Origin of the sequence: Undibacterium sp. JH2W (assembly GCF_049340425.1) — a bacterium.
Classification (GTDB): domain Bacteria; phylum Pseudomonadota; class Gammaproteobacteria; order Burkholderiales; family Burkholderiaceae_D; genus Undibacterium.
This window is the reverse complement of the sequence record NZ_JBMPOT010000003.1, coordinates 57672-115342: the sequence shown is the minus strand read 5'-3', so window position 1 is coordinate 115342 and position 57671 is coordinate 57672. Positions and strand designations below refer to the sequence as shown.

General features: G+C 48.5%; 53 protein-coding genes (2 of these 53 cut by a window edge). 20 read left to right on the top strand and 33 right to left on the bottom strand.

Annotated elements, in window-relative coordinates; genetic code table 11:
- Positions 1–591, top strand: partial view of an aromatic amino acid transaminase gene (locus ACO0LC_RS05055; protein ID WP_423001254.1) — the final stretch only. Its footprint begins 603 nt before the window's first position; only the last 591 of its 1194 coding nucleotides appear in the window; the start codon falls outside the window, past its left edge; the stop codon is at positions 589–591.
- Between the two features lie 84 nt (positions 592–675).
- The gene (locus tag ACO0LC_RS05050; RefSeq protein WP_423001252.1) at positions 676–1146 is read left to right on the top strand and encodes a hypothetical protein; all 471 of its coding nucleotides are present in this window, start codon (positions 676–678) and stop codon (positions 1144–1146) included.
- 78 nt (positions 1147–1224) lie between these two features.
- Here the strand turns inward: ACO0LC_RS05050 and ACO0LC_RS05045 are convergent, their stop codons facing one another.
- The 7 genes from ACO0LC_RS05045 to ACO0LC_RS05015 all read right to left on the bottom strand — a co-directional run bounded on the left by ACO0LC_RS05045 (position 1225) and on the right by ACO0LC_RS05015 (position 7345).
- A complete protein-coding gene (locus tag ACO0LC_RS05045) occupies positions 1225–1782 on the bottom strand; it encodes a redoxin domain-containing protein (protein ID WP_423001250.1) in 558 nt (185 codons plus the stop codon).
- Between the two features lie 63 nt (positions 1783–1845).
- Entirely contained in the window at positions 1846–2397 is a 552-nt protein-coding gene (locus ACO0LC_RS05040) for a carboxymuconolactone decarboxylase family protein (protein ID WP_423001248.1), read from the bottom strand.
- A 31-nt stretch (positions 2398–2428) separates the two neighbouring features.
- A complete protein-coding gene (locus tag ACO0LC_RS05035) occupies positions 2429–3259 on the bottom strand; it encodes a hypothetical protein (RefSeq protein ID WP_423001246.1) in 831 nt (276 codons plus the stop codon).
- A 193-nt stretch (positions 3260–3452) separates the two neighbouring features.
- Entirely contained in the window at positions 3453–4112 is a 660-nt protein-coding gene (locus ACO0LC_RS05030) for a MarR family winged helix-turn-helix transcriptional regulator (protein WP_423001244.1), read from the bottom strand.
- A gap of 166 nt (positions 4113–4278) precedes the next feature.
- On the bottom strand, positions 4279–5124 hold the full coding sequence (gene murI, locus ACO0LC_RS05025; RefSeq protein ID WP_423001242.1) for a glutamate racemase: 846 nt from the start codon (positions 5122–5124) through the stop codon (positions 4279–4281).
- A gap of 43 nt (positions 5125–5167) precedes the next feature.
- On the bottom strand, positions 5168–6691 hold the full coding sequence (locus ACO0LC_RS05020) for a fumarate hydratase (RefSeq protein ID WP_423001240.1): 1524 nt from the start codon (positions 6689–6691) through the stop codon (positions 5168–5170).
- Positions 6692–6745: 54 nt separating this feature from the next.
- Positions 6746–7345, bottom strand: a complete 600-nt coding sequence (locus tag ACO0LC_RS05015; RefSeq protein WP_423001238.1) for a YqhA family protein — start codon at positions 7343–7345, stop codon at positions 6746–6748.
- Positions 7346–7667: 322 nt separating this feature from the next.
- On the opposite strand from ACO0LC_RS05015, the gene acs reads away from it, so the two are divergent.
- Positions 7668–9662: an acetate--CoA ligase gene (gene acs / locus ACO0LC_RS05010; RefSeq protein WP_423001236.1), complete on the top strand. Its 1995-nt coding sequence runs from the start codon at positions 7668–7670 to the stop codon at positions 9660–9662.
- 75 nt (positions 9663–9737) lie between these two features.
- On the opposite strand, the gene ACO0LC_RS05005 is transcribed toward acs, so the two are convergent.
- Positions 9738–10601 carry an AAA family ATPase gene (locus ACO0LC_RS05005; RefSeq protein WP_423001234.1) on the bottom strand — a complete coding sequence of 288 codons (864 nt, stop codon included), beginning with the start codon at positions 10599–10601 and terminating at the stop codon, positions 9738–9740.
- A gap of 270 nt (positions 10602–10871) precedes the next feature.
- On the opposite strand from ACO0LC_RS05005, the gene ACO0LC_RS05000 reads away from it, so the two are divergent.
- On the top strand, positions 10872–11195 hold the full coding sequence (locus ACO0LC_RS05000; protein WP_423001232.1) for a c-type cytochrome: 324 nt from the start codon (positions 10872–10874) through the stop codon (positions 11193–11195).
- Between the two features lie 15 nt (positions 11196–11210).
- Positions 11211–11558: a c-type cytochrome gene (locus tag ACO0LC_RS04995; protein WP_423001230.1), complete on the top strand. Its 348-nt coding sequence runs from the start codon at positions 11211–11213 to the stop codon at positions 11556–11558.
- Positions 11559–11738: 180 nt separating this feature from the next.
- Here ACO0LC_RS04995 and ACO0LC_RS04990 read toward each other — a convergent pair whose 3' ends face one another.
- On the bottom strand, positions 11739–12002 hold the full coding sequence (locus ACO0LC_RS04990; RefSeq protein WP_423001228.1) for a hypothetical protein: 264 nt from the start codon (positions 12000–12002) through the stop codon (positions 11739–11741).
- Positions 12003–12325: 323 nt separating this feature from the next.
- On the bottom strand, positions 12326–13459 hold the full coding sequence (locus ACO0LC_RS04985) for a JmjC domain-containing protein (RefSeq protein ID WP_423001226.1): 1134 nt from the start codon (positions 13457–13459) through the stop codon (positions 12326–12328).
- Positions 13460–13537: 78 nt separating this feature from the next.
- On the opposite strand from ACO0LC_RS04985, the gene ACO0LC_RS04980 reads away from it, so the two are divergent.
- Positions 13538–14095, top strand: a complete 558-nt coding sequence (locus tag ACO0LC_RS04980) for an FKBP-type peptidyl-prolyl cis-trans isomerase (protein WP_423001223.1) — start codon at positions 13538–13540, stop codon at positions 14093–14095.
- 67 nt (positions 14096–14162) lie between these two features.
- Here the strand turns inward: ACO0LC_RS04980 and mutS are convergent, their stop codons facing one another.
- Positions 14163–16793: a DNA mismatch repair protein MutS gene (mutS, locus tag ACO0LC_RS04975; RefSeq protein WP_423001221.1), complete on the bottom strand. Its 2631-nt coding sequence runs from the start codon at positions 16791–16793 to the stop codon at positions 14163–14165.
- A 273-nt stretch (positions 16794–17066) separates the two neighbouring features.
- Between mutS and ACO0LC_RS04970 the strand changes: the two genes are divergently transcribed.
- Positions 17067–17864: a hypothetical protein gene (locus ACO0LC_RS04970; RefSeq protein WP_423001219.1), complete on the top strand. Its 798-nt coding sequence runs from the start codon at positions 17067–17069 to the stop codon at positions 17862–17864.
- Between the two features lie 60 nt (positions 17865–17924).
- Here the strand turns inward: ACO0LC_RS04970 and ACO0LC_RS04965 are convergent, their stop codons facing one another.
- Together ACO0LC_RS04965 and ACO0LC_RS04960 are read right to left on the bottom strand one after the other, a co-directional pair.
- Positions 17925–19310 carry a DEAD/DEAH box helicase gene (locus tag ACO0LC_RS04965; protein WP_423001217.1) on the bottom strand — a complete coding sequence of 462 codons (1386 nt, stop codon included), beginning with the start codon at positions 19308–19310 and terminating at the stop codon, positions 17925–17927.
- 88 nt (positions 19311–19398) lie between these two features.
- Positions 19399–20190, bottom strand: coding sequence for an inositol monophosphatase family protein (locus ACO0LC_RS04960; RefSeq protein WP_423001789.1), 792 nt, complete (start codon positions 20188–20190; stop codon positions 19399–19401).
- Between the two features lie 179 nt (positions 20191–20369).
- Between ACO0LC_RS04960 and ACO0LC_RS04955 the strand changes: the two genes are divergently transcribed.
- The 3 genes from ACO0LC_RS04955 (at position 20370) to ACO0LC_RS04945 (ending at position 24124) form a co-directional block, all read left to right on the top strand.
- Positions 20370–21128 (top strand): RNA methyltransferase, encoded by a 759-nt coding sequence (locus ACO0LC_RS04955; RefSeq protein WP_423001215.1) that lies wholly within the window; start codon positions 20370–20372, stop codon positions 21126–21128.
- Between the two features lie 451 nt (positions 21129–21579).
- Positions 21580–23400, top strand: coding sequence for a type IV pilus assembly protein FimV (locus tag ACO0LC_RS04950; RefSeq protein WP_423001213.1), 1821 nt, complete (start codon positions 21580–21582; stop codon positions 23398–23400).
- Between the two features lie 76 nt (positions 23401–23476).
- Positions 23477–24124 (top strand): glutathione S-transferase, encoded by a 648-nt coding sequence (locus tag ACO0LC_RS04945; RefSeq protein WP_423001211.1) that lies wholly within the window; start codon positions 23477–23479, stop codon positions 24122–24124.
- Positions 24125–24182: 58 nt separating this feature from the next.
- Here ACO0LC_RS04945 and ACO0LC_RS04940 read toward each other — a convergent pair whose 3' ends face one another.
- The gene (locus ACO0LC_RS04940) at positions 24183–24983 is read right to left on the bottom strand and encodes a PP2C family protein-serine/threonine phosphatase (protein WP_423001209.1); all 801 of its coding nucleotides are present in this window, start codon (positions 24981–24983) and stop codon (positions 24183–24185) included.
- An 84-nt stretch (positions 24984–25067) separates the two neighbouring features.
- Here ACO0LC_RS04940 and ACO0LC_RS04935 point away from each other — a divergent pair, with 84 nt between their 5' ends.
- Together ACO0LC_RS04935 and ACO0LC_RS04930 are read left to right on the top strand one after the other, a co-directional pair.
- Complete coding sequence (locus tag ACO0LC_RS04935; protein ID WP_423001207.1) at positions 25068–25268, top strand: YdcH family protein; 201 nt, start codon at positions 25068–25070, stop codon at positions 25266–25268.
- Between the two features lie 44 nt (positions 25269–25312).
- Positions 25313–27304, top strand: coding sequence for an ATP-dependent DNA helicase (locus ACO0LC_RS04930; protein ID WP_423001787.1), 1992 nt, complete (start codon positions 25313–25315; stop codon positions 27302–27304).
- A 99-nt stretch (positions 27305–27403) separates the two neighbouring features.
- Here ACO0LC_RS04930 and ACO0LC_RS04925 read toward each other — a convergent pair whose 3' ends face one another.
- The 8 genes from ACO0LC_RS04925 to ACO0LC_RS04890 form a co-directional block, all read right to left on the bottom strand.
- On the bottom strand, positions 27404–29467 hold the full coding sequence (locus tag ACO0LC_RS04925) for a M13 family metallopeptidase (protein ID WP_423001205.1): 2064 nt from the start codon (positions 29465–29467) through the stop codon (positions 27404–27406).
- 159 nt (positions 29468–29626) lie between these two features.
- The gene (locus tag ACO0LC_RS04920) at positions 29627–30613 is read right to left on the bottom strand and encodes a peptide ABC transporter ATP-binding protein (RefSeq protein ID WP_423001203.1); all 987 of its coding nucleotides are present in this window, start codon (positions 30611–30613) and stop codon (positions 29627–29629) included.
- Positions 30613–31629: an oligopeptide/dipeptide ABC transporter ATP-binding protein gene (locus ACO0LC_RS04915; RefSeq protein WP_423001201.1), complete on the bottom strand. Its 1017-nt coding sequence runs from the start codon at positions 31627–31629 to the stop codon at positions 30613–30615. Before ACO0LC_RS04915 ends, ACO0LC_RS04920 begins: the two co-directional genes overlap by 1 nt.
- Before the next feature lie 13 nt (positions 31630–31642).
- Positions 31643–32575 (bottom strand): ABC transporter permease subunit, encoded by a 933-nt coding sequence (locus ACO0LC_RS04910; protein WP_423001199.1) that lies wholly within the window; start codon positions 32573–32575, stop codon positions 31643–31645.
- A gap of 48 nt (positions 32576–32623) precedes the next feature.
- Complete coding sequence (locus ACO0LC_RS04905; RefSeq protein WP_423001197.1) at positions 32624–33628, bottom strand: ABC transporter permease subunit; 1005 nt, start codon at positions 33626–33628, stop codon at positions 32624–32626.
- A 117-nt stretch (positions 33629–33745) separates the two neighbouring features.
- The gene (locus tag ACO0LC_RS04900) at positions 33746–35365 is read right to left on the bottom strand and encodes an ABC transporter substrate-binding protein (protein WP_423001195.1); all 1620 of its coding nucleotides are present in this window, start codon (positions 35363–35365) and stop codon (positions 33746–33748) included.
- Positions 35366–35899: 534 nt separating this feature from the next.
- Complete coding sequence (gene recJ, locus ACO0LC_RS04895; protein ID WP_423001193.1) at positions 35900–37588, bottom strand: single-stranded-DNA-specific exonuclease RecJ; 1689 nt, start codon at positions 37586–37588, stop codon at positions 35900–35902.
- Positions 37585–38577, bottom strand: a complete 993-nt coding sequence (locus tag ACO0LC_RS04890; RefSeq protein ID WP_423001191.1) for a hypothetical protein — start codon at positions 38575–38577, stop codon at positions 37585–37587. The genes recJ and ACO0LC_RS04890 overlap by 4 nt, the downstream gene beginning before the upstream one ends.
- Positions 38578–38642: 65 nt before the next feature.
- On the opposite strand from ACO0LC_RS04890, the gene ACO0LC_RS04885 reads away from it, so the two are divergent.
- The 7 genes from ACO0LC_RS04885 (at position 38643) to ACO0LC_RS04855 (ending at position 46108) form a co-directional block, all read left to right on the top strand.
- Entirely contained in the window at positions 38643–39899 is a 1257-nt protein-coding gene (locus ACO0LC_RS04885) for a lipoprotein-releasing ABC transporter permease subunit (RefSeq protein ID WP_423001189.1), read from the top strand.
- Positions 39892–40602, top strand: coding sequence for a lipoprotein-releasing ABC transporter ATP-binding protein LolD (gene lolD, locus ACO0LC_RS04880; protein ID WP_423001187.1), 711 nt, complete (start codon positions 39892–39894; stop codon positions 40600–40602). Before ACO0LC_RS04885 ends, lolD begins: the two co-directional genes overlap by 8 nt.
- Positions 40603–40610: 8 nt before the next feature.
- The gene (locus tag ACO0LC_RS04875; RefSeq protein WP_423001185.1) at positions 40611–41999 is read left to right on the top strand and encodes a hypothetical protein; all 1389 of its coding nucleotides are present in this window, start codon (positions 40611–40613) and stop codon (positions 41997–41999) included.
- Positions 42000–42001: 2 nt separating this feature from the next.
- Positions 42002–42733 carry a polysaccharide deacetylase family protein gene (locus tag ACO0LC_RS04870; RefSeq protein WP_423001183.1) on the top strand — a complete coding sequence of 244 codons (732 nt, stop codon included), beginning with the start codon at positions 42002–42004 and terminating at the stop codon, positions 42731–42733.
- Positions 42734–42823: 90 nt separating this feature from the next.
- The gene (locus tag ACO0LC_RS04865) at positions 42824–44710 is read left to right on the top strand and encodes an MFS transporter (RefSeq protein ID WP_423001181.1); all 1887 of its coding nucleotides are present in this window, start codon (positions 42824–42826) and stop codon (positions 44708–44710) included.
- A gap of 43 nt (positions 44711–44753) precedes the next feature.
- Positions 44754–45554: an alpha/beta hydrolase gene (locus ACO0LC_RS04860; protein ID WP_423001179.1), complete on the top strand. Its 801-nt coding sequence runs from the start codon at positions 44754–44756 to the stop codon at positions 45552–45554.
- Positions 45555–45910: 356 nt separating this feature from the next.
- Entirely contained in the window at positions 45911–46108 is a 198-nt protein-coding gene (locus tag ACO0LC_RS04855) for a hypothetical protein (RefSeq protein ID WP_423001177.1), read from the top strand.
- 99 nt (positions 46109–46207) lie between these two features.
- Here the strand turns inward: ACO0LC_RS04855 and ACO0LC_RS04850 are convergent, their stop codons facing one another.
- The 11 genes from ACO0LC_RS04850 to bla all read right to left on the bottom strand — a co-directional run bounded on the left by ACO0LC_RS04850 (position 46208) and on the right by bla (position 57144).
- Positions 46208–47923: a PhoH family protein gene (locus tag ACO0LC_RS04850; protein WP_423001175.1), complete on the bottom strand. Its 1716-nt coding sequence runs from the start codon at positions 47921–47923 to the stop codon at positions 46208–46210.
- 116 nt (positions 47924–48039) lie between these two features.
- Positions 48040–48522 (bottom strand): peroxiredoxin, encoded by a 483-nt coding sequence (locus ACO0LC_RS04845; RefSeq protein ID WP_423001173.1) that lies wholly within the window; start codon positions 48520–48522, stop codon positions 48040–48042.
- Positions 48523–48558: 36 nt separating this feature from the next.
- The gene (locus tag ACO0LC_RS04840) at positions 48559–49494 is read right to left on the bottom strand and encodes a polysaccharide deacetylase family protein (RefSeq protein WP_423001171.1); all 936 of its coding nucleotides are present in this window, start codon (positions 49492–49494) and stop codon (positions 48559–48561) included.
- Positions 49495–49505: 11 nt separating this feature from the next.
- On the bottom strand, positions 49506–50546 hold the full coding sequence (locus tag ACO0LC_RS04835; protein ID WP_423001169.1) for a bifunctional UDP-4-keto-pentose/UDP-xylose synthase: 1041 nt from the start codon (positions 50544–50546) through the stop codon (positions 49506–49508).
- Between the two features lie 57 nt (positions 50547–50603).
- Entirely contained in the window at positions 50604–51530 is a 927-nt protein-coding gene (locus ACO0LC_RS04830) for a formyltransferase (RefSeq protein ID WP_423001167.1), read from the bottom strand.
- 10 nt (positions 51531–51540) lie between these two features.
- Entirely contained in the window at positions 51541–52506 is a 966-nt protein-coding gene (locus tag ACO0LC_RS04825) for a glycosyltransferase (protein WP_423001166.1), read from the bottom strand.
- Positions 52507–52525: 19 nt separating this feature from the next.
- Positions 52526–53653, bottom strand: coding sequence for a DegT/DnrJ/EryC1/StrS family aminotransferase (locus ACO0LC_RS04820; RefSeq protein ID WP_423001164.1), 1128 nt, complete (start codon positions 53651–53653; stop codon positions 52526–52528).
- Positions 53654–53717: 64 nt separating this feature from the next.
- A complete protein-coding gene (locus tag ACO0LC_RS04815) occupies positions 53718–54089 on the bottom strand; it encodes an EamA family transporter (RefSeq protein ID WP_423001162.1) in 372 nt (123 codons plus the stop codon).
- A gap of 6 nt (positions 54090–54095) precedes the next feature.
- Complete coding sequence (locus ACO0LC_RS04810; RefSeq protein ID WP_423001160.1) at positions 54096–55790, bottom strand: glycosyltransferase family 39 protein; 1695 nt, start codon at positions 55788–55790, stop codon at positions 54096–54098.
- Positions 55787–56164: an Mth938-like domain-containing protein gene (locus tag ACO0LC_RS04805; protein ID WP_423001158.1), complete on the bottom strand. Its 378-nt coding sequence runs from the start codon at positions 56162–56164 to the stop codon at positions 55787–55789. The genes ACO0LC_RS04810 and ACO0LC_RS04805 overlap by 4 nt, the downstream gene beginning before the upstream one ends.
- Before the next feature lie 86 nt (positions 56165–56250).
- Entirely contained in the window at positions 56251–57144 is an 894-nt protein-coding gene (bla, locus tag ACO0LC_RS04800) for a class A beta-lactamase (RefSeq protein ID WP_423001157.1), read from the bottom strand.
- Between the two features lie 323 nt (positions 57145–57467).
- Here bla and ACO0LC_RS04795 point away from each other — a divergent pair, with 323 nt between their 5' ends.
- Positions 57468–57671, top strand: the 5' portion of a protein-coding gene (locus tag ACO0LC_RS04795; protein ID WP_423001155.1) for a pyridoxal phosphate-dependent aminotransferase. Its footprint extends 1026 nt past the window's final position; the window shows 204 of its 1230 coding nt (coding positions 1–204); its start codon is at positions 57468–57470; the stop codon falls past the right edge of the window.

Sequence of the window (57671 nt, the reverse complement as noted above, 5' to 3'; positions counted from 1 at the left end):
AAAGAGCGCGAACTGATTGCCTTCCTTGATTTGGCATATCAGGGTTATGGTGATGGTATCGTCGAAGATGCTTATGCAGTACGTTTGTTGGCGGAGCAGGGTTTGAGTTTTTTTGTTGCCAATTCCTTCTCCAAGAGTATGAGCTTGTATGGCGAACGTTGCGGTGCCCTGAGCGTGGTTTGTCCTGACGCAGTACAGGCAGTGAATGTAATGGGCCAGTTGAAGGCAACTATCCGTCGCAATTATTCCAATCCACCTCTGCATGGTGGGCAGTTGGTGGCGCGTGTATTGAGCGACCCTGAACTGCGTCCGATGTGGGAAGCAGAAGTGGTCGCCATGCGCGATCGTATCCAGCTCATGCGCCGTAAATTGCATGATGTACTGAGTGCAAAATTGCCAGGCCGTGATTTCAGTTATTTCCTGACACAGCGCGGCATGTTTAGCTACACGGGTTTGACTGCTGAGCAATGTGATCGCCTGAAGGAAGAGTTCGGTGTCTATCTGGTGCGTTCTGGCCGTATGTGTGTTGCTGGCTTGAATACTGGGAATGTAGAAGCAACTGCGAGTGCGATTGCTGCTGTTCTGTCTTAATTTGTGTAGATCCCCTATTTTTTGAAAATAAATAAAATAGGGGATTTTTGTTGACATCCCGGTTCGCAGTTATTCTCGCACCATATGCATAAATTTCTTTTACTACTATCTCTCGTTTCGTTCAGTGCGCAAGCAGCGGATACAGCATATAAGACTTATGTTAACGGGCGCTATGGTTTTGTCATTGAGTATCCCGTGTATCTATTGCCACAAGGCGAAGCTGCTAACGGTGATGGGCAGGTATTTGTTTCGCGCACAGAAGACGCCGAGTTGCGCGTCTATGCACGCTCCTGCATAGAAGGTCGGGATACTACTCCTGCTGAGTTTCTTGCCAAGGCAGATAAAGAACAAAAGAAGGACGGCAAAGAAATTACTTACCGTGCCAAGGGCAAGTCCTTTGTGTTGGTGTCCGGCACCCAAGGGCAAAAGATTTTCTACGAAAAAGTAATTACCGATGGTAACTGGTGCAGCATGTTCCAATGGACTTATGCGAGCGTAAACAGAGCACAGTATGATGAGGCCACCAAACTCATTGCCAGTTCATTCAAGCCATAGTCTATAGAAGCCGGAAAGACCAAGATGCCGCAATTTTATTTAAATTGATGGACCTGATTTAGCGGTGAGCTTCTACATCTAAGGCCTGCTACATGAAAACTCATTGCATCCACTGGCATCTTCAGTTTGTTCTTTATCTGGTGTGATGGGCTTTTCTGTAGCATATGTTTCTGCTATCAATTGACCTAGTATATGGCCCAGTTTAAGGTCATCAATGTGTCCAAAGTGATGAAATCTGATGCGGCCTTTTTTGTCTATCAGTAGGATGCTGGGTGTGCCACGTAAGCCATATTTCTGCATGCTCAAAGGTATTCCGCTGTGTGGGTCTGGCATGTCGATGGCTATCGGGAAACCTAAACGGTATTCATGAATAAAGGCCTGTAAGGCGGCTTTGCCCATCACCTGATGATGTTCAAATACTGTGTGCAATCCTATCACTGCAAGTTCTTGTTGCGAAAATGCATTTCTTACTGCGCTTGCTTGCGGCAAACCATGTGTAACACAGGACGGGCATAGCATCTGAAAGCTATGCAGAAATACGACTTTGCCGCGTAAAGAATGCAAGCTAATAGCTGTGTCGGTGTTGAGCCAGTCTGACGAAATAAGCTCCGGTGCAATGCTGTTGATTATTGACATTTTGATTCGCCCTATTTTTATCTGATTAGAGTGCGGAATTATCCGCACTCAGAAAAAGCTTGATTAATTTGCGTCAGTCGCACTTAGTTTTATTTTGGGAAAATCCACCGGGACGTCCAGCGCTACATTGATATAGTTTGTGTACAGGTTTAGCGCGATGTGCGCCATTATTTCGACTATATGTTCATCGTAATAGCCATATAATCGCAGCGTTTCCACATCATCCTTGCTGATTTGTGCACGCTGGCTGACTACTTTCAAGACAAATTTCAATACAGCGTCAGTTTTAGCATCGTGCGAATTGCCGGACTGGGCTGCCGTCATTTCTGCACTACTGGCGCCTGCTTTTTGTCCAAGAACTGTATGTGCTGCAAGGCAGTATTCACATTGATTGCTGTTTGCTATGGCAACTGCAATTTGTTCACCCAGCTTTGCCGGGATGACGCCGTTACCCAGGGCAGCAAACGCAGACCACATGCTGTTGAGTGCGGCAGTGGAGTTGGCGACAGCACGGAACATATTTGGTGTCGCACCAAAGGCAGTATTGATGTCATTTAAAATGGCGTGGCGTGTACCGGACGTTTCTTTGATATTGATAAGCTGAACATGAGACATGGTGATTCCTTTTCTGATTTGTGGTTTGGACTTACTGGTTGAATTTGCCTGGCAGGCTTAAATTGCCTGAGGCGATTTTGTATACATTGGCGACACAAAGAAGAGGGGCATGGACGCTGGCATTGATGCGCAGGGCAGCAGTGACGCCATCAAAACCAGCAGCCTTAATGCTCTCGATGTCATCAAATGGCACTCGCACTTCCAGCGTCTTGCCTTTGAAAATGGGACTCCAGCCTGGGCTATCTATGAGTATTGGCAAGCCTGGCCAGGTTTTAGGCAGGCGGGGTTTGCTACCCTCAGGAATATCAACGACCTTCAGCGCATCTTTACCGCAAGCCTGGTCTGGCTGCAGAACTACCCAGTGTGAGTGCCAGACATTGCCATCATTATTGGGATCGCCATCGCCGTTTTCATCGAACAATGGGGTGTCATCAAAGTCTGGGTGAGAGGTGACGGCAAAAGCCAGAATGCCACTTTTAGGCTCGAAACCCACTACAGATGGGTCCAGCGTGGTTGGCCAAACATAAGAGAAGACAGTGCTACCCGCCAGCTTGCCTGATTTGGCGGGTCTGGTTTTGCCAGCTTTACCTGAGACGGCAATATGAAAAATTGCCACATTACCTTCAGTTGTGATCTTGGTGTGGAAAATGTCAAAGTCAGGTTTGACCTTGCTGCTGGCTTCAGTTTGTATCCCTCCCTGATGTGTGCATGGGCGGGATGCTGAGCAAAGTCCCTTGCTGCCGGCTTCAGTTTGTACCCCCCCCTGATGTGCATGATCATGAGCCGCTACCCAGTGAGTTGCGCTTGCCATAGTCAGGCTAAGGCCTAGGTAAGCACAGATTTTTTTGTATCGGTGTTTCATTTTTATCTTTCAAATGTCATGTTACGGTTCTGTTTTTGGTACGCATAGCCAGCTAGATTTTTGCTGCGTTTGCTGCTCATATCCGATGCAAGAACCACAGCATCAAATTTATTAAATAGGAGTCCTAATTAAATGAGTCAAAAAAATAGGCAATCTGCCTTAGCTAACTCATTTTCAGCCATTCCATTTTTACTTATTTTATTTCTATTTTTTTCCAGTTGCTGCGAATGATGTTGCTTGCTGTTTGTTGATGTTCAGGGCAGTCCAGACGCAATTGCTCTCTACGTAAAGGGGCATCTACCAAGGCGCAATGGTGAGGTGCCAGTACGCTGTCGTGTCTGTCAGGCATGAAGTGCATGCAAGTGACACAGGCGCGTATATCAGGGAAATGCTCGGCCTGCTGCAATTTGCCTATCAGGTTCAACAGGCTGGTAAAAGTTTGTTCTTGTGCTGCAGGTGACAACTGCTCGATGGCCTCGCTGGCAAAGCCAGTAGCACCAGCAATTTTTTTTACCAATTCATGACCATCGCCCGTAAGCCTCAGGGCGATAGCACGGCCATCGTCGGGAGCGCGGGCTTTTTCTACCAGACCTTTGGCAGTCAATGAACTCACAGAGTCGCTGGCACTGGCCGTGCTGACGCCTAATTGCTCGGCTATCCAGGACAGCCTGACAGCATCTTTGCGTGCAGCCAGCATATCTATGATATCTACTTGCGTGGGATTCAAACCTTCCGATGTGGCGAACTGCCAGGTGCCCGAGCGCAATACGCCGGCAATTCTGGCAATGGCATCCAGTATGCGTTCACTGGTGGCTGGCGTTTCGTCCCAAGGCTGGCTGGCTGGCTTTTTCATGCAAGTATTATGGCGCAATAAAAGGGATATGTAAAGGAGTCCTAATTAAATTATTTGTTCTTAGCTTTATTGTGGATTTACCTGTTTCTATAAAGTGTGTTTTCCAGTGCGTTTATAAGCGTATAAATTTGACGCTTAAATCTGATACTTAAATCTGATACTTAAATCAGGTTCTGAAGGTGGAAACACTTAACTTGTTTTCTGGTATGTTAATCCACTGGGTGCAGGCGTGTTTCAGCTTATCTGGATTGCCGTTGGTGTAAGCATTAATGCAAGGAATATCGCTGTTGCTGGTTTTTAGATCGCGTTCAGCCAGCAAACGTTGTATTTGGGAGGCAATGGCTTTTCCGGTATCAATGAGCGTGATGGGGTCACCTTTAGAAATATGCGTAGACGTGAGTTCCTGTATGAGCTTGGCTACAAATGGATAATGGGTGCAGCCCAGTACCAATGTATCTACTTTTGCGGCTAGCAAAGGGTTCAGATATTTTTTCAGTAAAAGCCGGGTTTGCTCTGCATTTGCTTCGGCTTTTTCTATTTGATCGACCAGGCCTACGCAGGCTTGGGGAATAAATTCCACGCCAGTGTCTGCACTTAACTGCATGCTCAAGTGCTGATACTTTTCGCTTTGCAATGTAGAGAGGGTAGCCAGTACGCCGACTTTTTTGGTCTTGCTGAGCAGGCTTGCCGGTTTCAAACCCGGTTCCATGCCAACAATGATGAGGTCTGGATAGCGCAATCGCAGATGCTTGATTGCCGCAGCAGTGGCCGTATTGCAGGCAACTACCAGGACCTTGATTTTTTTGTTCAGCAAAAAATCTGTGACGACGATGCTGCGTTCCAGAATTTCTGCACTGGTTTTGTCGCCATAAGGGGCAAAACCTGAATCTGCCACATACAGCAATGCTTCATGTGGCAGGGCGTGGCGTATGTGCTGCAATACTGACAGACCACCAAGACCGGAATCAAATACCCCTATAGGAGCAGAGCGTGCAAATTCCTCTGATGCCATTAGAGTATTTGTTCCTGTTTCAATTAGTAATATTCAACAACAATCAGGAGGCGCTGACAGGAATAATACCTATCTTTGCTTGCCATTCTTTAGGGCCGGTATTGTGTACGGATGTGCCGCTGGAATCAACCGCCACTGTGACTGGCATATCGACAACATCAAACTCATAAATCGCTTCCATGCCCAGGTCCGCAAAGCCAACTACGGTGGCCGATTTGATGGCCTTGGAAACCAGGTAAGCCGCACCACCGACTGCCATCAAGTATGCCGACTGGTGTTTGCGTATGGATTCGATGGCGACAGGGCCGCGTTCTGCCTTGCCTATCATGGAGATAAGGCCGGTTTTTTCCAGCATCATGTCGGTAAATTTATCCATACGGGTGGCAGTAGTCGGGCCAGCTGGGCCAACTGCTTCATCGCGCACAGGATCGACAGGGCCTACGTAGTAAATCACACGGTTGGTGAAGTCGACAGGCAATGACTCGCCCTTGGCCAGCATGTCCTGAATGCGTTTGTGTGCAGCATCGCGGCCAGTCAGCATTTTGCCGTTCAAGAGTAAGGTCTGGCCAGGTTTCCAGGAAGCGACTTCATCCTTCGTCAGGGTGTTCAGATCTATGCGCTTGGATTTTTCTGTGTCAGGTGCCCAGCTTACATCTGGCCAGTCAGACAGTTTTGGTGGTTCTATGTAGCTTGGGCCGGAACCATCAAGCACAAAATGTGCATGGCGTGTCGCGGCGCAGTTAGGGATCATGGCAACAGGCTTGGATGCAGCATGGGTAGGATACATATTGATCTTGACGTCGAGTACTGTCGTCAAGCCGCCCAGGCCTTGTGCACCTATACCCAGTGCATTGATCTTGTCGCACAGTTCTATGCGCAATTCTTCAGTCTTGTTTTGTGGGCCGCGTTGCTTGAGTTCATACATGTCGATGTCATCCATCAAGGATTCTTTCGCCATCAGCATGGCTTTTTCTGCAGTACCACCTATGCCTATACCCAGCATACCTGGAGGGCACCAGCCTGCGCCCATAGTTGGAACGGTCTTCATGACCCAGTCTATCAGGGAATCAGAAGGGTTCAACATGACGAACTTGGTTTTATTCTCGGAGCCACCGCCTTTGGCTGCGACCTTGACATCGACTGTGTTGCCAGGAACAAGCTCCATGTGCACTACAGCAGGTGTGTTGTCCTTGGTGTTTTTGCGTTCGAAGTGAGGGTCGGCGACGATGGAGGCGCGCAGTTTATTGTCAGGGTCGTTATAGCCGCGACGCACACCTTCATTCACGGCGTCGATGATGGAGCCGCTGAAACCTTCAAAGCGCACGCCCATGCCGATTTGCAGGAATACATTCACAATGCCAGTGTCCTGGCAAATCGGGCGGCGGCCTTCTGCGCACATACGTGAGTTGGTCAGGATTTGTGCAATCGCATCTTTTGCTGCCGGGCTTTGCTCGGCTTCATAAGCGCGTGCCAGATGGGCGATATAGTCGGCTGGATGATAGTAACTGATATATTGCAGCGCGGCAGCTACGGATTCGATCAGATCGTCTTGCTTGATGACTGTCATGATTTGGCTCTAGGCTAGGTAATAAAACTAAGTTGTAAAAAGTAACTGATGAAATTAATGGTCGTTGGCAGATTGCGCAGTCTTGGTCATGATTTGGTCGCAATAGGCAATAGCCAACGCTGACATCAAAAAGACCATATGAATACAAGTTTGCGCAATGATAGTGCCTGCATCATAGTTGCCTGCGTTGATGAAGGTCTTGAGCAAATGTATTGATGAAATGCCGATGATTGCCATCGCCAGTTTCACTTTAAGGACGGAAGCATTGACATGCGACAGCCATTCAGGTTGATCGGGATGACCATCAAGGCCCAGGCGCGAGACAAAGGTTTCATAGCCGCCAATGATGACCATGATGAGCAGGTTGGAAATCATGACCACATCTATCAGACCGAGCACTACCAACATAATGGTGGTTTCGGTCAGTTTTGTTGGTCTTACAGCGCCAGTAGAAACAGCATCGATGATGTGCTTCAGAGCTGCTTCGTTACCCATCGCTGCACCAATTAAATCTATCAACTCTACCCAGAAGTGGAATACATAAACGCATTGCGCAAGTATTAATCCGAGATAAAGTGGTAATTGCAACCAGCGACTAAAGAAAATCAAGCTGGCAAGAGGAGAGAGCTTTCCTGATGATGCTGGTGTGGACATGTTGGCAATCGTTGGTGGGCTAAGGCCTGAGTTAAGGCAAACCCATATTTTACATGGGCAAAGCCTGCTCGTGTAGAGTGAGCGCTATACCTAGGTATGTAGTGGTGATGCAATGGTATCTTTGTGGTATCATTTTATCAAAGTGCAACCGTAAGGCTTGAGTAAGTCTCCAAGTTTAAGGTTTGCCCTGAGTTTGACTGTCAGAGGCGGGCGTAATGCTGGTTTTTGATGGGGCTGTACGAGACATGGTGAGGGCCAGGTACTTTGCCCATGCTCAACAGAAGTGACGATTTCAATCAAACGATAACAAGCTGGAGATAACATGTCTGACCACAATACTGCGCAAACAGAAATCAAAACAGAATCCCGTATTTTCTATCCTCCTGCTGCATTTGCTGCCAATGCTGCCATCCCCAGCATGGAGGCCTATCAAGCCTTATGCAATGAGGCAGAGCAAGACTATGAAGGTTTTTGGGCGCGGCTGGCACGCGAAAACCTGCATTGGCACAAAGACTTTAACACTACGCTGGATGAATCTACGGCCCCGCTATATAAATGGTTTGAAGATGGTTTGCTGAATGTCTCTTATAACTGCCTGGATGTAAATCTGCAAAATGGGAATGGCGATAAGGTTGCCGTGATATTTGAGGCGGACGGTGGCGAAGTCACCAAAGTAACTTATCAGGAATTGCATGCAAAAGTCTGTCAGTTTGCCAATGGTCTGAAATCTCTAGGCATCAGCAAGGGAGATCGTGTCGTTATTTACATGCCCATGTCTGTTGAAGGGGTGGTCGCCATGCAGGCTTGCGCGCGCATAGGGGCAACACATTCTGTGGTGTTTGGTGGCTTTTCGGCCAAGTCCTTGCAGGAGCGTATTGTTGATGTGGGTGCGGTGGCTGTCATTACTGCGGACGAGCAGGTTCGCGGTGGCAAGCATCTGCCTTTGAAAAATATCGTGGATGAAGCCCTGGCCCTGGGTGATTGTGAAAAAGTAAAAAATGTCGTCATCTATAAGCGTACTGGTGGCAATATTCATATTGCAGCCGGGCGCGATGTATGGCTGCACGAGCTGGTGGCGACGCAGTCAGCAGTTTGTGAACCTGAGTGGGTCAGCGCAGAGCATCCTTTATTTATCCTGTATACGTCGGGCTCTACCGGCAAGCCAAAAGGAGTGCAACATTCCTCGGGTGGTTATTTGTTGTGGGCTATTTTGACGATGAAATGGACGTTTGATATCAAACCAGCAGACGTGTTCTGGTGTACCGCTGATATAGGATGGGTGACTGGTCACACATATATTACTTACGGTCCATTGGCAGTTGGTGCAACTGAGATTGTTTTTGAAGGTGTGCCAACTTTCCCGAATGCGGGACGTTTCTGGAGCATGATAGAAAAACACAAGGCCACTATTTTCTATACTGCGCCAACAGCGATACGTTCCCTCATCAAGGCGGCAGATAGTGATGCCAATATCCATCCCAATAAATTTGATTTATCCTCATTGCGCCTGCTGGGTTCTGTGGGGGAGCCTATCAATCCTGAAGCCTGGATGTGGTACTACAATCATATCGGCCGTGGCAATTGCCCAGTGGTGGATACCTTCTGGCAAACGGAAACTGGTGGTCATATGATGACCCCTTTGCCAGGCGCAACCCCGTTGGTGCCGGGTTCTTGCACTCTCCCTTTGCCTGGCATCATGGCGGCTATAGTCGATGAGACTGGACATGATTTGCCGAATGGCCAGGGTGGCATTCTGGTGGTGAAGCGCCCATGGCCTTCCATGATACGTACAATCTGGGGTGATCCTGAGCGTTTCAAAAAGAGTTATTTCCCGGATGAGTTCGGCGGTAAAGTCTATTTGGCAGGAGACGGTGCAATCCGCAATAAGGATACCGGCTATTTCACGATCACTGGTCGTATTGATGACGTATTGAACGTGTCTGGTCATCGTATGGGTACTATGGAAATTGAATCAGCTTTGGTTGCCAATCCCCTGGTGGCGGAGGCTGCAGTAGTTGGCAAGCCGGATGAAACCACGGGTGAAGCGATTTGCGCTTTCGTTGTACTGAAAGGTGCGCGCCCGACGGGTGATGAGGCCAAGAAAATTGCGACTGAATTGCGTAACTGGGTTGCCAAAGAAATTGGCCCTATTGCCAAGCCAAAAGAAATCCGTTTTGGCGACAATTTGCCGAAAACCCGCTCAGGTAAAATCATGCGCCGTTTGTTGCGCGTATTGGCCAAGGGGGAGGAAATCACCCAGGACGTTTCTACGCTGGAAAATCCAGCTATCCTGGAGCAATTGAAACAAGCACAGTAAGCTGGCTCAACATCATGTCGTCATAAACAAAAATGGCGCTGCAAATTTGCAGCGCCATTTTTGTTTTCGCGTTTTTTAGCGGTTGGTGCGTGACATGTGCACCAGGCGCTCAAACAAGTGCACGTCTTGCTCATTCTTTAGCAAGGCGCCATGCAGCGGAGGGACGATAGCCTTATTGTCCTTGCTGCGCATGGCTTCAGCAGGTATGTCTTCTGCCAGTAAGAGTTTCAGCCAGTCTATGAATTCTGAGGTAGAAGGTTTTTTCTTCAGTCCGGCGACGTCGCGGATTTCATAAAAGGTTTGCAGCGCCTGCGCCAACAAATCGGACTTTAGCTTGGGAAAGTGTACATCCACGATCTTTTGCATCGTTTCCTTATCAGGGAATTTGATGTAATGAAAAAAGCAGCGACGCAAGAAAGCATCGGGTAACTCTTTTTCATTGTTTGAGGTGATGATCACCAGTGGCCTATGCTTGGCGCGTACCATTTCACGGGTTTCATAGACATAGAATTCCATGCGATCAAGTTCTCGCAATAAATCATTGGGAAATTCTATATCGGCTTTATCGATTTCATCAATCAGTAAGACAACGGGCTCATCGGCTGTAAAGGCTTGCCACAATACGCCTTTGATGATGTAGTTATGAATGTCCTTGACGCGTTCGTCGCCCAACTGGGAATCGCGCAGGCGCGACACTGCATCATATTCATACAAGCCTTGCTGCGCCTTGGTGGTAGATTTGATGTGCCATTGCATCAGGGGCATGTTCAGGGCTGCGGCGACTTCTTCAGCCAGCATGGTTTTACCTGTGCCAGGCTCTCCCTTGATCAGTAATGGACGTTGCAAACTCAGGGCGGCATTGACTGCCAATTTTAAATCATCGGTGGCGACATAATTGTCGGCACCATCAAAGCGTAAGGTGGTTGGAGCTTGTGTCATGGATATAAACTCGACATATTGGGTTGCTTGAAGATGTAAGGAGTATAAGCGAGAATTTGCCCTCTTGTGAACGGCTGTTCTTTTTTCTATGCAGGCGGCAAAGAAAGTGCATAATTTTTTTGTTTGTAATTCCAGAAGTGCAGCTTTTTTGCCCTGTTGGCTGGGGCTAGCCCCAGGTTTTTACGCAATTTTGATTGTAATCAGCTAAAATACTGAGCTACATCAAAATACTGTATTTATTGATCTGCCTGCTAATTAATAATCGCTAATATGAAAAAATTGTTTGCACTACTCGCTATGGCGAGTCTCGCTCAGGCTGCTACGGCAGCAGATCCTGTTGGCAATCCTAAAGATGCCGCAGATAAGAAAATTGCCATGTGTATCGGTTGCCATGGCATCCCCGGCTACAAAGCGACTTTCCCTGAGGTGTACCAAGTACCTATGATTGGCGGGCAATCAGAAAAATATATAGAAAAGGCTTTGAAGGCTTATCAAAAAGGTGATCGCAAGCATCCATCGATGCGCGGTATTGCCGGTAGTTTGTCCGATCAGGATATTGCAGATCTGGCAGCATATTACTCTCAACAAAAATAAGAATAGGACAGGATCATGAAGAAAACTCTGTTGATGGCAACTTTGTTGTCTACCTTATCTTTCGCTGCATATGCTGGTGGTGATATTCAGGCAGGTAAGGAAGCTGCAGCAAAATTCAATTGCGCATCTTGCCACGGTGATAATTATACTATTCCGAAAGAGCCAACATATCCAAAGCTTGCTGGTCAGCATGCAGATTATTTAGCGCAAGCCTTGCGTGCTTATCAGCGCGGTGGCGATGCAGCGAATGGTCGCTCAGATCCAACCATGGCTACGCAAGCCAAGGCCTTGTCAAACAAGGATATACAGAACATTGCAGCCTACTTGCATAGCTTGCCTGGTGAGCTAGTACTTAAAAAATAAACTGTATCAGCTATTTGCGGAAAAGCCACGAATTATCGTGGCTTTTTTTATATCTTCTCATAGGGATGTGGGGTGGTTTGGAGTATCTATGTCCGGGTTTAGTTTTTGCTCAATGAGTTGAACTGAGTGAGACGAAAAAAAACCGACCCTGAAGGTCGGTTTTTCTTAAGTAATTAAAAATTACTTGGAAGCAGATGCGGAAGCTGCTGCTGGAGCGGAAGCTGCTGCAGATGCTGCAGGAGCTGCGCCAGATGCTGCTGCTGCGTCAGATGCTGCTGCTGGTGCAGGAGCTGCTGCTGGTGCTTCTGCTGCTGGAGCAGATGCTGGAGCTGGAGCTGCTACGGATGCTGCTGCAGATGCGGAAGCAGAAGCTGCTTCATCTTTTTTGCCGCAAGCGGCCAAAGCGATTGCCAACAGGGAAACGAGCAAGAGTGATTTTTTCATGTTTGTACTTTCAATAAATAGATCAAAAAAGAAGATCAAAACTTTGCGATGAATAATTACCGGTAATTATCGCTCTATAGGTTAATTCGCGAGCTTCTCGCCAAAACGACATTCGGCCCCTACGAAAGTTTCCTAACCCGGAATTATAATGATTTTTCCATTATTGGAATAGGCATAGATGCATTTTTGCACTCAAATCAGTCATTATTTAGAGGCAAGACGCTATATTTAATAGGTATTTCCGGCTTTTTATTGAAAATGACCTGTCCGCCGAAAGAAAATTTCCTTTCATATTTCATTATCATGACGCATTGCAGCATGATTTAGCGTATTTCCAGCCAGCCATCTTCATACCAAAGGCAAAAGGTTTCAAGCGCATCTGCGGAAATTTTCCCCAGGTCCGCGCCGTCCAGTTCTCTTTGATTTGCCAATTTATTCAGGCAAATCTTGTCTTCTTTGCCAACCGCGAATGATTCGCCGTTGACGAAGACATGTTTTCCTTTGTATAACATTAAGGATTTACGTGACAGCTTCAAGCCATTCTTTAGGGCCGTTTGATGGAAGCGTTTGGGCGTCAGCGGTTTTTCCGGTCCGTTGAAAAAGACACTGGGCTTGGGTTCGGTCAAATGTTCGCCCAAAAAGATGAGTACATCATCATCCGTGAATTGAATCTTGGCAATCTCTGCTGCAACCTGCTCCAGCATGTCGTCGCCGATCTCTGCCGGCTTCGCACTGAGTTTCAATTCTGGATCTGCATATCTTCCTGGCAAGTCAATTGAATCCGACATGAAATGCAGGAAGGATTCTCCGAGCTCTTGATACGAGGGAGCGCGGAAACCTATGGAATAGGTCATGCATTCGCCGATGGCCAGGCCATCATGGGCATATTTGGGCGGCAAATAGAGCATGTCACCTGGTTCCAGGATGAATTCCTGTTCAGCCTTGAAGTTGCGCAAGATCTTGAGCGGCATACCATCAATCAGCGTCAAGTCTTTTTGCGCACCTATGCGCCATTTGCGCTGGCCATGTGCCTGCAGCAGGAATACGTCGTAGGAATCAAAATGGGGGCCAACACCACCACCATCTGCTGCAAAGCTGATCATCAGGTCATCAAGGCGGCTGTCAGGTATGAAGCGAAATTGCCTGAGCAAGGCATCGGCCTTGTCATCATGTAAATTAACGCCTTGCACCAGCAAGGTCCAATCTTTCTTTTCCTTGACTGGTATGCTGGCTTGCGGGCCAGACTTCATTTCCCAGTGTTTGTTGAAGAAGCTGATGAGCCTGGATTCAACATCCTCACGGCCAGCCATGTCAAACAAATCATCTTTAGGGATCAGAGGCTGAAAGTCAGGGATGGCCTGGCGTATCAGCAAGGGCTTCTTGTGCCAGTATTCGCTGAGAAATTCTTCTGCTGTAATGCCGCCCAGCAGGGGTAGGGGGGGGGTATTTTTTTTCATGCCCGCATTATAGGCCGAGCTAAAGGACTCGACTAGACGGGTATAATCGCTAGGCAAATAAATTTTTAAGGAATTGCTATGAAGATAGGCAAGAATTCAGTTGTTACTGCAGTCTATACCTTGAAAGACGCACAAGACAATCTGATAGAAGAAGGTCAGGAGCCTATGGTTTACCTGCATGGCGGGTACGACAATGTGTTTCCTAAAATAGAAGAAACACTGGAAGGCAAGGAAAAGGGGTTTAGTACCGTTATCCACCTCAATCCCGAAGATGCCTTTGGTGATTACAATGCCGAGTTGGTGAAAGTGGAGCCACGCGAGCGCTTCCCTTCGCCATTAGAAGTGGGTATGCAATTCGAGGGCATGCCAGAAGAGTCCGACGATGATGCTGATGAAGATAATGCCCATATTTTCACAGTAACAGATATCGCCGACGATAAAGTCGTGTTGGATGGTAATCACCCACTGGCTGGCATAGCATTGCGTTTTAGCCTGACGGTTGAAGATGTACGCGCAGCTTCCGATGAAGAAATCGCGCATGGCCACGTACATGGCGCGCACGGCCATCACCACGACGAAGATGATGAGGACGATGAAGGCATGGGCGACGAATATCGTAGCCATCCTTTGCACTAAGCTTGTATAAAAAATGCCGCTGAATTATCTCAGCGGCATTTTTTTCAGTAGAAGTAGCTTGTTTCGCTCAAGCCTTGTTTGCCAGATTCTTCAATTCATACAGGGCAGCCAGTGCTTCTCTTGGCGTCATGCTATCTGGATCCATGGTGTCAAGGGTATCCATTAATTCAGTATTGACTGGAGCTTGTTCCAGGACTTCTGTTTCTGGTGCGGAAGCTGCTGAAGAGAATAAATCAAACTGTGGCGTCGATTGCAGCGACTGCGCCTCAAGATCGGCCAGATGTTTGCGCGCAGAACGGATAACGGCCTGAGGTATGCCCGCCAGTTGCGCCACCTGCAAACCATAACTTTGCGAAGCCGGGCCAGCCTGAACTGCATGCAGGAAGACGATGTTTTCCTTATGCTCCACTGCCGACAAATGCACGTTTTCTGCCGAAGAATGTACTTCTGGTAATTGCGTCAGTTCAAAATAGTGCGTGGCGAACAAGGTATAACTCTTGGATACCTGTATCAGGTGCTTGGCAATTGCCCAGGCCAGGGCCAAGCCATCGAAGGTCGATGTGCCGCGACCTACTTCATCCATCAATACCAGCGAATGGTCGCTTGCCCCATTTAGGATAGCGGCAGACTCTGTCATTTCCACCATGAAGGTCGAACGCCCACCTGCCAGGTCATCTGCCGCACCTATGCGTGTGAAGATACGGTCTATCGGGCCCATCGTCACTTCAGTGGCAGGTACATAACTGCCTACATAGGCGAGTAAAGTTATCAGAGCAACCTGGCGCATGAAAGTCGATTTACCGCCCATGTTAGGGCCGGTAATCAGTAATAATTTGCGCTCGGCAGAAAAATCGCAATCATTGGCGATAAAACGTTCTATCTGGTTCTCGACCACTGGATGGCGACCTTGCACTATATGCAAGGTCGGCTCTTCCACCAGTTGCGGCGCGCACCAGTTATTTTTGGTTGCATGTTCAGCCAGACTGACCAGGGTGTCGAGTTGCGCAATGGCATTCGCCACTCTTTGCAATACAGGCACTTGCGGCAGCAAGTCTTGCAACAGGCGCTCATACAGCATTTTTTCACGCACCAGGGCACGTTCCTGGGCTGACAATGCCTTGTCTTCAAAGGCCTTCAACTCTGGCGTAATATAGCGCTCAGCATTTTTCAAGGTCTGGCGGCGGCGATAATTGTCCGGGACTTTATCGCTTTGCCCGTTTGTGACTTCAATATAAAAGCCATGCACACGGTTATATTCAACCCGCAGATTGGCTATGCCTGTGCGTTCACGTTCAGATACTTCCAGATCTATCAGGAATTGTCCTGCGTTTTCTGACAAGGCGCGCAGTTCATCGAGTTCGGCATCAAAGCCAGTCGCAATCACGCCACCGTCACGTACCATGGTGGCTGGTTGCAGCATCAAGCCGCCTTCCAGTAAGTCCAGGCACTCTGTTGGTGTGTCCAGATCAGTCAAGACCTTGGTCAACAGGTTGGTTTGATTATCGGCGATGCACAGGCTGACATAATTACGCAAGCCGGGCAGATTTTGCAGGCCATCACGCAACGCAGACAAGTCGCGCGGGCGCGCAGATTGCAGGGCAATACGTGTAGTAATGCGCTCTATGTCAGGAATGGCCTTTAAAGTGGTCGCAAGGCCATCGGTGGAATCAGCCTGTATCAGGGCCTTGATCGCGTCATGACGTGCCCTGGCGACTGCCTGATCGCGGCGTGCATGGTGCAACCAGTGACGCAGCAGGCGTGAGCCCATGGCAGTGCGGCAATGATCAAGCAAAGAAAACAGGGTGGGGGATTCTTGTCCGCGCAAGGTCTCTGTCAATTCCAGATTGCGACGCGTAGCTGTGTCCAGGCCTATGAACTCATGTTCGCTCTCGACATTGAGGGTATTGACGTGCTTGAGGCCGCGACCTTGTGTACTTTCTGCATAGCGCAACAAGGCGCCTGCCGCACCAAGCGCAGCATTCAGGTTTTCTACCCCAAAGCCAGTCAATGAGGCAGTGCCTAGCTGATCCTGCAAAGCTTTTTGCCCTTGCTTGACATCAAAATGCCAGTCAGGTAATTCAGAGAATTTGCCTGGCAGTTGCGCATAATGCTCATCGAGTAAAAGCGTGCCAGCAGACAGTAATACTTCAGCCGGGCTGATGCGTTCCAGTTCTTGTTGCAGGCGTTGCGGCAGAGATTTTTCGTCGGTAGATACTTCCATCAACTTCAATGCGCCACTGGCCAGCGATAGCCAGGCCAAGCCTATGCTGACGGTTTTTCTTTGTTGCAGCATGCATAGCGACAGCAATGGGCGGTCAGATTTCTCTGGCAGCAAATCGGTATCAGTCAATGTGCCCGGCGTGATCACGCGCATGACTTTGCGCTCTACTGGTCCTTTGCTGGTCGCAGGGTCACCTATTTGTTCGCAGATAGCTGCTGATTCACCTATCTTGACCAGCTTGGCCAGATAGGGTTCCAGTGAGTGAAAAGGCACACCTGCCATCTTGATAGGCTCGCCACCAGAGCTACCACGCTGAGTAAGAGTAATGCCCAGTAAGCGCGAAACTTTTTCGGCGTCACCAAAAAACAGTTCATAAAAATCGCCCATGCGATAAAACACCAGGGTCTCAGGATAATCTGCTTTGATGCGCAAATATTGCTGCATCATGGGAGTATGTTGATTTTCTTTTGCGGTCATAACACGTTGATTTTATTCGTTTTATATTCTTTGTTTTGCTCGCTGATGATCTGGTGTTGATATCCAGTCAGCTCAAATTTGGTGCGCACCATATCATAGACGATTGCCTTGGTCTATGGTTGCCGGGCTTTATTGTTGAATCAACACCTTAGGTGTCCGCACAATTGACTGGTGAAAGCTAAATTCGTTCGTGATATTGTTGAAATGGAAAAATCTGATTGTGGCAATAGATTGTGGCAATATCTTCCTCAGTATCGAAAGGGCGTCGGGTTAATGATAAATGAATTTATGTATGGTCAAAGCACTGCACTGATTGTGCTCTTGCTTTTGGTCGGTATGCTCATTGCCACTGAGCTGGCGTACAGAAATGGCCTGCGCAAACAGTCTGATGCGAATGATGCCGCCAAATCACAGATCAATACCTTGCAGGCATCCATGCTGGGTTTATTAGCCTTGCTGTTGAGTTTTGTCTTTTCCCTGGCGCTGCAAAGGTTTGATGAACGTAGTCAGTTTGTCGTTAACGAGGCAAATGCGATAGGCACAACATATTTGCGTACTCAACTTTTGCCACTCAGTATACGTGACCAGGCGCAGGCTATGTTGAAGCAATATGTCGACGTCAGGGTAGAGGAGGGGCAAGTTAATCTGGCCGAAATAGAGAAACGCGAAGCGTTGGTCAAGAAATCCAGCCAGATCAGCGAGCAGTTATGGGCACTCGCGATGAAATCAGTAGAGCTGGATAAAAACGCCGTGACTACTGGTATGTTCATGCAGTCATTAAATGACACTATCGATGCCTTTGGAAAAAGAGAGGCAGGCTTGCAAAGGCATGTGCCTGAAACGGTAGTCTTGCTTTTGCTGATCACTATCATTATGACGGCAGCGACGATAGGTTACGCATCAGGTTTGACTGGGCAGAGGGCTGTGTTTGCCACTCTGGTATTGCAAATATTGATTAGTATGGCAGTGTTTTTGACGATAGACCTGGATCGTCCGCGGCGGGGTTTTATACAGGTAAGTCAAGCGAGCATGGTGAGTTTGCAGCAGTCTATTCATTCAGCGATTAAATGAACACAAACGACAAAGGGCCTGAATGGCCCTTTGTCGTTTTAATCAGATTTCATCCGAATATCAGCCGTTGCCACGACTACCGGACCTGCGCGGAGCAGATTGTTTTACTGCGGGCCTGGGGCCCGCCGGGCGGGGTTTTGCAGCCTGAGGTGCGGCAGTTTTACCTGGCGCGCGGGCTTGCTGTCCACGACCATCGCCAGCAGGGCGTTGTCCGCGCCCCGATGGCTGGCCTCTGCCACCGCCGCCGCCACGATGATCAAAGCTGCGCAATTGTATGGGCTCTGCCTTGGCATGTGGATCGGGAATGAAACCGTCTATAATTTCTTGCGGTATCTGGCGCTTGATGAGTTTTTCTATGTCAGCCAGTAATTTGAATTCATCGACGCACACCAGAGACACTGCTTCGCCGGTTGCACCTGCGCGGCCAGTACGGCCTATACGATGCACATAATCTTCTGGCACATTCGGCAAATCATAATTGACAACGTGAGGTAACTGGTCAATATCAATGCCGCGGGCTGCGATGTCGGTGGCAACCAGCACAGTCAGGCTGGCATCCTTGAATTCAGCCAGGGCCTTAGTACGGGCAGACTGGCTCTTGTTGCCGTGGATGGCCATGGCAGCGATGCCATCTTTACCCAATTGCTCCACCAGTTTGTTGGCACCATGCTTGGTGCGGGTAAATACCAGGACTTGTGACCATTGATGCGTCTTGATCAGGTGCGCCAGCAAAGGGTGCTTTTTGTCGCGATCAACCGGATGCACTTTTTGTGCAATGACTTCGACGGTAGAATTGCGGCGTGCTACTTCTATCATTGCCGGATTGTCCAGCAAGCGGTCAGCCAAGGCCTTGATCTCATCCGAGAAGGTGGCAGAGAACAACAGATTCTGACGTTTGGCTGGCAGGATCGCCAATACTTTTTTGATGTCATGGATGAAACCCATGTCCAGCATGCGGTCAGCTTCATCCAAGACCAGGATTTCAATATGGCGCAGGTCTATCGTGCCTTGCTGATGATGGTCAAGCAGACGGCCAGGCGTTGCTACCAGAATATCGACACCTTGCTTCAATAATTTGATTTGCGGATTGATGCCGACACCACCAAAAATCACGCCAGAATTCAGTGGTACGTATTTTCCGTAAGTGTTGACGCTTTCTTCTACCTGAGCTGCCAGTTCGCGCGTAGGTGTCAATACCAGGGCGCGGATAGGGCGTCTGCTGGTTTTGTCTTTTGGAGCATTGACTGAGGTGGACAGGCGCTGCAAGATGGGCAGGGTAAAGCCCGCGGTTTTGCCTGTGCCGGTTTGTGCGCCAGCCAGCAAGTCGCCGCCTTTGATGACAGCAGGAATCGCTTGCTGCTGTATCGGGGTTGGAGAGGTATAGCCTTGTTCGCTGACTGCGCGGACAATGTTCTCGGATAAGCCGAGTTCGTTGAATGATGCCATGTGGTTTTACTGTGTTTCTTTATGATCAGGCCGATTTACGTCAGCCTGAAGAGGGGGCGCTCCGGTCAAATAACCGAAGCGTGAGAATTTACTTTTTAGCGGAAAACGGTTGCAATGCATTGACCATCTGGGCGAATACTTTTGGTGTGCCCGCCAGGACATCACCTTTATGCAGATAATCGGAGTCACCAGAGAAGTTGCCGACAATGCCGCCAGCTTCGGTGATGACGAGTGAGCCAGCAGCGATATCCCAAGGGGCCAGGCCTTTTTCAAAGAAGCCATCCAAACGGCCAGTTGCGACATAGGCCAGGTCCAGTGCCGCAGAGCCTGGTCTTCTCAGTCCCTGACACTTGCTGGTCATGACCTTGAACATGGCCAGATATTCGTCCAGACCGGACAGATCGCGCGAAGGAAAGCCTGTACCTATCAGTGCATCAGCCAGTTTGTCGCAACGGGTAACGCGTATGCGCTTATCGTTCAGGAAAGCACCGCCACCTTTGCTTGCAGTGAACATTTCATTGCGGGTAGGGTCATAGATGACAGCTTGTGTAATTACGCCACGCTGCTGCAAGGCGATGGAAACGCAATACTGTGGGAAGCCGTGGATGAAGTTGGTCGTACCATCCAGAGGATCAATGATCCAGACATTATCATTTTCATCATGCAAATTAGCGGATGCACCCGATTCTTCAGCCAGGATGGCATGGTCAGGGTAGGCAGAAGTCAATACTTCTATGATGGCAGCTTCAGCAGCGTGGTCGACTTCGGTCACAAAATCATTGAATTGTTTTTCTGTGACTTGGACACGGTCAAGGTCAAAAGATGCGCGATTGATAATAGTCGCGCCACGACGAGCGGCTTTTACTGCCGTATTCAGCATTGGGTGCATAAGGTTTCCGATAAAATGACAGCATGCAAACGACTATCCCCAAAAAGGACGCCGTTACTATGCTAGACAAAAATGATAAAGAGCGTGCGTAATTGACATTCATCTGTCATCCGTCTGGCAAATTAGACGCACAACCGAATAAAAATTAACGCGTGATACCGCTATTTTAAATGAACTTGCCCAAAACCGACACATCTCTTTTTCAGCGCTTGCGCTTTATCCTGGTTGAAACCAGCCATCCTGGCAATATAGGTTCGGCGGCCAGAGCGATTAAAACCATGGGCTTTAGTGAATTAATCCTGGTGAAGCCACGTTTTGCTGACGCTTTGCAGCACCCGGAAGCGATAGCACTTGCCAGTGGTGCGCAAGACGTGCTCGACAATGCCCGTATCGTGGATCATATTGATGAGGCATTGCAGGGTTGTGAATATGTGGCTGCCGTCAGTGCGAGGTTGCGTGAGTTTTCTCCACCAATTCTCAGTCCCAGAGTATTTGCTGAAACAATGGCACAAAGCCAGCATGCCAACATAGGACTGATTTTTGGTAATGAGCGTTTCGGTCTGCCGAATGAGATAGTCATGAATTGCCACGCTTTGATCAATATCCCTGCCAATCCTGCTTATTCTTCATTGAACCTGGCTCAGGCGATACAATTACTTTCTTATGAAAGCCGCATGGCCGAGGACTCTGGTCTGTCGATTGCTGGAAATATTGGTTTCCAGGGGCAATTGGCGGCTGTAGATGAAATAGATGGCATGTATAAACATCTGGAGGAAGCTCTGGTCGCGATTGAATTCTTGAACCCAGATAACCCCAGGAAACTAATGCCTCGTTTAAAACGTATGTTGTCTCGCACGCAACTGGAAATAGAGGAGGTAAATATTTTGAGAGGCATAGCAAGAAAAATACTTGACGCTAGCAAGAAGTGACAACATCTGACTGTTAGTGTGGGCAATAGGAAAGTTGCTTCCTGTGTCTTTTTAGCAAATTGAAATAAACAGTAATTGCAAAAAGCGATATAGTCTTTTTCGGTAGTTTTCCTTCAAATTGAAGGGGTAAATAAAACATAATCCATTTGTACCGAATGAAGCGGCTATTTGCAATTGTTGTTACAATTGATAAATATGTTGAAATCGACAAACATTCTAACCATTGTTTGCGTTTTACATTTGGTAACGTCTTCAAGGATTGTTATAAAGCCAGTAAGATTGCAGTTAATATACATTCAGGAATAGCAATTGATTTTCTGAAATAACGCATTTTCTTTCTGAGGTCATTATCATATTTGTTCCATTCCGCCGATCTACGCTATATCTGCTTTGCCTTGGTGCACTTGCATCCGGCACAACAGGGAAGGTTCATGCTCTGGGCTTTAGTAATTTGACTGTTCAGTCTGGTTTGGGGCAGCAATTACGTGCGCAACTGGAATTGACTGGTAATGATGCAGCAGAGATAGAGCAATCTTGTTTCAAGGCCAAGGTGGAAAGCCCGGATGGTAATCCCCTGGCGCAAATCAATGTCAATCTCATACAAAAGGGAAGTGCACGCTATCTGACGCTGGTTACCAAGAAAGACCTTCTGGAGCCAGCAGTGAAGATCATGGTGGACATGGGGTGTGAAATTCAGCTTCATCGCGAATTTCTGATCTTGCTTGATCCGCCTTTCTCTAACTCTGTATCGCCAGCGATGCTCGCCAGTGCACCCAAAACCGGTGCAGGCGATAGACCAAATCCGGCAGTTGAGCAGCCAACTGCGTCAGCAGGGCCTGTCGTGCAAAAAAGCAGTCGCAGGAAAGAGAAACCTAATCCGGTTACTTCGGAGATTGTTGCCACTCCTGCTGAGACAGCAATATCAAAAAAAAAGCCGTCCAGGCCAACAGATCTTAGAACCAATCCAGACAAGCTGGCCGTGGTGCCAAAAGACACACTAAAGCTTTCCGATGACTTGCCGGTTTTGCCGCAAGGCTTACGTCTCAGTGAACAGTTGTCTGTCAGAGCCCCACAGTCCAATATCGAAGAATTGCGTGCTGCGCAGGCGCAGCTTGCGGCTATGTTGCGTGATGAAAAACCGAATCAAATCTCATCGGAAAAATTGCAAAGCGAGCAGCAAAAAATCCTTAGTCTGCAGCAAGAGGCGCAGCAACTCAAGCGACAAAGTCAGCTTGATAAGGCTGCGCTGGAAGAGGCTAAAGAAGGCAGTTTTTCGCGCAATTGGGTCATGGGCTTGAGCGTTTTTATTTTTTCCGGATTAGTCATTATTGGTTTGCTTTTGTATTATGTCAGTCGTATGCGTAAAAAAATGCAGTCGACCTGGTGGCAGCAAAAAGAACCTGCTTCCGAATCTGAATCTAAAAAGAATATAGAAGAAATCGTCAATAGCATACAAGCTTCATATGGGCCGACAACAACCAGCGCCTTGTATCAGGTTCACGATGATGAGGAAGAGCACGTTGGCGTTAGTCGTCCGGTGGTCGCCTTGTCCAAAAAAACTACAGCAGATACCAATCTTGGTAAGTTGGATGCACCTTCCGCATTCAACAAGGCCTATGTACCTACGCTGGAAGACAGTAATAGCAGTACCTTTAATTTCTTCTCTACCAAAGGTCAGTCCGTCAATGTAGAGGAAATATCGGATGTGACACAAGAGGCAGAATTCTGGATTTCTGTGAACGACCCGCAAAGAGCGATAGAAATTCTGGAACCTCAGGCCAATGCAGAGCAACCTGAATCGCCAGTACCATGGCTGTACTTGCTCGACTTGTACCGTGTTACAGCTAACAAAGAAAAATACGATGCATTGCGAGACAGGTTTATCGTATTCTTCAATGCCAATATTCCTGAGTTTGAAGTTGATCCGGCGACATTACCTAGTAGACAATTGGAAGACTTTGAACATTTGATGAATCGCATATGTCGTATGTGGAGTACTAACGATATTTTGCCTTTCCTCGAAAGTTTGTTGGTTGATGACAGGGATGGGAAGCGCATGGGCTTTGAGTTGCCAGTGTATCGCGACATATTGTTATTGATTTCAGTGGCAAATGAACTGGAAAAATCGCATGCTTTTGGTGGAGAGAAAAAGCGTGCCTGGGCCAATGTCCCAGGTTTGCCTCCAGACGAGGATGAAATTTCTACAAAAGAGGTTGAGGGAGATTCGAATTTGATTAATTTCGAGACTATAGATTTCCCCAGAGGAAAATGATTTCATTGGTGATTGTGCTTGCCTTTGCAAGCCGAGTAATTCGAAACTATGCTTTTAAAAAATAAAATGGGGACATATGATCAAGCTTTGCGGTTTTGCTGTCAGTAATTACTACAATAAAGTGAAATTGGCTCTTTTGGAAAAGGCCATACCCTTTGAAGAACAACTGGTCTGGACGGGGAAGTCTGCTGAATTGCTAGCTCATTCTCCTTTAGGCAAGATACCTTATATAGAAACTGAACATGGTTCACTTTGTGAGTCACAGGTCATAGTCGAGTATCTGGAACAGCGTTTTCCTGATAACCCCCTGATGCCATCAGACCCATTTGCAGAGGCCAAATTACGGGAATTGATCACGTTTATTGAATTGCATATGGAATTGCCTGCGCGGGAATTGTATGCGGAAGCTTTTTTTGGTGGCAAAGTGTCTGATGAAGTGAAGACCAGAGTGGAAAAACTTCTGACTCGAAATATTCCAGCATTTGCAACTTTGGCCAAATTTGATCCCTTTATAGGTGGCACGCAATTCACCCTGGCAGATTGCGCTGCCGTTGTACATTTCCCACTTGTGTCGATGGCGACCAAGATTATTTATGGCCGTGATTTTTTGGCAGATTTGCCCACGCGCGAATATGTGAAGCAAATTTCTGAAAGACCAAGCATGCAAAAGGTCAACGCCGATCGCAAGGCGAATCAGGAGTTGATGGCAAACCGCGGAAAATAAGAATGTGGCTGACGCTGATGGCAAATGCCAGGCGTCAGCCAATTGCGCTAGTATGTATTTATACAGCTCTACGCATTTTTTGCACCGTATAGGTTTTGGCTTGTGCCGGTGGTTCCACCAGTTTGACTATCGCAAAGGTGCAATTATCACCGCGACCACTGGCCCTGTCCCTGGCTTTTCTGATTAAAAACTCTGATGCCTGGCGTGGGCTATTGGCAGCAACTGCGGCAGACAATTCGGCATCTTCAAAATAATGCCACAGGCCATCGGAACATAACAAAAAGCTGTCATGTGCTTTAAGTGCGCTATGTTCTCCAAAGGTAATATAGGGTGCAGTTGTGCTCGAACCCAGGACATTGACCAGGATATTCGAAAGTCTGTGGGTTTTAGCCTCTTCTGCCGATATCTTGCCTTCGTCTACCAATTTCTCCACATAAGAATGGTCTTTGGTTTTTTCTCCGTAATTGGGGCCATCAAAGCGATACAGGCGCGAATCGCCCACATGTGCCCAGATAGCTTCTTGCTTTGGGGTAATAACTAAGGCCACAAAAGTACTGTGTGGTTCTTTTTCTGATGAGACACCAGACAATTTAATGACGGTGTGTGCTTCGTTGACGATATTTTCTAAAAGATTACGAACATCATTTCCGGGATAAAATTCATCAAATAATTGTTTTGCTGTCCGCACGACTTGCTCTGCGGCAAGTGCGCCGCCACTTTTCCCACCCATGCCATCTGCCACGATGGCCATGACATAGCCTGGCGCATGTGGTGCCGCAAAAAGTGCTGTGCGGTCTTGTTGTTCCTGCCTGTCGCCGATATGTTGTCCGGTTCCAGCTTCGATCTTATATTGGCTCATACGTCTTGGTAGATTAAACTAACGGGATAAACCCAAAAATGGTCTTTCCTTAATTAAACTTTATTTTACTGCAACCAGAAGACTATGAGCCACCCGGAACAAATACAACAACGCATAATTGAACTCGAGGTTGAACATAGAGACCTGGATGTGGTAATCGAGACCCTGATTAAGGATCCTTGCCACGATGAACTACAACTGCGTCGCCTCAAAAAGCGAAAATTACAGTTAAAAGATCATATTACTTTATTAAAAATGCAACTGACACCTGATGTCCCTGCATGATTATCCACTTTTCCTTAGCTTTATAGTTAGTTTCTGATTGCCTCATTTTGACTGAACCACTCGCCACGCCGAATGCAATTGGCATTCATGATGCAGAAGTAGAACATATTTTTGGCTTGACCGGACCTTTAAGTGCATCGATAAAAGGTTATCGTCCGCGTCAGGCGCAGACAGAAATGGCAAAAGCCATTGCCGATGCCATCGCCGGACAAAAAACCTTGTTGGCTGAAGCTGGTACGGGTACGGGCAAGACTTATGCCTATCTTACTCCTGCATTACTGTGGGGGGGGAAGGTCATCGTCTCTACTGGAACCAAAAACCTGCAAGATCAATTATTTTTGCGCGATATCCCCACCATACGCAAAGTATTGAAAGCGCCTGTGTCAGTTGCCTTGCTGAAGGGGAGGGCCAATTACCTTTGCCACTATCACCTGGAAAGAACCATACAAAATGGCAGGCTCAGTTCACGTGAGGACGTGGGGTATTTACGTGATATAGGGCGTTTCATTAAAACCACAATGACTGGTGACAAGGCAGAATTGGCGCGCGTACCAGAAAACGCCTCGGTCTGGAGTCTGGTGACATCGACCAAAGATACTTGTATGGGGTCGGAATGCCAGTACTACCAGGATTGCTTTGTCATGAAGGCACGCAAGGAAGCGCAGCAAGCAGATGTAGTGGTGGTCAATCACCATTTATTTTTCGCTGATGTCGCCTTGAAAGACACCGGCATTGCCGAACTGTTGCCCTCGGCGAATACCGTCATCTTCGATGAAGCGCATCAATTGCCAGAAACAGCCACCCTGTTTTTTGGTGAGACGGTTTCAACCTCGCAAGTGCTGGAGCTGTGCCGAGATGTGCTGGCCGAAGGTTTGTCACATGCTCGCGATGGCGCAGAGTGGGCCAAACTGGTAGCACCTGTAGAGCGGGCAGCGCGCGATTTGCGCCTGGCTTTCCCGCAAGACATTGTCCGTTATTCCATCGATCAGATCGCAACTTCCAGCCCCTTCTTTGAAGCGCTGGAAACTTTGAAATCCAGCATGGATGGCATGATCGCTGTGCTGGAAAAGCAGGCCGAGCGTGCAGAAACCCTGGAGCAATGCCGCGCGCGGTCAATATTACTGGCGGAGCAATATGAGAAATGGAATGCTACCGATGATGGCAAGTCCGGTGACTATGTTCTGTGGGTAGAAGCTTTTTCCACCTCCTTGCAATTGCACCGAACTCCTTTGTCGATAGCCCCTATTTTCAACAAACAGCGTGAAGGTGTCCCGCGTACCTGGATATTCACCTCCGCTACCATGGCGGTGAAGAATGATTTCAGCCATTATGTGTCACAAATGGGCCTGTGGGATCAACCAGCACGCACCTGGCCCAGCCCCTTCAATTACCAGGAGCAAGGTTACTTATACGTCCCCAATGGCATGCCACAGCCAAATTCATATGAATACATGGACGCGGTTATTGATGCTGCCTTGCCTGTTATTGAGGCGGCGGGCGGCAAGACTTTCCTGCTGTGTACGACCTTGAAAGCTGTCAAGCACAGTGCCGAGCGTTTGCGCGATGAATTCCAAAAGCGCGGCCTGGATTTCCCTTTGTTTATTCACGGGGATGCAGGCAGAACAGAGTTGCTTGACAGGTTCCGTGCTGCCGGCAATGGCGTCCTCATTGGTAGTCAAAGTTTTTGGGAGGGCGTGGATGTGCGTGGCGATGCGCTGTCTCTCGTGATTATCGATAAGCTGCCCTTCGCACCACCGGATGACCCGGTATTGTCTGCCCGTATAGCAGCGATGGAGAAAAAAGGTTTGAATGGCTTTGTCCATCATCAATTGCCCGAGGCGATTATCAACCTCAAACAGGGTGCGGGTCGTCTGATTCGCGATGAAGGTGACAAAGGGGTCTTGATGATTTGCGATCCCAGGCTGATCTCGAAACCTTATGGCAAGCGTATCTGGCAAAGTTTACCAAGCTTTTCTCGCACGCGGGAACTGGCAGATGTGCAGGCTTTTTTTAAGAAAATAAAAAATCCAGCTTAGTGGTTTGTTGGTAGCACCCTGTATTTGCCAATAAAAAAGGCAGCACTATTTTCAGTGCTGCCTTTTTACTTGCACTGCCCAAATAGGGCAGTAGTAGAATTACCAGATGCTTACACGTTCTGTCGGTGTCAAATACATCTTGTCACCTTCTTTGAGTTTGTAAGCGTCATAAAAGCCCGCCATATTGCGCAGAGTGCCATTGGCACGGATTTCTGCAGGTGAATGTGGATCTGTCTTTAATTGAACAATAGTTGAAGCTTCACGCATTTTGCCGCGCCATACCTGGGCAAAACCCATGAAGAAACGCTGGTCGCCCGTCAAACCGCCAATCACAGGCGCAGGCTTGCCACCCAAGGACAATTTATAAGCTTTGTACGCAATTGCCAGGCCTGAGTTATCGGCAATGTTTTCACCCAGTGTCAATTCACCATTGACGTTGTAGCCAGGAATAGGGCTGAATGCACTATATTGTTTGACCAATACAGCTGTTTTGGCAGCGAATTTGGCGTGATCTTCTTTGGTCCACCAGTCACGCAAATTACCCAAGCCATCATATTGTGCACCTTGGTCGTCGAAACCATGGCTGATTTCATGGCCGATCACCGCACCAATGCCACCATAGTTGACTGCATCATCAGCCTTGGCATTGAAGAATGGTGGCTGCAAGATCGCTGCCGGGAAAACAATCTCGTTCAATTCTGGATTGTAGTAAGCGTTGACGGTTTGCGGTGTCATGCCCCATTCATCGCGGTCTACTGGCTTGCCCAATTTGTCGAGTTCAAACTGTGCAGCATAGATGCGGGAATTGCGCAAATTGGCAATGGCATCACCTTTGGCAATCGTCAGGCCAGAATAATCGCGCCATTTATTCGGGTAGCCAATCTTGGGCATGAAGGTTGACAGTTTGGCCTGGGCTTCTTTCTTGGTTTCTGGACTCATCCAGTCCAGGGTATCTATGCTTTGCTTGTAGGCCAGCAGTAAATTACCTACCAGTTTTTCCATCTTGGCCTTGCTCTCAGCCGGGAAATGCTTGGCTACATACATTTTGCCCAGGCTTTCACCAAGTGCAGAGTCAGCCAGGCGTACGCCGCGTTTCCAGCGTGGTTCCTGGACAGGAATACCACGTAAAGTGGTGGAGTTAAAGGCAAAACTCTCGTCGCTGAACTGGGTCGGCAATTGACCTGCAGCAGAGCGCAGGATATGCCATTTGAAATAAGTCTTCAGATTGTCTAACGATGTTTCTTGCAAGATTTTGTTCAAGCCTGTCAGGTAACTAGGCTGGCTGACGATGACATAATCAATCTTGCCCTTGACACCCAGATCGCTCAGGTAGGCGTTCCAGTCATAGCCTGGTGTCAATGCATCCAGTTTGCTGACTTCAATTTTGTTATAGGCCTTGACCGGGTCACGCAACTCAACCTTGGTCCATTGCGCTTTGGCGAGCTCTGTTTCCAGGGCCAGGATGTCTGCTGCATGTTTAGCTGCATCCTTGTCGCCCGCCAAGCTCAGCATTTTTTCTACGTGTGCCTGGTATTTAGTACGGAATTCTTTTAATTTTGCGTCATCACTATTGAGGTAATAATCGCGATCAGGCAAGCCGAGGCCGGATTGACCAAGATCCAGAACGTATTTGGTGGAATCCTTATTATCCTGGTGGATCTGGAATTCATAAGGTGCACCTATGCTGGCGCGGTTCAACCATGCGATCAAGCCCGGGATTTGTTTTTTGTCAGACAAGCTATCCACTTTGGCAAATTCATTTTGCAAAGGTTTTAAACCAAGTGAGTCTATATGGGCAGTATCCATATAGCTGGCATACATATCCGCAATTTTTTGCGCATCTGTACCAGGCTTGTTTTTCGCTTTGGCCAAGCCTTCAATAATGCCATGCAGGCGCGGGACAACTGCTTCGCGCAAATCCATGAAGGCACCGGCTGACGATCTGTCAGAAGGGATTTCTGTATTTTTTAACCAGCTACCATTCACATGGCGAAAAAAATCGTCCTGAGCGCGGACTGCGCCATCATTATGTTTGGACTCTATACCGGACAACAAAACGGATGTTGCAGATACTGTTTTCGCTGGTTCTGCGGCTGTCGCAAGTTGACTGCCAACTGTACCGGCAATCATCAGCGCTATGGCGCTAAGTACGTGTGCTTTCACTTGGGGGGTCTCCTGAGAGTGAAGGTTGGGTTAAAAATAAGGCAAGCCTCAAGCTTGCTCTGGATGTTGCCACAAAAGCAAATATGGCTCTTGCAGCAGTCCCTGAGTCTGAATAAGACTGCGAGAGTTTAACGAAGTTCGCCAGATTTAGTAAAAGTTTTAGTTAATTTCTTCCACTCTATGGCAGGCGACGAGCCTATTATCAAATGGTCTCAATAATGGTATTTCTTGCCGGCATCTTTCAATGGCGTGCGGGCAACGATTATTGAAGGCGCATCCAGGTGGTGGTGCCAGCGGTGAGGGCAATTCACCGTTCAACATCATTTTCTGCTGGCGTTGCGCCGGATCTATGCGTGGTGTTGATGCCAGCAATGCCTTGGTATAAGGGTGTAGCGGACGCTGAAAAATACTTTGCTTATTACCATGCTCTACCGTTTTCCCCAGATACATGACCAGAACATCGTCGGCAATATGTTCAACCACCGATAGATTATGAGAGATGAACAGATAGGCAACGCCGTTCTGCTGTTGCAAGTCCATTAATAAATTCAAGACTTGTGCTTGGATTGATACGTCCAGGGCAGAGACTGGTTCGTCGGCGACGATTACTTCGGGGTCCAGCATGAGTGCACGGGCGATCGCAACACGCTGCCTTTGGCCGCCTGAAAACATATGAGGATAGCGTCCATAATGCTCAGGCCGCAAACCTACTTTTGCCATCATGGCACGTGCTTTTTCTTCCCGTGCTGCTGAGGACGCGTGAGTATTGATGATTAGCGGTTCTTCCAGCATGGCACCCACTTTTTTACGGGGGTTCAAACTGGCATAAGGGTTCTGGAATACCATTTGTACCAAAGGCCGTACTTGTTTGAGCGTAATTTTATCTGCGTGCGCTATGTTTTTACCACCCATCCAGAGTTCGCCGCTGCTGGGTGTCTCTATCATGGTGATCTGGCGTGCGAGGGTAGACTTACCGCAGCCAGACTCACCAACCACAGCCAAAGTTTTACCTGCAGTTAGCTGGAATGAAACACCGTCCAGCGCTTTGGCAAGTGCCCTGGGCTTGAAAAAGCCTTGTGATACTGGGTAATGCTTGGCCAGATTTTTTGCTTCCAGTAATACGGGAGTAGTCGTGGTATTTTGCATCATGCTGCCTGATTAATTTGTGGTGTTTGCCATCCGCTACCCGGCACGCCTTGCGCGTCCAGAGGGAAATGGCAACGCACCTGGGTATTAGGCTGTCCTTGTAATTGCGGCCGTTCAGTTTGACAACGCGCTGTTGCATAACTGCAGCGCGGTGCCAGCAGGCAGCCTGTAGGCCTGTCATACAGACCTGGTACCACACCCGGTATCGTTTGTAGGCGCGCCTTGCCCAGATTGTGCTCAGGTAGAGCTGCCAGTAAAGCTTGGGTATAGGGGTGTTTGGGAGCGTTGAATATTTCTGGCACGCTGCCAGTTTCCAGTACCTGGCCCGCATACATCACCACGACACGCTTGGCAGTCTGGGCAACAACGGCCAGATCATGGGTAATCAACATCAGGGCCATGCCGCGTTCACGCTGTAATTGCAGCAATAATTCCAGCATTTGTGCTTGCACAGTGACGTCCAGCGCCGTGGTAGGCTCATCCGCGATCAGCAGGCGTGGGTTGCACGCGATAGCGATAGCCACCATGACACGCTGGCTCATGCCGCCTGAAAGCTGGTGCGGATAGGCACTCATGCGCCTTTCCGGGTCCGGGATATCCACTTGCTTCAATAAAGCCAGGGCTTTGGCGCGCAAGTCTTTTTCCTTGTCACCCTGATGCAGGCGCAGGGTTTCCATCAACTGAAAAGCCACGGTGTAGCAGGGATTTAAGCTGGTCATAGGATCCTGGAAGATCATGGCAATATCCTTGCCCAGCAATTGCCGTCTTTCCTTATCCTTCATCTTCAGCAAGTCACGGCCATCGAATTCCATCTGATCTGCCCGCACACGTCCAGGAAAATCGATGAGGCCCATCAAGGCCAGCGAAGTCACACTTTTGCCAGAACCTGATTCGCCGACTATGCCGACCACTTCACCTTGTTCTATGAACAGATCAAGACCGTCAACTGCCTTGAATGGCTGAGCTTCCGAGCCAAATTCAACGCTTAGATTTTTAATATCCAATAATGGGTTCATGTGGAAGCGTTGTTTAGCGTTTTAACTTGGGGTCGAGTGCATCGCGCAAGCCATCACCCATGAGGTTAAAGGCAAGTACGGAAATCAGGATCGCCAGGCCAGGGAAGGTGACTACCCACCAGGCGCTTTGTATGAATTCCATTGCGCTAGCGAGCATTGAGCCCCATTCAGGGGTCGGTGGTTGTGCACCCAGGCCCAAAAAGCCCAAGGCAGCAGCATCCAGTATTGCCGTGGAAAATCCCAGAGTAGCCTGGACGATGATAGGGGCAGCACAGTTGGGCAATACGCAATTGAACATCAGGCGTAAATTGCCAGCGCCAGCTATGCGTGAAGCATTCACGTAGTCTTTGTTCAACTCACCGCTGACTGCTGCCCGCGTTAGCCTGGCATACGAAGGCATGAGGACAATGGCAATCGCATACATGGCATTCATCAGGCCAGGGCCAAGTATCGCCACGACCGCAATCGCCAACAGCAGGCTGGGTAAGGCTTGCAGGATATCCATGAAGCGCATGATGATCGTTTCCAGCATGCGTGCAAAGCGGCCGGTCCAACTGCGCGAAAAACCGGCAATCAAACCCAGGGTCACACCCACACTCATGGACAGGGTGACTGAGACCAGGCCTATGAACAACGACAAACGTGAGCCATGAATGAGACGGGACAAAATGTCGCGACCAACCGGATCAGTGCCGAGTATGAATTTACTGCTGCCAGTTGCTGTCCATGCGGGAGGCATCAACGTGGATTCTCGGAATTGTTCTATGGCTGAGTGTGGCGCTATCCATTCTGCGAACAGGGCGCACAGACTCAGTATCCCAACTAGCACCAGGCCGATGACGGCTCCACGGTTTTGCTTGAAATAATGCCAGAACTCGACTATTGGATGAGGCGGTGACAAGTTGGTGGCAGTGCCCGCGGAAGCCGGTAAATTAGTATTACTCATAATTCTGCGATCAAGTCTTTTGTATGATGAAGAGTATTCAGCATGGCATCAATGGCGTATGCGCGGATTGATCACGCCATACAGCACATCAACAATCAGGTTGACAGTGATGACGATGGTGGCGATCAGTAATATCCCACCTTGCACGGTCGGGTAATCACGCCTTTGTATCGCTTCAATCAACCACTTGCCTATGCCTGGCCAGGAAAAAATAGTTTCAGTCAGGATGGCACCTGCCAATAGCGTGCCGACTTGCATGCCGATCACGGTAATCACAGGTATCAGCGCGTTGCGCAAGGCATGCACCCAGACTACCCGCATCCATGACATACCTTTGGCGCGTGCAGTACGAACATAATCTTCTTTTAACACTTCCAGCATGGCAGAGCGGGTCATGCGGGCAATCACAGCCAAGGGTATCGTGCCTAAGGCTATCGCAGGTAAAATCAGATGCATCACTGCTGATTTGAAAGCACCTGCTTCACCTGATACCAAGCTGTCAACCAGCATCAATCCTGTCACGGGCGGCAGATCAAACAGGATGTCAATGCGGCCAGATACCGGTGTCCAGCCCAGGGTCACCGAAAACATCAGGATAAGCAAGAGCGCCCACCAAAAGATGGGCATGGAATAGCCAGTCAGGGACGCGCCCATGACGGAGTAATCAAGAAAAGTATTGCGCTTCAAGGCCGCCAATATGCCTGCTGGCAAGCCTAGGACAACGGCAAAAATAATCGCGCATAGCGATAACTCCAGTGTCGCCGGGAATAAAGTGAAAAATTCCTTGCTGACCAGTTCCTGGGTAATGATGGAACGACCCAGATCACCCTGGAGGACTTTGCCCAGATAAGAAAAATACTGTTGATATAGAGGCTGATCCAGTCCATACAAATGCATGAGGCTGGCATAGCGCTCGGCGTCCATGCCGCGCTCGCCCGTCATGGCTTCTACGACATTGCCAGGTATCAGATGTATTAATGAGAAGACGAGTAGCGTAATACCGAGGAAGGTAGGGATGACTACTCCCAGGCGTCGAAAAATAAAACCCAGCATCTAAAAACCTTTGGAAAACAGTGCAATTGACTTTTCAGTTTATTGGAAGCAGCAAGGCAAATAGAATCATGGCACCAATTTGCAGCGAGCAAAATTGGTGCCACATTTGTATATTGCTTATTTATCCAAATCCACTTTTTTAAAGTAATGATGTGCGGTGGAATCCATTTTGAAACCAATCACATTCTTACGTACGGGTGTGTAACGCAAAGAGTGTGCCAACAGCAGTAGGGGAGCTTCTTCACGAACGATTTCCTGGGCTTTTTCGTAAAGCTTGGTCCTTTCGGCTTGTTTAGGTGTTGATTTGGCCTTTTGTATCAGCTCTTCATAATCCTTGTTGCACCACCTTGGGATATTGCCGCCACCTTTGACAGCTTCACAGCCCAAAATTGGTTCAAAGAAATTATCTGGATCGCCGTTATCACCAGACCAGCCAAACATCATGGAATGATGTTCTCCCGTTTTACTGCGTTTCTTATATTCCGTCCATTCATAGGTCGTCAGCTTGGTCTTGACGCCGATTTTTGCCCAGTCGGCCTGTATCAGTTCGGCCATGCGCTTGCCATCAGGATTGTAAGGGCGGGACACTGGCAAATACCAGAGTTCCATTTCAAACCCATTGGCATAGCCTGCCTTGGCCAATAATTCTTTGGCCTGGGCGACATCGTAAGGATATTCCTTGATCTTGTCGTTATACGACCACATGGTGGGTGGTATGACATTCTTGGCTATTTGCCCTGTGCCCGCATACACGGATTTGAGTATCGATGCACGATCAACAGCAAGATTCAAAGCCTGGCGCACCAGCTTGTTATCAAAAGGTTTTTTCTCTACATTGAAACCGACATAACCAATATTCAAGCCCTGTTGAGACAGTAGTTTGATATTGGGATCGCTCTTCATTAATTCTACATCTGCCGGTTTGGGCAGGGACATGACATGGCATTCACCTGCCTTGAGTTTGGCGTAGCGCACAGATGCGTCCGGGGTAATCGCGTAGATCAGATTGTCGATTTTTGGGCGACCATCCCAATAGCCATCATGTGCCTTGTAGCGGATGATGGCGTCTTTTTGGTAAGAGACAAACTGGAAGGCACCTGTGCCTATGATTTCTTTGTCGATTAGCTCTGGCGTTCCTGCTGCCTTCATTTTTTGCGCATACTCCGCAGAATGAACAGACATGAAGTCCATCGTCAGCGTCGCGAGAAAAGGAGCTTCCTGGCGCTTTAGTTTGAAGCGCACAGTCAAATCATCGACTTTCTCCAGTTTATCAACGATCTTGGCTATGCCCAGATCCTGGAAATAGGCGTATGTCTGGCCTGGAGTATTTTTATTGAAGGGATGGTTTTCATCTGCCATGCGATAGTAGCTGAACAGGATATCGTCGGCATTCAGGTCGCGGCTGGGTTTGAATTTGGCATTGCTATGAAACTTGACACCCTTGCGCAACTTGAAGGTGTAGGTCAGACCATCTGCAGAGATGTCCCAGGACTCAGCCAGGGCAGGCGTGATATTGGTAGTGCCTGTTTCCATTTCAACCAGGCGGTTATACATCGGTACCGAACCGGCATCAGCAGTGGTGCCGGTAGTGAAAAACTGCGGATTGAAACCTTCCGGGCTACCTTCTGAGCAAAATACCAAAGTCTTTGCTGCCATCGCAGTGCCAGTATGCAAGCCAACAAAGGCGCCCAATACGGCCAAAGCGCCGGTCTTCAACAGCCAATTACCTTTTTTCATCCAGACTCTCCATAGTGAACAAGTACCAGTAAAAAAGCGACAAGTCGATTGTGCCATGGACGACTTGCACAGACTTTTGTATTGTGCAGTAATTCAATAGGTTTTGTATTATTTTGTTACAAGCCCGAAGAAAATTTTGAAAATAAAACTGACAAACATAAATACTGCTATTAGGTAAATGCTCTTACAAAGAAGATTTGCCCTGTGTTGCAAATATGATGAATTGCTGTGAATGGCTATTGCGGCGCTGAGCTATGGAAGCAAAAGATAGGCAATGACATCCAAGCGCCATATGCGATCTGCGCATAAGCAATCATCGAAATCCATACATTTCTAAGCCAGGGCGGCGGTAATGAATTACGACTGCTCAGTCAGAATTATCCTGATGTCGAAACTGAGAACAGGCATATTCTCGTGCTAGTTGGTAATCATGTTTTGGAAATACCAATAGCAAATGTAGTGGAGGCAGCAAACCTGTTTGAGCGCAATATGCATTTGCTGGCCTGTCACGTGGTGAATGTTGATTCGGATAATTTACTCTATATGCTCCACCAAGAGCTGCACTTTGGTTACGCCATTGTATTCATTGGCATCGAGTCTGAACGCGACATGCACATGCTCGGTTAAAGTATCGGTATGACCAAACCAGATCGCATCATAGCGCAGCTTATTTTTTTCCAGCACGAGTTTTAAGTGGCGCTCTTTTAATATCCTTTGCGAGATCAGTTTAAAATCGTCGCAAAATATGGGGGGCGGAAAGCCCTGTCCCCAGACCTGGGTATCAAGTAGTCGTATGAAATCTGTCGTGTAATACGCATCTTCCAGAGGGCCATCGGTTTCCACGACGCGTTCAAGCTGGTGTGCCTGTAGCCAGTTTTTACCTACAGCTTCAAAAGCCTGCTGAAATGCAGAAAAATCTTCTGCGCGTAAAGTCAGGCCGGCGGCCATCGCATGCCCGCCAAATTTTTGTATCAGGCTGGGAGCATGTTTGGATACCAGATCCAGTGCATCCCGCAGATGAAACCCGGGGATGGAGCGTCCCGACCCTTTGATCAAGCCTTCGCCGCCAGGGGCAAAGGTAATTGTTGGCCGGTAGAATTTATCCTTGAGGCGGGATGCAACGATGCCGATGACACCCTGATGCCAGCTTTCATCGAATACGGTGATAGTATTGCTGTCTTGTGGCTGGAAATCATCAAGATGGAGTAGGGCAACATCCTGCATTTCGCGCTCTATGTCTTTGCGGTCAGCATTGATGCTGTTCAATTCCTGGGCAATTTGCCAGGCACGGCCTTCGTCATCCGTCGTCAGGCACTCTATGCCTAGCGCCATATCTGCCAGGCGGCCAGCAGCATTCAACCTGGGGCCTAGTGCAAAACCCAGGTCAAAGGGACTGGCATTGCCTGGTTCGCGGCCAGCGATGCGAAATAAAGCTGCGATCCCGGCACACATGCGGCCAGCACGCATGCGCTTCAAGCCTTGTGCCACCAGAATGCGGTTATTCGCATCCAGTTTCACTACGTCGGCGACTGTGCCTAGTGCGACCAAATCCAGTAAAGTATCCAGCTTGGGTTGGTTTTGCTGGTCAAATACGCCGCGTTGACGCAATTCTGCCCGCAAAGCCAGTAACACATAAAACATGACGCCAACGCCAGCCAGATTCTTGCTGGGAAAGCCGCATTCAGGCTGATTGGGGTTGACGATGACGGCGGCGTCTGGCAAATGGTCGCCCGGTAGATGGTGGTCTGTGACGACTACGGCTATACCCTGGGCATTGGCTGCTGCTACGCCATCTACACTGGCGATACCATTGTCGACGGTGACGATGACGTCCGGCGACTTCTCTTTTTGTGTCAATGCGACGATCTCTGGTGTCAGGCCATAGCCATATTCAAAACGATTCGGGACAATATAGTCAACATTCGCGCCCAGCATGCGCAAGCCACGCAAGCCTACTGCACAGGCAGTTGCACCATCACAGTCATAATCGGCAACGATGACCAGTTTCTTCTTCTGTGCAATGGCATCAGCCAAAAATTGTGCTGCCTGACCTATATGCAATAGCCCGGCGGGTGGCAACATTGCATTGAGTTCAGTGCTAAGTTCTTTTTCTTCTGTTGCTCCACGCGATGCATACAGTCGTGCCAGGACGGGATGCAGGCCATTCTGGCGCAGCATTTCAGATTCACGGAAAGGACAGGGACGTACAGTAATGCGTGTCATGAAATCGTAAATAAATGATGTAATGAGGGTTTGACCCAGAATTTACGCAGCGACCAGGGCGTCAGATCAAAGCTGGCCAAGCTGTGCGCATTGCTAAATATCAGCTTCAGGCTGGCTGGCTGCTTGCCTTTCAGGCCTGCCACCAAAGGCGAGAACCAGTTTGTTTCCAATTCATGCATGCCGTCCAGCCATAATGCCCAGTCATTGCTGATCGCTGGCTCGCATAGCTTGTCCAATAAGACGGCCTGGGACTTGGCCCCGGCATTTGACTGCATATCGTGTTGCTGGTAAGTCTGCGCAGTATATTGCTTAAGCTTGGGGTCGATCGCTTGTGCCCCGCCAGATATCCAGACAGAGTTAATGACTTTGGCGCCGCGCATTTCACGTTGTGCATTGACATCGTGAGTGAACCACTGCATTTGAATTTCATTTTGCAGTTTGCGCCAAGGGCGTTCAAATTCGCCTTTCGGCATCCAGATGTCAATATTGTGGCCGCTGGCAGCGTCTACGGTTGCTGTTTGCAAGTCGGCCCATGCATCAGCACGTAAAAACCAGGTTTGCGCATCACCAAATAAAAGCTGAAAACCCATTTCTTCGCAGCTTGCCTTTGCTACTTCAAACAAGAGACGGGATTCGGCTGCGCTGATATCCAGGCGTCGCTGATCGGTCAGCACCAGGTGATCACGGGCAATGTGAATATGTACGGGTTGCAAGATGAACCAATGACCAGCTTCAGGTGTCAGGGCCAGGCTTTGCATGCGGTTCCAGGAAATTGCCGGGCTATTCGCTTTGTCTGCGGGAGGAAACTGGTCCGCAAGCCAGTATTCATAACTCAAGGCACGCGAGAAATCGTCTATGGTTTGCAAGCTGGCTTTGCCTGCGCAAGCGATCAGCCTGGCCAAACCAGGGGTGCGCATTTCTTTTAACAGGTCTTTGGCTAGGCTTGCTGGGGGAATCCCAAACGGGATTATCAATTCTAAATGGCTCATAGTGCTGTATTGTATGGCAAACGTATGGCAAACTGCTGGCTGCCTTCACAACAAGTGTAAATGCAGTGAAAAATCTCTCTTTTGAATGGCTGGTCGGCTTGCGTTATACGCGGGCAGGCCGGCGTAGTGGCCGTAATGGTTTTATTTCTTTTATCTCGCTGATCTCCATAGCAGGCATAGGTTTGGGTGTAGCAGCCATGATTGTTGTTATTTCAGTCATGAACGGTTTCCAGAAAGAAGTGCGAGACCGCATGTTGTCCGTGCTGGCCCATGTGGAAGTGTTCGATGCCAGTGGTGCTTTGCCTGACTGGCGCGCTACAGCACTGGAAGTGCAAAAAAATCCAGCCGTCAAGGGTACTGCCCCTTATGTGGATGGACAGGCCATGATCATACGCGAAGATGTCATGCGCGGCGTTATCCTGCGCGGTATCTTGCCAGAAGAAGAGCCCAAAGTGTCTGATGTCGCCAGCAAGATCAAGGATGGTAAATGGGCAGACTTGCGCGCAGGCGAATTTAATATCATCCTGGGTTCGGCACTGGCAAGCAACTTACGGGTGCGGGTGGGAGAAAAAATCACACTGGCCGCGCCTGAAGGGCAAATGACACCCGCCGGGATGGTGCCAAGGCTGAAAGCGTTTACCGTAGTCGGTATATTTGAAGCCGGTCATTATGAATATGATTCAGGTATGGCTTTCATGCACATTGAAGATGCAGAGAAATTCTTCCGACTGAATTCACCATCCGGCCTGCGCTTGCGTATCAAGGAAATGCTGAAAGCACCCCAGGTGGCGCTGGAGCTGTCGCGTACCCTGTCTGGCGATTTGCTGATACGTGACTGGTCACAGCAGAATAAAGTGTATTTTGCTGCGGTAAAAGCAGAAAAAACCATGATGTTCATCATCCTGACACTGATTATCGCAGTGGCTACATTTAATCTGGTGTCTACCCTGGTCATGACTGTGACAGACAAGCAGGCGGATATTGCCATCTTGCGTACTCTGGGGGCAGCACCCTCGTCCATCATGAAAATATTCGTCATACAGGGAACCATCGTTGGTTGCCTGGGGACGCTCTCTGGCGTGGGCCTGGGGCTATTAATTTCCCTTAATATCGATGTGCTCGTGCCTTTTATAGAAAATTTACTGGGTATACAGCTACTATCCAAAGAAGTATATGTCATCAGCAAATTGCCATCTGATGTGCAATTGTTTGATGTGCTGACCATAGGCGGTGTTGCTTTGGTCCTGGCCATGTTGGCCACCATTTATCCTAGTTGGCGTGCTTCACGCGTGAAACCTGCGGAGGCATTGCGTTATGAATAATCAAGTACTGAACAAAGAAGAGAATGAAGTTGCGGTTTTATCCTGCAGCAATTTGGCTAAGACGTTTTCTCAGGGGCTGGAATCTGTCAACGTCCTGAAAGAAGTCAACCTCAGTATCTTCCGTGGCGAGAGGGTGGCTATCATCGGTGCATCTGGTTGCGGCAAGTCTACCTTGTTGCATTTGCTGGGTGGCTTGGATACGCCGAGTAAAGGTACAGTGACCCTGCAAGGCAAGGATTTTGCCAGCTTGAACGAGACTGCGCGCGGCACTTTGCGTAACCATGCCCTGGGATTTGTATACCAGTTCCACCATCTTTTGCCTGAATTTTCAGCACTGGATAATGTCGCCATGCCCCTCATCATTCGTCGCATGGCGCGCAGTGAAGCACAAAAAATTGCGCAAGCCATATTGGAAAAAGTGGGCCTGGGGCATAGACTCAAACATGTACCCGGCGAATTATCTGGGGGTGAGCGGCAGCGAGTAGCTTTGGCACGTGCCCTGGTGACCCAGCCTGCTTGCGTATTGGCAGATGAACCCACCGGCAATCTGGATGGCAGCACTGCGCAACAAGTGTTTGCCCTGATGCTGGAATTGTCGCGTACTCTAGGCACGGCTTTTGTTATCGTCACTCATGATGCAGGATTGGCTGGTCGCTGTGACCGCGTTTTCCGTTTAACTGATCAAGGTTTGCAACAACAATAAGAAATGGCATGCAAAAGACCAGCAAAATGAATATCAGGAGACGGCACAGCACGTTTCCCCTGGCTCATTTTCCTACCAAACCTGGTGGCTGGTTAGTGCTGGGCTTGTTGTATCTCTTGGGTGGTACAGCCAGAGCCGCTGATACTGTTGAGTTGGTCCTGCAACTGGAAACTTCGCTGACCAGTGATAGCAACCCTTTTCGCTTTTACGAGCAAACTGCTAAACCAGATCCGCCGGATCAAACTGAAACAACAACCAATCAACAGTTCCGCAATCGCGATAGCGTGACTGGTACTGATGTGCGGGCTGGTGCCATTATTCCCATTTTGTCTGAGCGTACGCGTCTGATATTGACTGGTTCTCTGGGTAACCGGCACTATAAAAACTATAAAGATCTTGACCATCATTTGACCGCAGCCGACGCAACCCTGGAGTGGGCCGCTGGGCAAATCGTCAATGGGCATGTGTCCGCAGGTAAGGAAGACAGGTTATTCCAATACATTAACGGCAGTTTGACTGAAAAAGATATTTCGCATCAAAAACGTGCTGCTGCTGACCTGAATTTTAAACTGACAGATGAATGGTCACTGAATGCAAAAGTCGACCGGGCAGGCTTAAATTATGATTTGCCGCTGAATCAGTTATATAACTTTGATGAGCGTGGCCGACAATTGAGTGGGCGCTATTATTCGCCAACAGGCTCTGGTGTTGAAATAGGTAGCCGTTTATCAGAAACCAGTTTTCCTGACCGGAATGCCCAGGATATTGCTGACCTTGATAAAGCCTATAAAGAATCTGAAGTTTTTCTTGATGCAGAGTGGCGCTATAGCAGCAAGTCTGTCACCAGCGCGCATCTTGGGATCATCAAGCGCCAGTATGATGTACTGACTGAGCGCAATACGAACCTGTCAAACATCTTATGGCGCGGTACTTATCACTATTCACCTAAGCTGCGCCTGGATTTGCAGTTGTGGGACCGGCCTTTTACTATCGTAGACCGCACGGTAGTCTATGTCCTGAGTAAGGCCATGCGCTTCGATGCGCAGTGGAAGTACTCAGACAAATCGCAAATGAATTTTTCCACTTTGCTGCAAAATAGCGATAACGTACTCGTCCCCCGTCTGGCGAGCGTGGCTGATGGTGCACCGGGCACCTCGCGCAAAGAAAAGCTGATTCGCATAGGCTTAGGTGGTGCTTATGAGTTTGAGCGGGGTTTTCGCCTGGTGCTGGATAGTTTTTATGAAAAAGTACAGCGAGAATCTGATGGCGTGAATTTGAAACAATCCGTTGTCAAACTGGGGTTGGAATATACCTATGAAAATTTACCAGGGAGTAATTCGCGTATGGGTTTGAAACGCTATCAACATTCCTTGAGTGCTTCTGATAGCTTGCGCTGACCATGGGATTTAAGCAAAGATTGAGCCGTTTCGCCGCCCGTCATCTGGCTAATCGCTGGTTGCCCTTGAATAAAGGCAGGGGAGTAGTCAGTTTCAGTTTTGATGATGTACCTGCCAGCGCCTGTCATCAGGGTGCAATGCTGCTGGAGTTATATCAGGCACGCGGTACTTTCTATGTATGCGGTAGCCTGACAGATGGTATCGAACAAAATCAAGTATGTCATAGCGTAGTCGATTTACAGCGGCTGCTGGAAAACGGGCATGAAATTGGCTGCCACACTTATTCACATACCAATTGCGCCAATGCGTCTTCGGGCTTTTTGCTGGAGGACTGGGAACGTAATCTGGCTTTCTTCAGACAGCACGGTATTACTCACCACGGTTTTGCCTTCCCTTTCGGTGCTTATGATCTGGGCAGTAAACTGGCAGCATCCAAACGATTCTCATATAACCGCATTACCGGTGGCGGTACGCAGACAGTGCGGGCGGATTTGTCTGCCTTGCGTGCGCAATCCCTGTATTCTGCCAGCAGCAATATGGATGCGCTGGGCGCATTAATCAAACATACAGCAACAGAAGGGGGATGGTTAATTTTATATACGCACGAAGTCAGCGAAACGCCAGGTCCCTGGGGTGCCACGCCAGCCTTGCTGGAAGCAGCATTGCAGGCTGCGACACAAGAGGGGTGTCAACTGTTACCTGTACATAGGGCAATAGATTTTTTTCTTTCCTGATCTTAAAAAATGCTTTTCACTCAATTCAGACTTGAGTAAGTTACAATTCTTGCGGTTTTAATCTTAATTTTCAGGTAGCAGATATCATCCATGAGCCAACATAGCCAGTTTACCCTGCTGTCCCAGCGTCGCTTTGCTCCTTTCTTCTGGACACAATTCTTGGGCGCCTTCAACGACAATGTCTTCAAGACAGCCTTGCTCACCATACTGACGTATGACGCATTGTCCTGGACTGACATGAAAGTTGGCCTGCTCAATAACCTGATTCCCGGCCTATTTATTTTGCCCTTTGTGCTGTTTTCTGCGACTTCGGGACAATTGGCTGATAAATTTGAAAAAGGCAGGATGGCCCGCAAGGTTAAGCTGCTAGAGATCGGTATCATGCTGGTCGCAGCGGTGGGTTGGCAAACGCATAATTTGTGGCTCCTGATCGCTGCTGTTTGCGGCATGGGCATACATTCGACTCTGTTTGGTCCTGTCAAATATGCGTATTTGCCACAACACCTGAAGACAGATGAGCTGGTCGGTGGCAATGGCCTGATAGAAATGGGCACCTTTGTTGGCATCCTGTTGGGTGAAATACTCGGTGCCATGCTCGTGGTACACAAACCATGGGGTACTGAATTAGTGGCTGGTGGTGCGATCGTTGTCGCCATCATGGGCTACCTGACAGCCTTGCGCATTCCTGACTCACCAGCCCCAGCTCCTGAATTGAAAATTAACTGGAATCCGGTCACAGAAACGATCAGGAATATCAGCTTCAGCAAGCAAAACCGCCCGGTGTTTTTATCCTTGCTGGGCAATTCCTGGTTCTGGTTTTATGGTGCCATCGTCCTCGCGCAATTCCCTTTATACGCCAAAGATTATCTGCATGGCGACCACAGTGTCTTCGTGCTGTTACTAACGATTTTCTCTTTTGGCATAGGTGCTGGTTCCCTGTTGTGTGAGAAGCTGTCTGGTCATAAGGTGGAAATCGGTCTGGTCCCATTTGGTGCCATAGGCTTGTCTGTATTTGGTTTTGATCTGTATTTGTCCAGTATCAGCTACACCAATGTTGCGACCGTCAGTGCAATGGAGTTTGTTAAGCAAACAGGTAGTTGGCACATCCTGTTTGACATCACAATGATAGGTATTTTTGGCGGCCTGTATATCGTTCCCCTGTTTGCCTTGATACAGACACGTTGCGATCCAAAACATTTGTCACGCACGATAGCAGGCATGAATATCCTGAACGCCTTGTTCATGGTGGTTGCTTCACTGTCTGCTGTGGCGATGCTGGAAAAAGGTTTCACGATACCGCAAATCTTCATGGCAACCGCCATACTGAACGCAATCGTGGCAATTTACATCTTCAGCCTCGTGCCTGAGTTCTTGATGCGCTTTATCGCCTGGATACTGATACACACGATTTATAAGGTCAGAGGTGTCAATACTCAACGCTTGCCGGATGAGGGGGCTGGTATCCTGGTCTGCAATCATGTCAGCTATATGGATGCCATAGTCATCATGGCGTCAAGTCCAAGACCAGTACGTTTTGTGATGGACCACAGGATTTTCAAAATACCATTCCTGTCCTGGGTATTCAGAACGGCTAAAGCCATTCCCATTGCACCAGCTAAAGAAGACCCTTGGTTAATGGAGAAATCTTTTATCGACGTTGCTCAAGCTTTGCATGAAGGGGAGTTGGTTTGTATTTTTCCTGAGGGCAAGTTGACGGCAACAGGGGAGTTGAATGAATTCAAAGGTGGGGTCATGAAGATTCTGGAACGTAGTCCCGTCCCGGTTTATCCTCTGGCTTTGCGTGGTTTATGGGGTAGTTTTTTTTCTCGTGACAAAAGTAATTCATTTGAACGTGCTTTTCGCCGGGGGCCATTTTCCAAACTTGAATTGGTGGTGGGGGAGGCCATGCAAGCCAAGGATGTAACGCCACAAATTTTGCAAGAGCAGGTTAGTCTATTAAGAGGCGATTGGAAGTAAAACTAGCATATTGGCTGCAACGGTATTCACATCAGGGATAAAAATGAAAAGATACATAAGTGGACTGTTGACAGCTTTAATTGTGGCTGGATGTGGAGGTGGTGGCGGTACCACATCCAGCGGCAATACAGTCGCTATTATTGCTACTGAGGCAACAACAAAGAGCAGTACTTTTTTGTCAAAGTCTACGGGTGTGTTGTATCCGATTAATGTGTATGTGCCTGCAGATTATGCAAGCACCAATGATGCGCTGCCCGTTATTTTCACCCTGGATGGTGAATTGAGTAGCGGTCCTTTCGAGATGATGCGCAGAATTTTGATGGACGAGGGAACGCGTGTAATACTGGTTGGCGTCGCCACTGCGGGACATAGAGACTTCGACTATTTGCTGCCTGGGGCCACGGATTTTTATAGATTTTTGAGTAATGAACTAGTACCTTCGATTGAGCTGGATTATCGTGTCAATACCAAACAGCGAACCTTGGTTGGACATTCATTTGGTGCTGATTTTGTACAGACTGCCTTAACGCTCGATAGACCAGATAAGCGTGTCTTCAGGAATTTTGTTGCGATTGACGGTCCATTGCGAAATCCTGTAGAAAATAACCAGCTGGACAATACTATGTTCCTTGCATCTTCAGGAAAAATGCCGGATACGACTTTTATTTATGCGAGTGCTGGTGGCGCCGGCTTTAACAGCGATGTAGAAATCGCCTACCAAAAGATGCTGGCTCGTAATTACCAGGGTTTGAACCTGATACGGTTGCCAGCATATAAAGCGGATCATGTTAGTGTGTTTACTCCTGCTATTACGGATGCCTTGCATTTATTATTCAAAAAATAAATCTGTGGCAGGAGTGTGGAAATAAGTAAATGGCACATGTTGGTGCCATTTACTTATGTCTGACATGAAAATCTGAAGAGATACTTTCCATGTGGCATCATAGTATGAGAATCTAATTCGCAACTAGTATTTATATTGTATTTAATTTCCTTGACACTTGATGTTATTGCTTTAATATTTGATGCGCAATTTAACATTTTGTATAGAAGTTGAAATGCGCTTATGTCTCCATTTTTGAAAAATACTTTTCAAAAATTTATGGTGACACTTAGTTATGTCACACCTCTTTGGTACTTGGGGTTGCAGACTTTGTACCAAAGCAAATGAAATCTGCGCAATCATGGGGAATTTTGATAATGAATATCCAAGCTAAAAAAACTGAAGCTGAGGCTGGTGTTATAGGAATGAAGATTGCACGTGTATTGACTGAGCAGGAAATATTGCTGGTTTCTGGTGGGGATGATAGTAATGGTGGGCAAAACCACGATCCAAGTGCAGGTGAAGAACCACCACCGGGTCATGTCCCTTATCCATGGGAACTGCCTATATCTTAATAGATTTTTACTCGATTTCAGGCATCTGTTATCCGGTTCTTGAACAAAAAAATGGCACCCAAACTGGGTGCCATTTTTATTTGCAACGTACTCTGTGAATTACAAAATCTCGCTCGCGTGATCTGCCAGACGAGAACGTTCGCCGCGTGCCAGTGTCACGTGGCCACTGTGTGCCCAACCCTTGAATCTGTCTACAACATAAGTCAGACCGCTGGAGCCTTCAGTCAGGTATGGTGTATCGATCTGGGCAATATTGCCCAAGCAGATGATCTTGGTACCTGGACCTGCGCGCGTCACCAGAGTCTTGACCTGTTTGGGTGTCAAGTTCTGCGCTTCGTCGATGATGAGGAATTTGTTGACGAAAGTGCGGCCACGCATGAAATTCAGGGATTTGATCTTGATCTTCGAGCGTATCAAATCCTGAGTTGCGGCACGACCCCAGTCACCTGCATCATTGTCGGATTTGTTGAGCACTTCCAGGTTGTCATCAAATGCACCCATCCAAGGTGACATTTTTTCTTCTTCAGTACCGGGTAAGAAACCTATGTCTTCACCAACCGGCACAGTGACGCGGGTGACGATGATTTCATTATAGGTTTTGGTTTCCAGTACCTGCGCCAGACCTGCAGCCAGGGCCAGCAAAGTTTTGCCTGTACCAGCCTGACCCAACAGGGTAACGAAATCGCATTCCGGATCCATCAGCAGATTCAATGCAAAGTTCTGCTCGCGGTTGCGCGAGGTGATGCCCCAAACGCTATGCTTGACATGGCCATAGTCACGCAAGGTTTGCAGTACTGCAGTCTTGCCATTGATTTGCCTGACCTGGCCATAGAAAGAAGCTTCACCATTCTTGGGTTCCAGATACACGAACTGATTCACCAGCAGGGAGGGAATGACCGGCCCGGTGATGCGGTAGAAAGTCGTGCTCAAACCGTTACGGTTTTCTTGCCAGGTTTCTATTCCCTTGCCATGCTTGTTCCAGAAGTCGTCAGGCAACTGCACGATGCCTGAATACAGGAGATCTGAATCTTCCAGTACGTGGTCATTGAAATAGTCTTCGGCAGGCAGACCCATGGCTCGCGCCTTGATGCGCATATTGATGTCTTTCGACACCAGGACGACAGGGCGGCCAGGCATTTCCGTTTCCAGGGCGCGTACTACACCAAGAATCTGGTTATCGGCCTTGCCTTTAGGCAGGCCAACCGGCAAATCGGCACTTTGCAGCTTGGTCTGGAAGTACAGATGGCCCTTGGCATCCTTGTTGCCCAGTTTGGACAGCAAGATACCTTTTTCTATATCGTGATGATCGATGTCACCTACCAGTGCATCCAGTGAGCGCGATACCTGGCGCGCATTGCGGGCGACCTCGGACATGCCTTTTTTATGATCATCCAGTTCTTCCAGCGTGATCATGGGCAAGTAGACATCATGCTCTTCAAAACGGAACAGCGATGATGGGTCATGCATCAAGACATTGGTATCAAGCACAAACAATTTGGTTGTACCAGATTTGTCGGCTGCACGACTGGTGCCAGACTTGACACGGCTGTCATGGGCCTTGGCCTTGCTTGCTGCGACGACAGGCAAGGCTTTGGCGATGACGGCTGGCGTCGTTTTTTCTGCAACGGGCTTACTGACCACTGCCGGGACGGGTGCTGCTTTCTTTTTTTGTGGTACGGGTACTACAGCAATAGCTTTGATTTTCTCTGGCGTTGCGGATTTTATTGTTTTGGCTGGTTTGCCTTTTTCTGCCTTCGGATAATCCTTGGGTGAAAGCAGTGCTGCTGGCTTGGTCGGCATTTTTGGCAATGGCATGAAAACCTCAATCAAAAAGTGAGAGCTGAAAAGTTAAAAGCCGCTAAGGACATACCAGTATTGCTACTGGCACTGTCTTTCACGGCTTTTATCAAGAGTAATTCTGGAGAGTTCAATTAAGTTTGGGCGCTCACAAATTCGAGTACTTCGTCTACGTGTCCTGCTACTTTGACTCCACGCCATTCTTTCACTAATTTGCCATTGCCGTCAATCACAAATGTGCTGCGTTCTATGCCACGCACTTGTTTGCCATACATGTTCTTCATTTTCATGACATTGAACAACAGGCATAAGGTTTCGTCAGGGTCAGAAATCAGTTCGAAAGGCAGGTCTAATTTATTTTTAAATCCGTCGTGAGAGCGCAGGCTGTCACGACTGACACCAAAAACGACAGAATTAGCTTGCTGGAATTGTGGGTGCAAGTCACGGAAGGCGATGCTTTCCGTGGTGCAGCCTGGCGTGTTGTCTTTGGGGTAAAAATAAATAATGATATTTTTACCAATATGCTCACTTAATTGAAACGCTTTGCCGCCAGTCATGACGGCGGAAAATTCTGGTACCTGGCAGTGTAGTGCGGAAGGGGTCTCAGCCACTTTCATCTCCTTGGTTAGGGGTGGAGAAATGTTGCTGACTGACTAGATCAGGGCGACCAGTTCTCCGGAACGACCTGGCAAGCTTGCCCATGACAATGGACGTGTCGGTAAGTCACTGTTCTTGATGGACGCATAGTAGTCCGCCATGGAAATACAACGATAACCTTGCTTGTGCCAGCCTGTCAGCAATTCCTCGAATATGGGGGCGAGTTTCTGTCCTTCAAGCTCTGCATGTAAGGTAAATACATGATCTTTGGGAGTTGCTGTCAGTCCCAGTATATTCGCAGCGATATTTGACTCGCTAATGACATTGCCCGCGATGTCTCGTCCCAGCAACTCGTCAAGTGTGGGCAGGGTAGTCGGCATCTGTATGCAGGACATGGCATTGCCACCTACTTGCAGGCGGTAAGGGCCAGCCTTCGGATTGCTAAGGCTGCCATCTTCATTGAGCACGGCGCGCCCATCAGATGCGTATTGCATGCCGAACTGGTCAAGCTGGGCAAAGGCGTGATCATTCATTTGCCAGCCAGCCGCACCATGGGTTTTTGGTGTGGCACCAAAAATTTGCTGGAAGCGCTGATGGGCTTGCTGCATTTGTTTGCGTGTCCAGTCCAGGTCACGTACCCGCACATTGTCTTGCCAGACTACGTGGTCCCAGGTGTGAATGCCACACTCAAAACCAGCATCACGCACGGCCTGCATTTCTGTCGTGCAGCTACCGATATCCGGGGCTGGCAAGAAAACGCCATACATCAGGGTCTTGAAACCATAATGTTCTAGGACTGAGGTGCGCGACACTTTTTGGAAAAAACCAGGGCGAAATGCCCTGCGCAAAGCCCAGCCCGTGTGGTCCTTGCCTAAAGAAAACAGGAAAGTTGCGCCTGCATTGTGTTTTTTAAGAATGCGCACCAGATTAGGTACGCCTTCTTTAGTGCCGCGATAAGTATCGACGTCGATCTTGAGAACGATGGTAGGCATGTAGTCCAGTATTAGTCCATCAAGGCGCGTGCTTCGGCTACCTGGCTGCGGTAAGCGTCAAAAATATTGCGCATGGTGTCTGGCATGGTTGTCACTGGTTTCCAACCCAGTTCTTCACAGGTATTGGTTATTTTTGGAACGCGGTTTTGCACGTCCTGATAGCCTTTGCCATAGTAGGCTGCAGAAGTAGTTTCTGTCAGTTCTACTTTTTTGGCTGTTTCCGCGTACTCAGGGTATTCAGCAGCGAGATCCAGCATCATGTGAGCCAGTTCGCGGATGGAGAAATTATTGGTCGGGTTACCGATGTTGTAGATCTTGCCGCTGGCTACACCATTTTTGTTATCGATAATACGCATTAAGGCATCGATACCATCGTCGATATAAGTGAAAGCGCGTTTTTGCGCACCGCCATCGACCAGAGAGATATTCTCACCACGGACGATATGGCCAAAGAATTGCGTCACCACGCGTGAGCTGCCTTCTTTAGGTGTGTGGATATTGTCCAGGCCAGCACCGATCCAGTTGAATGGACGGAACAGGGTGAAGTTCAAGCCCTCCATGCCATAACCCCAGATCACGCGATCCATCAATTGCTTGGCGCAAGAATAAATCCAGCGCGGTTTATTGATAGGACCACAAATCAGTTCAGATTCTTCTGGATCGAATTCGTCATCATGGCACATGCCATAGACTTCAGAAGTGGATGGGAACACCAGGTGTTTGCCATATTTTGCAGCGGAGCGGACGATAGGCAGGTTGGCTTCAAAATCCAGTTCGAACACGCGCAAAGGCTGTTTTACGTATGTGGAAGGTGTAGCGATCGCCACCAGCGGCAGGATCACGTCGCACTTCTTGACATGATATTCAACCCATTCTTTATTGATGGTGATGTCACCTTCAAAGAAATGCATGCGTGGATGGTTGATCATGTCGCCCAGACGCTCGGTTTGCATGTCCATGCCATACACTTCCCAGTCTGTGGTTTCCAGAATGCGCTTGGACAAATGGTGACCGATAAAACCGTTCACGCCGAGAATGAGGACTTTTTTCATAATGAATTCTTTTTAAAGTAAATGTTGATTGCCAGTTCAGATGCGCAAAACAAAGGCTTATGCCGTTTGCTTCAATAGGGACGCCAATTCTTGCGTGCCCACAATTTTGCCATCCATTAACAATTCAATAATATGCAGTGCCCGGCCATCGCCGCACACGCCAAGGACGTTATTATCTACTACATGTAAGCCTGTCGGCAAATTTGCCGTACCAGATTTGGATAAGCGTGCTTTTCCGATAACAAAACGCTGGCCAGCCTGATCCGTAAACGCACCGGGGTAGGGCGGGGCAACGGCTCTGTGCAGGTTATACACCTGCTGTGCAGTCTGTTCCCAGTGGATACGTCCATCCTCTGGTTTGCGGCCACCGAAATAGCTACCAGTTGACAAATCATTAGGTAAGCGTCTGGCCGTGCCTGCGATCAAATCTGGCAGGGCATTCCACAGACATTGTTCAGCAGCCACAGTCAATTTACCAAATACTTCATAGGCTGTGTCGTCCGGCAAAATAGGCGCTGATACTTGAGCAAGAATGTCGCCTGCATCAGGCTTTAAGGCCATTTCATGCAAGGTGGCACCAGTTTCAGTTTCACCATGTAATACAGCCCAATTGACAGGTACACGACCACGGTATTTAGGCAGCAAGGAGCCATGCAGGTTGTAAGCGCCACGTTTTGCCAGCGCCAATACATCCAGCGGCAGCATGTGGCGATAATAAAAGCTGAAAATGAAATCTGGCGCTATAGCTGCCACTTGTTCTTTCAGCTCAGCTGATTTTGGATCGTCAGGAGTGATGCAAGGTATGCCTTGCTCACGACAAAGATCGGCAACGGATTCAAACCAGATGGTTTCTGCCGGGTTGTCAGTATGGCTAACGACCAGTTTGACGTCTACGCCACGTGCCAGCAAAGTCTTGATGCAACGTACACCGACGCTGTGATAGGCAAAAACCACTGCTTTTGCAGGGGATGCTGATGGTGTCATCTCTGCTTTCTTAATTAACTTCAGGCAAATCTGCGCTGGATTGCTCAAGTATGGTTTGCACCACATAACGCGGGCGACCGCGCACTTGCTGGTAAATGCGACCTACATATTCACCGAGCAAGCCTATACCAAACAAAATGACGCCCATCAGGAAGAAGGCTATGGCGAACAGGGTGAACAAGCCTTCGGCTTCAGCACCCAGTACAAAACGGCGCACCAGCAAGAGTAGCACCAGGCCACCAGATAAGACGGACAAGACCATACCCAACATGGAAAACCATTGCAAAGGCATGATGGAAAAGCCCGTCATCAAATCAAAATTCAGGCGTATCAGGCTATAGATAGAATATTTCGATTCGCCAGCCGAACGTTCTTCATGTTCAACCGTGATTTCTGTAGGCTTACGGGCAAAAGTATATGCCAGGGCAGGAACGAAGGTATTCACCTCGCTGCACTGGTTGATGAGGTTAATCACATTGCGGTCATAGGCGCGCAGCATATTGCCTTGATCCGTGATCTTGATGCGCGTGATTTTTTCGCGGAAACGATTCATCGCCTTGGATGCATAAGTGCGCCAGGCAGAATCCTGACGCTTACGGCGTATGGATCCCACGTAATCATAGCCTTCACGCATTTTATCGACGAGGGCACCAATTTCTTCTGGCGGATTTTGCAAATCTGCATCCAGGGTGACGACGATCTCACCACGTGTAGCTTCAAAACCGGCCAGAATCGCCATGTGCTGGCCGTAATTGCCATTGAACAGTACAACACGAGTTACATCGGGGCGCAAACGATACTGGTCAGCCAGCAAAGCAGGCGTGTTATCGCGGCTGCCATCGTTGACAAAGACTATTTCATAGCTGACGCCACGCGCTGCCAGTGCATCAAGCGCTGGGTATAAGCGCTCAAACAGCTTGGCCAGGCCAGCTTCTTCGTTGTAGACGGGTATGACAACAGAGAGTTCGGGTTTCATTGGTATTGTTCTGCCGATTTCAGAGAAGGCAGGATTTTACCGCAGACACGACTCTTTCGACATCTTCTGTGTTCATTGAAGGAAATAATGGCAAAGTAACAATTTGTTTGCCTATGCGTTCTGCAATCGGGAACATGCCATCGGTAAAGCCGCGCTCGCGGTACATACTGAACAAATGGATGGCACGATAGTGATAACCCAGGCCAATTTGCTGATCCAGCATTTGCTGCATGAAGCTTGCGCGATTAACGCTTTCTGGCAAGACCAGGTGGAACATATGCCAGTTACTGTTTTCAAAGTCGGCAACGGGTAACTCTGCACCTGTCTTTTGTTCAAAGTCAGTACCAAAGCTCGTGAAGTAATGCTGTGCTAAGGCCGCGCGCTTGGCATTGAACTCTGTCAGATGCTTCATTTGGCCCAGACCTATGGCAGCGGCAATATCGGTCATATTGTATTTGCCACCGAGTACATCAACGTCTATACCGTCCAGGCCACTGCGCGTTACGCCTTGCAGTCTGTATTTTTCTGCCAGGCGCACTTCTTCTGCATTGTTCAAGACCAGGCAACCACCTTCGCCCGTCATGATGTTTTTGTTGACCTGGAAGCTAAATGAAGCAAAGTCACCAAAAGCGCCTATGCGCTTGCCTTTCCAACTGGAACCTATGGCTTGGGCTGCATCTTCAATGACGCGCAATTTGTATTTGTCGGCGATGGCATACAACTTGTCCATATCGCAAGGCAGGCCGCACATATGCACGGGAATAATCGCCTTGGTACGTGGCGTGATCGCTGCTTCGACTTTGTCGAGATCAATATTATGTGTTTTTGGATCAATGTCAGCAAACACAGGCGTCGCACCAGTTTCTATGATGACATTGGCGGTCGCCACCCATGAATTTGGTGTGGTGATAACTTCATCGCCTGCGCCTATGCCAGCTATACGCAGGGCAATTTCCATGGTGCAGGTGCCGGAATTGAAAGTGCGCACAGGGCGACCACCAAAATATTCAGATAATTGTGCTTCCAGTGCCTGCACCTTGGGTCCACTCGTCAACCATCCAGAACGCAAGACTTCGGTGACGGCTGCGATGGTTTCTTCATCGATAGTTGGTTTGGTGAATGGCAAAAATGTGGATGCGTCACTCATGGTGAACCTTTCAATAAAACAGAACTATTCTTGTGGAATATGAGATGTGGCCTAATGCAGTAATTCAGCTCTTTACCAGCAAAGCTACGCCTATGATGATGACGCCGATTGCCAGCATTCTTTGCAGGGACATGACTTCCCCCAGGAAATACCAGGCACCGATGGCATTAACGATATAGCCCAAGGATAATAAGGGATAAGCGATGCTGACATCGACCCGTGACAAACCAATAATCCAGACGACGACTGAAAAGACATAACAAGTCAGGCCGCCAATGATGGGTAACTGTGTTGCCAGTTGCAAGCCTGTGGAAAACCAGTTTTCAGCAGTCAGGTGGATTGCGCCTATCGCGTTCGTCCCCTTTTTGAGCAGGAGCTGTGCCACAGCATTGAGCATGATGCCAGTGAAGATGAAGCCAAAAGTATTGATATTCATAATGATTTATTTGTTTTTATTGACCAGATTGGCGACGATAACCCGGCGTGGGTCCTGGGCAATTACCCGCATGGGGAAATTGTCTTTTTTCAGGATCTCATAAATATCATTGCGCAAAATGGCGATAGCTGCTTCACCCTTGTCCTGGTGTGCTTGCCACTGCACGATGAAATCTTCTCTTTTGGGTATCCATAATTGTGGTTCATGCTCAAGACCGAATTGCATTTCATCAGGGAACTCGACCAGAATAGTGGTTTTTTGTAGATAAAATGGTAAAGCCTGCTCATAGCGTCCGACTGCATAAATAGGTGTGTCAGGTTGCGTCAGTTCAGTCTTAATCGATTGGATATAGTTGCTGCCAGCAATATACTTGCCCCAGGGATCGTGTCCAAGAAAGGCAATTTGTCCCGCGAGAAAGCCAGCCGCTGCCAAGACAATAAGAGACCAGTCTTTGCTCGCAACATTCTTGTGCGCCATAAACCAGGCTAGCAGGCCGCCAGCGATGCAAAGTGCTGAAGCCGTTGCTAACCAGGGGGCGTAATTGATGGCCAATGCATGGTCAATTGCATCCGTGTTGGCATCCAGTGTTTTTAAGTAAACGCTTAAACCTGCCAGGCCCGCAATGCCTATCAAGACCAACGACACAGCGGCCAATTTGGCAGGGCGATTACCGGCTTGTTCAAAATGCCAGGCGATCAGCAGTGCCAGTGCCGGAAATACCGGCAAGATATAACCAGGCAATTTGGAGCCAGAGATACTGAAAAAGAAAAACAGGAACGCCACCCAAATCAGCAGCATCTTGCGTGGCTGAAAGCCAGGATTGTTATCACGTACGCCGGACCATAAGCCTTGCAAGAGTGTACCCAGCCAGGGAACTATGCCCAAAATAAGAAAAGGGAAGAAGTAATACCAGGCACCACCGCGTTTGTGCACGTCACTGGTGAAACGATCAAAATGCTCGTGAATAAAGAAGAAGTGTGGATGTTCAGGGTTTCTCAGTGCTATCAAGATAAACCAGGGTGCAGTCACAGCAAAAAACAAGACCAGGCCTTTGCCCATATGCAGGCGTGTCCATAAACGCAAATCACGTGTCACTGCAGTATAGATCACCAGCACAGCACCGGGCAGGACGAAACCTATCAAACCCTTGGACATGGTGGCCAATGCCATGCCCAGCCAACATACCAGCATGGCATTACGCTCGGTCCTACTATCTTTACTAGCGTTTTGCGCCACCAGCAAACCACACAGACTTAAGGTCATCATACCAGACAAGCCCATGTCCAATGAGTTGACATGGCTCATACCTGCCCAGTAGAAGCTGGAACCCAACACCAATGCCGACGTAATACCTATGCGGCGATTGAATATTTTGCTGCCTGTGTATGCTACAGCAGCAACACCCAGCAAGCCATTCAAACCTGTCCAAAGACGTGCTTGCCAGTCCCCCAGACCGAAGATGGTAAAGGTCAGTGCATTCATCCAGTTTTGCAGCGGAGGCTTTTCAAAATACTTGATGCCGTTCAGGCGCAGGGTAATCCAGTCGCCAGAGGCCAGCATTTCACGCGCCATTTCGGCATAGCGGCCTTCATCCGTCGGCACCAGGGTTCTTGCGCCCAGCATGTAAAACCAGATCACTAAAAAGGCGATGGTCAGCGCCCATAAGGTACGCGGTGAATCGTAAGGGGAGGTGTGGTTCATGCAGCTTCCATAATCAGCGCCAGCGCAACCTTGCGGCCTTCTGCCATCAATATATTGTATGTCCGGCAAGCCGCCTGATTGTCCATGCATTCCACGCCTATGCGTTTCGCAGCCAGAGCAGCCGTCAACCTGGGGCGCACAAAGCGCTGTTTGTTGCCTGTGCCTAAAATGACAACATCTGGCTCTGTGGCTTCGATTTGGGCGAAGTCAGCATTATTCAAATGCTCAAAACTGGTGGCAGACCATTGTTGGGGCTTGGTTTCCGGCAGCACGATCAGGCTGTGGGTATAGGTAATTGCATTAATTTCTACACTGTCTCGTTCATAGGCAGTGATGGTCTGGTATTGCTGCGTAGGGGTAGAATGCAACTTCATCGATATAGCTCAAAGGTTGGGGCTGAAATGAGTGGCGCATTGTAACGTTTTTTATTCCTGCTCATACTATCCTTGCGATTTCAGGCTTATTTTTTTGCCCAGGCATCCCATCCTACCCGTGTAATTTTGGCGATGGTGAGGTCGCGGGAGACATGCGGTGCCGTACTGTCAGTGATAAAGACGGCAACTGCCATATGGTGACCATCTGGTAAAGTCACAATACCTACGTCATTATGGGCAGGGGTCAAGCTGCCGCGAGGGGGCGAATTACCGCTGACGTGAACGACAGGTGTGCCTGCAGGCAGCAAGCCTTTTATGCGACCCGGACTGGGCTTGGTGTCAGTCTTGGTGTCAATGTCGGTCATCCATTGCATGAGCAAATCATGACTTTTGGGACTGAGCGCTTTACCTTGCTGAAAAGCTTGTAACAGCTTGATCATGGCTTTGGGTGTGGCCACATTGCGGTACTGCATATTCCAGGATTTTGCCATTTCCTTGTCAGTATCAATGATCTTGATCTCTTGTATTCCCAGTTGTGCCAGATATTGCATGACTGCATTTGGCCCACCCAGCAAACGCAACAAGACATCGCTGGCTGTGCCATCGCTATCTGCGATGGCGTGATGCATGAGTTCTTTCAAGGTGATTCTAAAATTGCCGTCGGGGTGTTCGTCGCGTAACAAGCTATGTTGTTCTTCATTGAGCAAGTCTTCTTTGCTAACGATGATCTTGTGATCCAGCTTGAACTTGTTTTGATCCACAGCTGCCAATGCTGCCATGACGATAGGTAACTTGCTCACACCTTGCATGGGTGCTGGCGCATCCGGCAATATCCATAGGCTTTGCCCAGTTTCCAGGACGAGAAGGCTGGCGCTTAGTCTGCCACCACTATCAATGGCAATCGCTTCCAGGACGTTTTGTGAACAGGCATTCCCCAGGAACGTGAATGTCAATACTACGGAAAGCAAGAGTTTTTTCATGATGGTTTCTTATTCAGTGTTCAAGGCTTTATGACAGATGCAGCACTTTTTGTTCTCTTTATCTGCGCCTGGATAAGCTTATTAGGTGGTAAAACCCTCATTTACGATACATGCTGCGACTCTATTCATGCAAATCCACTAGCGAGTTCAGCTTTTGCTAAGTTCTGATTGATAAAATTCGGCGCTTTGTGCAGAATGGAACGTTCGGCAGTGCAGCATTTTCTGTATTGCGCTTTTTCTGTATTGTGGGCTTTCATCTGCTTTCAGCTTAGCTTGTAAATGTGGATGTTGCCAACTCACGAATATTATCAAGGATTGCAGCGGTGCGACCTATACAAAAATCACAAAAACTAGCAGACGTTTGTTATGACATCCGTGGCCCAGTCATGGAAAAAGCCAAGCAGATGGAGGATGAAGGCCACAAGATCATCAAGCTGAACATCGGTAATCTGGCCGTCTTCAACTTTGATCCGCCGGATGAAATCGTGCAGGATATGATACGCAATATGCAAAATGCAGCCGGTTAT

Excerpts from the sequence above, each read along its gene's own strand:
- ACO0LC_RS04830 (WP_423001167.1), bottom strand. The coding sequence starts at position 51,530 with ATGACACCATCAGCATCCCCTGCAAAAGCAGTGGTTTTTGCCTATCAC.
- ACO0LC_RS04845 (WP_423001173.1), bottom strand. The coding sequence starts at position 48,522 with ATGAAAGTGGCTGAGACCCCTTCCGCACTACACTGCCAGGTACCAGAA.
- ACO0LC_RS04820 (WP_423001164.1), bottom strand. The coding sequence starts at position 53,653 with ATGAGTGACGCATCCACATTTTTGCCATTCACCAAACCAACTATCGAT.
- ACO0LC_RS04855 (WP_423001177.1), top strand. The coding sequence starts at position 45,911 with ATGAATATCCAAGCTAAAAAAACTGAAGCTGAGGCTGGTGTTATAGGA.
- ACO0LC_RS04900 (WP_423001195.1), bottom strand. The coding sequence starts at position 35,365 with ATGAAAAAAGGTAATTGGCTGTTGAAGACCGGCGCTTTGGCCGTATTG.
- ACO0LC_RS04835 (WP_423001169.1), bottom strand. The coding sequence starts at position 50,546 with ATGAAAAAAGTCCTCATTCTCGGCGTGAACGGTTTTATCGGTCACCAT.
- ACO0LC_RS04865 (WP_423001181.1), top strand. The coding sequence starts at position 42,824 with ATGAGCCAACATAGCCAGTTTACCCTGCTGTCCCAGCGTCGCTTTGCT.
- murI (WP_423001242.1), bottom strand. The coding sequence starts at position 5,124 with ATGGCATCAGAGGAATTTGCACGCTCTGCTCCTATAGGGGTATTTGAT.
- ACO0LC_RS04960 (WP_423001789.1), bottom strand. The coding sequence starts at position 20,190 with ATGCTGAATACGGCAGTAAAAGCCGCTCGTCGTGGCGCGACTATTATC.
- ACO0LC_RS04940 (WP_423001209.1), bottom strand. The coding sequence starts at position 24,983 with ATGAGCCAATATAAGATCGAAGCTGGAACCGGACAACATATCGGCGAC.
- ACO0LC_RS04825 (WP_423001166.1), bottom strand. The coding sequence starts at position 52,506 with ATGAAACCCGAACTCTCTGTTGTCATACCCGTCTACAACGAAGAAGCT.
- ACO0LC_RS04810 (WP_423001160.1), bottom strand. The coding sequence starts at position 55,790 with ATGAACCACACCTCCCCTTACGATTCACCGCGTACCTTATGGGCGCTG.
- bla (WP_423001157.1), bottom strand. The coding sequence starts at position 57,144 with ATGAAAAAACTCTTGCTTTCCGTAGTATTGACATTCACGTTCCTGGGG.
- ACO0LC_RS05030 (WP_423001244.1), bottom strand. The coding sequence starts at position 4,112 with ATGAAAAAGCCAGCCAGCCAGCCTTGGGACGAAACGCCAGCCACCAGT.
- ACO0LC_RS04935 (WP_423001207.1), top strand. The coding sequence starts at position 25,068 with ATGAGCCACCCGGAACAAATACAACAACGCATAATTGAACTCGAGGTT.
- ACO0LC_RS04840 (WP_423001171.1), bottom strand. The coding sequence starts at position 49,494 with ATGCCTACCATCGTTCTCAAGATCGACGTCGATACTTATCGCGGCACT.
- ACO0LC_RS04915 (WP_423001201.1), bottom strand. The coding sequence starts at position 31,629 with ATGAACCCATTATTGGATATTAAAAATCTAAGCGTTGAATTTGGCTCG.
- ACO0LC_RS04850 (WP_423001175.1), bottom strand. The coding sequence starts at position 47,923 with ATGCCATTGCCAAAAATGCCGACCAAGCCAGCAGCACTGCTTTCACCC.
- ACO0LC_RS04970 (WP_423001219.1), top strand. The coding sequence starts at position 17,067 with ATGATAAATGAATTTATGTATGGTCAAAGCACTGCACTGATTGTGCTC.
- mutS (WP_423001221.1), bottom strand. The coding sequence starts at position 16,793 with ATGACCGCAAAAGAAAATCAACATACTCCCATGATGCAGCAATATTTG.
- ACO0LC_RS04980 (WP_423001223.1), top strand. The coding sequence starts at position 13,538 with ATGAAGATAGGCAAGAATTCAGTTGTTACTGCAGTCTATACCTTGAAA.
- ACO0LC_RS05035 (WP_423001246.1), bottom strand. The coding sequence starts at position 3,259 with ATGAAACACCGATACAAAAAAATCTGTGCTTACCTAGGCCTTAGCCTG.
- ACO0LC_RS04870 (WP_423001183.1), top strand. The coding sequence starts at position 42,002 with ATGGGATTTAAGCAAAGATTGAGCCGTTTCGCCGCCCGTCATCTGGCT.
- ACO0LC_RS04890 (WP_423001191.1), bottom strand. The coding sequence starts at position 38,577 with ATGAGCCATTTAGAATTGATAATCCCGTTTGGGATTCCCCCAGCAAGC.
- ACO0LC_RS04860 (WP_423001179.1), top strand. The coding sequence starts at position 44,754 with ATGAAAAGATACATAAGTGGACTGTTGACAGCTTTAATTGTGGCTGGA.
- ACO0LC_RS04995 (WP_423001230.1), top strand. The coding sequence starts at position 11,211 with ATGAAGAAAACTCTGTTGATGGCAACTTTGTTGTCTACCTTATCTTTC.
- ACO0LC_RS04990 (WP_423001228.1), bottom strand. The coding sequence starts at position 12,002 with ATGAAAAAATCACTCTTGCTCGTTTCCCTGTTGGCAATCGCTTTGGCC.
- ACO0LC_RS04985 (WP_423001226.1), bottom strand. The coding sequence starts at position 13,459 with ATGAAAAAAAATACCCCCCCCCTACCCCTGCTGGGCGGCATTACAGCA.
- ACO0LC_RS04805 (WP_423001158.1), bottom strand. The coding sequence starts at position 56,164 with ATGAAGTTGCATTCTACCCCTACGCAGCAATACCAGACCATCACTGCC.
- recJ (WP_423001193.1), bottom strand. The coding sequence starts at position 37,588 with ATGACACGCATTACTGTACGTCCCTGTCCTTTCCGTGAATCTGAAATG.
- ACO0LC_RS04815 (WP_423001162.1), bottom strand. The coding sequence starts at position 54,089 with ATGAATATCAATACTTTTGGCTTCATCTTCACTGGCATCATGCTCAAT.
- ACO0LC_RS04945 (WP_423001211.1), top strand. The coding sequence starts at position 23,477 with ATGATCAAGCTTTGCGGTTTTGCTGTCAGTAATTACTACAATAAAGTG.
- ACO0LC_RS05045 (WP_423001250.1), bottom strand. The coding sequence starts at position 1,782 with ATGTCAATAATCAACAGCATTGCACCGGAGCTTATTTCGTCAGACTGG.
- ACO0LC_RS05000 (WP_423001232.1), top strand. The coding sequence starts at position 10,872 with ATGAAAAAATTGTTTGCACTACTCGCTATGGCGAGTCTCGCTCAGGCT.
- ACO0LC_RS04875 (WP_423001185.1), top strand. The coding sequence starts at position 40,611 with ATGCAAAAGACCAGCAAAATGAATATCAGGAGACGGCACAGCACGTTT.
- ACO0LC_RS05050 (WP_423001252.1), top strand. The coding sequence starts at position 676 with ATGCATAAATTTCTTTTACTACTATCTCTCGTTTCGTTCAGTGCGCAA.
- ACO0LC_RS04965 (WP_423001217.1), bottom strand. The coding sequence starts at position 19,310 with ATGGCATCATTCAACGAACTCGGCTTATCCGAGAACATTGTCCGCGCA.
- ACO0LC_RS04905 (WP_423001197.1), bottom strand. The coding sequence starts at position 33,628 with ATGCTGGGTTTTATTTTTCGACGCCTGGGAGTAGTCATCCCTACCTTC.
- ACO0LC_RS04955 (WP_423001215.1), top strand. The coding sequence starts at position 20,370 with ATGAACTTGCCCAAAACCGACACATCTCTTTTTCAGCGCTTGCGCTTT.
- acs (WP_423001236.1), top strand. The coding sequence starts at position 7,668 with ATGTCTGACCACAATACTGCGCAAACAGAAATCAAAACAGAATCCCGT.
- lolD (WP_423001187.1), top strand. The coding sequence starts at position 39,892 with ATGAATAATCAAGTACTGAACAAAGAAGAGAATGAAGTTGCGGTTTTA.
- ACO0LC_RS05040 (WP_423001248.1), bottom strand. The coding sequence starts at position 2,397 with ATGTCTCATGTTCAGCTTATCAATATCAAAGAAACGTCCGGTACACGC.
- ACO0LC_RS05005 (WP_423001234.1), bottom strand. The coding sequence starts at position 10,601 with ATGACACAAGCTCCAACCACCTTACGCTTTGATGGTGCCGACAATTAT.
- ACO0LC_RS04910 (WP_423001199.1), bottom strand. The coding sequence starts at position 32,575 with ATGAGTAATACTAATTTACCGGCTTCCGCGGGCACTGCCACCAACTTG.
- ACO0LC_RS05020 (WP_423001240.1), bottom strand. The coding sequence starts at position 6,691 with ATGACAGTCATCAAGCAAGACGATCTGATCGAATCCGTAGCTGCCGCG.
- ACO0LC_RS05015 (WP_423001238.1), bottom strand. The coding sequence starts at position 7,345 with ATGTCCACACCAGCATCATCAGGAAAGCTCTCTCCTCTTGCCAGCTTG.
- ACO0LC_RS04920 (WP_423001203.1), bottom strand. The coding sequence starts at position 30,613 with ATGCAAAATACCACGACTACTCCCGTATTACTGGAAGCAAAAAATCTG.